Source organism: Novipirellula aureliae, from assembly GCF_007860185.1.
GTDB lineage: Bacteria > Planctomycetota > Planctomycetia > Pirellulales > Pirellulaceae > Novipirellula_A > Novipirellula_A aureliae.
This window is the reverse complement of sequence record NZ_SJPY01000004.1, coordinates 403,700-461,370: the sequence shown is the minus strand read 5'-3', so window position 1 is coordinate 461,370 and position 57,671 is coordinate 403,700. Positions and strand designations below refer to the sequence as shown.

Annotated in this window: 46 protein-coding genes and 1 tRNA gene (1 of these 47 cut by a window edge); 17 read left to right on the top strand and 30 right to left on the bottom strand. The window is 53.2% G+C overall.

What is annotated here, in order from left to right; all coding sequences use genetic code 11:
* Positions 1 to 115: the 3' portion of an acyltransferase family protein gene (locus tag Q31b_RS14120; RefSeq protein ID WP_146600317.1), read on the top strand. Its footprint begins 1,217 nt before the window's first position; 115 of the gene's 1,332 nt are visible here — the last part of the coding sequence; the start codon falls outside the window, past its left edge; its stop codon occupies positions 113 to 115.
* A gap of 7 nt (positions 116 to 122) precedes the next feature.
* Here the strand turns inward: Q31b_RS14120 and Q31b_RS14115 are convergent, their stop codons facing one another.
* Positions 123 to 317, bottom strand: coding sequence for a hypothetical protein (locus Q31b_RS14115; protein WP_146600316.1), 195 nt, complete (start codon positions 315 to 317; stop codon positions 123 to 125).
* On the bottom strand, positions 314 to 679 hold the full coding sequence (locus Q31b_RS14110) for a DUF2237 family protein (protein ID WP_146600315.1): 366 nt from the start codon (positions 677 to 679) through the stop codon (positions 314 to 316). The genes Q31b_RS14115 and Q31b_RS14110 overlap by 4 nt, the downstream gene beginning before the upstream one ends.
* A gap of 162 nt (positions 680 to 841) precedes the next feature.
* Here Q31b_RS14110 and Q31b_RS14105 point away from each other — a divergent pair, with 162 nt between their 5' ends.
* The 3 genes from Q31b_RS14105 (at position 842) to Q31b_RS14095 (ending at position 4,972) form a co-directional block, all read left to right on the top strand.
* Positions 842 to 3,196 (top strand): ATP-dependent helicase, encoded by a 2,355-nt coding sequence (locus tag Q31b_RS14105; RefSeq protein ID WP_146600314.1) that lies wholly within the window; start codon positions 842 to 844, stop codon positions 3,194 to 3,196.
* A 126-nt stretch (positions 3,197 to 3,322) separates the two neighbouring features.
* Positions 3,323 to 3,823, top strand: coding sequence for a 5-(carboxyamino)imidazole ribonucleotide mutase (gene purE, locus Q31b_RS14100; protein WP_146600313.1), 501 nt, complete (start codon positions 3,323 to 3,325; stop codon positions 3,821 to 3,823).
* Complete coding sequence (locus tag Q31b_RS14095) at positions 3,824 to 4,972, top strand: 5-(carboxyamino)imidazole ribonucleotide synthase (RefSeq protein WP_146600312.1); 1,149 nt, start codon at positions 3,824 to 3,826, stop codon at positions 4,970 to 4,972.
* Between the two features lie 1,442 nt (positions 4,973 to 6,414).
* Here Q31b_RS14095 and Q31b_RS14085 read toward each other — a convergent pair.
* Both Q31b_RS14085 and Q31b_RS14080 read right to left on the bottom strand, forming a co-directional pair.
* Positions 6,415 to 8,337: a sodium/solute symporter gene (locus tag Q31b_RS14085; RefSeq protein WP_146600310.1), complete on the bottom strand. Its 1,923-nt coding sequence runs from the start codon at positions 8,335 to 8,337 to the stop codon at positions 6,415 to 6,417.
* Positions 8,334 to 8,627 carry a DUF485 domain-containing protein gene (locus tag Q31b_RS14080; RefSeq protein WP_231617565.1) on the bottom strand — a complete coding sequence of 98 codons (294 nt, stop codon included), beginning with the start codon at positions 8,625 to 8,627 and terminating at the stop codon, positions 8,334 to 8,336. The genes Q31b_RS14085 and Q31b_RS14080 overlap by 4 nt, the downstream gene beginning before the upstream one ends.
* 274 nt (positions 8,628 to 8,901) lie before the next feature.
* Here Q31b_RS14080 and fae point away from each other — a divergent pair, with 274 nt between their 5' ends.
* The 3 genes from fae (at position 8,902) to Q31b_RS14060 (ending at position 12,265) form a co-directional block, all read left to right on the top strand.
* Positions 8,902 to 9,399 (top strand): formaldehyde-activating enzyme, encoded by a 498-nt coding sequence (fae, locus tag Q31b_RS14075; RefSeq protein WP_146600309.1) that lies wholly within the window; start codon positions 8,902 to 8,904, stop codon positions 9,397 to 9,399.
* A 115-nt stretch (positions 9,400 to 9,514) separates the two neighbouring features.
* Positions 9,515 to 10,372, top strand: coding sequence for an NAD(P)-dependent methylenetetrahydromethanopterin dehydrogenase (locus Q31b_RS14070; protein WP_146600308.1), 858 nt, complete (start codon positions 9,515 to 9,517; stop codon positions 10,370 to 10,372).
* A gap of 1,173 nt (positions 10,373 to 11,545) precedes the next feature.
* Complete coding sequence (locus Q31b_RS14060; protein WP_231617564.1) at positions 11,546 to 12,265, top strand: DUF4339 domain-containing protein; 720 nt, start codon at positions 11,546 to 11,548, stop codon at positions 12,263 to 12,265.
* Between the two features lie 190 nt (positions 12,266 to 12,455).
* On the opposite strand, the gene Q31b_RS14055 is transcribed toward Q31b_RS14060, so the two are convergent.
* On the bottom strand, positions 12,456 to 14,003 hold the full coding sequence (locus Q31b_RS14055) for a sensor histidine kinase (protein ID WP_146600305.1): 1,548 nt from the start codon (positions 14,001 to 14,003) through the stop codon (positions 12,456 to 12,458).
* Positions 14,004 to 14,314: 311 nt separating this feature from the next.
* On the opposite strand from Q31b_RS14055, the gene Q31b_RS14050 reads away from it, so the two are divergent.
* Positions 14,315 to 15,574 (top strand): DEAD/DEAH box helicase, encoded by a 1,260-nt coding sequence (locus Q31b_RS14050; protein ID WP_146600304.1) that lies wholly within the window; start codon positions 14,315 to 14,317, stop codon positions 15,572 to 15,574.
* A 139-nt stretch (positions 15,575 to 15,713) separates the two neighbouring features.
* Positions 15,714 to 16,145 carry a 6-pyruvoyl trahydropterin synthase family protein gene (locus Q31b_RS14045; RefSeq protein ID WP_146600303.1) on the top strand — a complete coding sequence of 144 codons (432 nt, stop codon included), beginning with the start codon at positions 15,714 to 15,716 and terminating at the stop codon, positions 16,143 to 16,145.
* Here the strand turns inward: Q31b_RS14045 and Q31b_RS14040 are convergent.
* The 8 genes from Q31b_RS14040 to tpx all read right to left on the bottom strand — a co-directional run bounded on the left by Q31b_RS14040 (position 16,142) and on the right by tpx (position 23,755).
* Positions 16,142 to 16,879 carry a 16S rRNA (guanine(527)-N(7))-methyltransferase RsmG gene (locus Q31b_RS14040; RefSeq protein WP_146600302.1) on the bottom strand — a complete coding sequence of 246 codons (738 nt, stop codon included), beginning with the start codon at positions 16,877 to 16,879 and terminating at the stop codon, positions 16,142 to 16,144. The genes Q31b_RS14045 and Q31b_RS14040 overlap by 4 nt on opposite strands.
* A 174-nt stretch (positions 16,880 to 17,053) precedes the next feature.
* A complete protein-coding gene (locus Q31b_RS14035) occupies positions 17,054 to 18,124 on the bottom strand; it encodes an ROK family protein (RefSeq protein WP_146600301.1) in 1,071 nt (356 codons plus the stop codon).
* Between the two features lie 79 nt (positions 18,125 to 18,203).
* Positions 18,204 to 19,157 (bottom strand): tRNA glutamyl-Q(34) synthetase GluQRS, encoded by a 954-nt coding sequence (gluQRS, locus tag Q31b_RS14030; protein WP_146600300.1) that lies wholly within the window; start codon positions 19,155 to 19,157, stop codon positions 18,204 to 18,206.
* Positions 19,157 to 20,539 carry an asparagine--tRNA ligase gene (asnS, locus tag Q31b_RS14025; RefSeq protein ID WP_197171561.1) on the bottom strand — a complete coding sequence of 461 codons (1,383 nt, stop codon included), beginning with the start codon at positions 20,537 to 20,539 and terminating at the stop codon, positions 19,157 to 19,159. The genes gluQRS and asnS overlap by 1 nt, the downstream gene beginning before the upstream one ends.
* A 164-nt stretch (positions 20,540 to 20,703) precedes the next feature.
* Positions 20,704 to 21,468: a hypothetical protein gene (locus Q31b_RS14020; RefSeq protein WP_146600298.1), complete on the bottom strand. Its 765-nt coding sequence runs from the start codon at positions 21,466 to 21,468 to the stop codon at positions 20,704 to 20,706.
* 19 nt (positions 21,469 to 21,487) lie between these two features.
* Positions 21,488 to 21,961, bottom strand: coding sequence for a hypothetical protein (locus Q31b_RS14015; RefSeq protein ID WP_197171524.1), 474 nt, complete (start codon positions 21,959 to 21,961; stop codon positions 21,488 to 21,490).
* 72 nt (positions 21,962 to 22,033) lie between these two features.
* The gene (gene trhO / locus Q31b_RS14010; protein WP_146600297.1) at positions 22,034 to 23,023 is read right to left on the bottom strand and encodes an oxygen-dependent tRNA uridine(34) hydroxylase TrhO; all 990 of its coding nucleotides are present in this window, start codon (positions 23,021 to 23,023) and stop codon (positions 22,034 to 22,036) included.
* A 216-nt stretch (positions 23,024 to 23,239) separates the two neighbouring features.
* Positions 23,240 to 23,755 (bottom strand): thiol peroxidase, encoded by a 516-nt coding sequence (gene tpx / locus Q31b_RS14005; RefSeq protein ID WP_146600296.1) that lies wholly within the window; start codon positions 23,753 to 23,755, stop codon positions 23,240 to 23,242.
* Between the two features lie 232 nt (positions 23,756 to 23,987).
* Between tpx and Q31b_RS14000 the strand changes: the two genes are divergently transcribed.
* Both Q31b_RS14000 and Q31b_RS13995 read left to right on the top strand, forming a co-directional pair.
* Positions 23,988 to 26,105 carry a hypothetical protein gene (locus tag Q31b_RS14000; RefSeq protein ID WP_146600295.1) on the top strand — a complete coding sequence of 706 codons (2,118 nt, stop codon included), beginning with the start codon at positions 23,988 to 23,990 and terminating at the stop codon, positions 26,103 to 26,105.
* A gap of 3 nt (positions 26,106 to 26,108) precedes the next feature.
* A complete protein-coding gene (locus Q31b_RS13995) occupies positions 26,109 to 26,543 on the top strand; it encodes a hypothetical protein (RefSeq protein WP_146600294.1) in 435 nt (144 codons plus the stop codon).
* Here Q31b_RS13995 and Q31b_RS13990 read toward each other — a convergent pair.
* The 3 genes from Q31b_RS13990 to Q31b_RS13980 all read right to left on the bottom strand — a co-directional run bounded on the left by Q31b_RS13990 (position 26,444) and on the right by Q31b_RS13980 (position 31,912).
* Positions 26,444 to 27,721 carry a M48 family metalloprotease gene (locus Q31b_RS13990; RefSeq protein WP_146600293.1) on the bottom strand — a complete coding sequence of 426 codons (1,278 nt, stop codon included), beginning with the start codon at positions 27,719 to 27,721 and terminating at the stop codon, positions 26,444 to 26,446. The genes Q31b_RS13995 and Q31b_RS13990 overlap by 100 nt on opposite strands.
* Positions 27,722 to 27,920: 199 nt before the next feature.
* On the bottom strand, positions 27,921 to 28,400 hold the full coding sequence (gene moaC, locus Q31b_RS13985) for a cyclic pyranopterin monophosphate synthase MoaC (protein ID WP_146600292.1): 480 nt from the start codon (positions 28,398 to 28,400) through the stop codon (positions 27,921 to 27,923).
* Between the two features lie 362 nt (positions 28,401 to 28,762).
* The gene (locus Q31b_RS13980) at positions 28,763 to 31,912 is read right to left on the bottom strand and encodes a vitamin B12-dependent ribonucleotide reductase (protein WP_146600291.1); all 3,150 of its coding nucleotides are present in this window, start codon (positions 31,910 to 31,912) and stop codon (positions 28,763 to 28,765) included.
* A gap of 1,430 nt (positions 31,913 to 33,342) precedes the next feature.
* On the opposite strand from Q31b_RS13980, the gene Q31b_RS13975 reads away from it, so the two are divergent.
* Positions 33,343 to 36,240 (top strand): bifunctional fucokinase/fucose-1-phosphate guanylyltransferase, encoded by a 2,898-nt coding sequence (locus Q31b_RS13975; RefSeq protein ID WP_197171522.1) that lies wholly within the window; start codon positions 33,343 to 33,345, stop codon positions 36,238 to 36,240.
* On the opposite strand, the gene Q31b_RS13970 is transcribed toward Q31b_RS13975, so the two are convergent.
* From Q31b_RS13970 to Q31b_RS13955, 4 genes are all read right to left on the bottom strand, one after another.
* Positions 36,237 to 36,821, bottom strand: a complete 585-nt coding sequence (locus tag Q31b_RS13970) for a histidine phosphatase family protein (protein WP_146600289.1) — start codon at positions 36,819 to 36,821, stop codon at positions 36,237 to 36,239. The two genes, Q31b_RS13975 and Q31b_RS13970, sit on opposite strands and share 4 nt — an antisense overlap.
* Positions 36,818 to 37,543 carry a ribulose-phosphate 3-epimerase gene (gene rpe, locus Q31b_RS13965; RefSeq protein WP_146600288.1) on the bottom strand — a complete coding sequence of 242 codons (726 nt, stop codon included), beginning with the start codon at positions 37,541 to 37,543 and terminating at the stop codon, positions 36,818 to 36,820. The genes Q31b_RS13970 and rpe overlap by 4 nt, the downstream gene beginning before the upstream one ends.
* A 320-nt stretch (positions 37,544 to 37,863) precedes the next feature.
* Entirely contained in the window at positions 37,864 to 38,835 is a 972-nt protein-coding gene (locus Q31b_RS13960; protein ID WP_146600287.1) for an NAD-dependent epimerase/dehydratase family protein, read from the bottom strand.
* 25 nt (positions 38,836 to 38,860) lie between these two features.
* Positions 38,861 to 39,316, bottom strand: a complete 456-nt coding sequence (locus Q31b_RS13955) for a VanZ family protein (RefSeq protein WP_146600478.1) — start codon at positions 39,314 to 39,316, stop codon at positions 38,861 to 38,863.
* Between the two features lie 81 nt (positions 39,317 to 39,397).
* Here Q31b_RS13955 and Q31b_RS13950 point away from each other — a divergent pair, with 81 nt between their 5' ends.
* Positions 39,398 to 40,306: a hypothetical protein gene (locus Q31b_RS13950; protein ID WP_197171520.1), complete on the top strand. Its 909-nt coding sequence runs from the start codon at positions 39,398 to 39,400 to the stop codon at positions 40,304 to 40,306.
* 159 nt (positions 40,307 to 40,465) lie between these two features.
* Here the strand turns inward: Q31b_RS13950 and Q31b_RS13945 are convergent, their stop codons facing one another.
* Positions 40,466 to 41,191 carry an MOSC domain-containing protein gene (locus Q31b_RS13945; RefSeq protein WP_146600285.1) on the bottom strand — a complete coding sequence of 242 codons (726 nt, stop codon included), beginning with the start codon at positions 41,189 to 41,191 and terminating at the stop codon, positions 40,466 to 40,468.
* A gap of 537 nt (positions 41,192 to 41,728) precedes the next feature.
* Positions 41,729 to 43,162, bottom strand: coding sequence for a hypothetical protein (locus tag Q31b_RS13940; RefSeq protein ID WP_146600284.1), 1,434 nt, complete (start codon positions 43,160 to 43,162; stop codon positions 41,729 to 41,731).
* Between the two features lie 442 nt (positions 43,163 to 43,604).
* Here Q31b_RS13940 and Q31b_RS13935 point away from each other — a divergent pair, with 442 nt between their 5' ends.
* The 4 genes from Q31b_RS13935 to Q31b_RS13920 all read left to right on the top strand — a co-directional run bounded on the left by Q31b_RS13935 (position 43,605) and on the right by Q31b_RS13920 (position 52,100).
* The gene (locus Q31b_RS13935) at positions 43,605 to 44,450 is read left to right on the top strand and encodes a DUF1571 domain-containing protein (RefSeq protein WP_146600283.1); all 846 of its coding nucleotides are present in this window, start codon (positions 43,605 to 43,607) and stop codon (positions 44,448 to 44,450) included.
* A gap of 214 nt (positions 44,451 to 44,664) precedes the next feature.
* Positions 44,665 to 46,359: a serine hydrolase domain-containing protein gene (locus Q31b_RS13930; protein WP_146600282.1), complete on the top strand. Its 1,695-nt coding sequence runs from the start codon at positions 44,665 to 44,667 to the stop codon at positions 46,357 to 46,359.
* 1,547 nt (positions 46,360 to 47,906) lie between these two features.
* On the top strand, positions 47,907 to 50,999 hold the full coding sequence (locus Q31b_RS13925) for a valine--tRNA ligase (RefSeq protein ID WP_146600281.1): 3,093 nt from the start codon (positions 47,907 to 47,909) through the stop codon (positions 50,997 to 50,999).
* A 294-nt stretch (positions 51,000 to 51,293) separates the two neighbouring features.
* Complete coding sequence (locus tag Q31b_RS13920) at positions 51,294 to 52,100, top strand: hypothetical protein (protein ID WP_146600280.1); 807 nt, start codon at positions 51,294 to 51,296, stop codon at positions 52,098 to 52,100.
* A 58-nt stretch (positions 52,101 to 52,158) separates the two neighbouring features.
* On the opposite strand, the gene Q31b_RS13915 is transcribed toward Q31b_RS13920, so the two are convergent.
* The 8 genes from Q31b_RS13915 to Q31b_RS13880 form a co-directional block, all read right to left on the bottom strand.
* A complete protein-coding gene (locus Q31b_RS13915; RefSeq protein WP_146600279.1) occupies positions 52,159 to 53,157 on the bottom strand; it encodes a hydantoinase/oxoprolinase family protein in 999 nt (332 codons plus the stop codon).
* A gap of 75 nt (positions 53,158 to 53,232) precedes the next feature.
* Positions 53,233 to 54,093: a hydroxypyruvate isomerase family protein gene (locus Q31b_RS13910; protein ID WP_197171515.1), complete on the bottom strand. Its 861-nt coding sequence runs from the start codon at positions 54,091 to 54,093 to the stop codon at positions 53,233 to 53,235.
* Positions 54,094 to 54,236: 143 nt separating this feature from the next.
* Positions 54,237 to 54,320, bottom strand: a tRNA-Leu gene (locus tag Q31b_RS13905).
* Between the two features lie 30 nt (positions 54,321 to 54,350).
* Positions 54,351 to 54,890: a 50S ribosomal protein L9 gene (rplI, locus tag Q31b_RS13900; RefSeq protein ID WP_146600278.1), complete on the bottom strand. Its 540-nt coding sequence runs from the start codon at positions 54,888 to 54,890 to the stop codon at positions 54,351 to 54,353.
* Positions 54,891 to 54,970: 80 nt separating this feature from the next.
* Positions 54,971 to 55,531, bottom strand: a complete 561-nt coding sequence (ssb, locus tag Q31b_RS13895) for a single-stranded DNA-binding protein (RefSeq protein WP_146600277.1) — start codon at positions 55,529 to 55,531, stop codon at positions 54,971 to 54,973.
* A gap of 75 nt (positions 55,532 to 55,606) precedes the next feature.
* Positions 55,607 to 56,050, bottom strand: coding sequence for a 30S ribosomal protein S6 (gene rpsF / locus Q31b_RS13890; RefSeq protein ID WP_146600276.1), 444 nt, complete (start codon positions 56,048 to 56,050; stop codon positions 55,607 to 55,609).
* A gap of 80 nt (positions 56,051 to 56,130) precedes the next feature.
* Complete coding sequence (pth, locus tag Q31b_RS13885) at positions 56,131 to 56,715, bottom strand: aminoacyl-tRNA hydrolase (protein ID WP_146600275.1); 585 nt, start codon at positions 56,713 to 56,715, stop codon at positions 56,131 to 56,133.
* A gap of 61 nt (positions 56,716 to 56,776) precedes the next feature.
* Positions 56,777 to 57,406 carry a 50S ribosomal protein L25 gene (locus tag Q31b_RS13880; RefSeq protein ID WP_146600274.1) on the bottom strand — a complete coding sequence of 210 codons (630 nt, stop codon included), beginning with the start codon at positions 57,404 to 57,406 and terminating at the stop codon, positions 56,777 to 56,779.
* Between the last annotated feature and the right edge of the window lie 265 nt (positions 57,407 to 57,671).

Sequence of the window (57,671 nt, the reverse complement as noted above, 5' to 3'; positions counted from 1 at the left end):
GACTCGGCTTGGAGAGCGTTTGGGAATGGCATGGGAGTTTCCGGGCAAAGAAGTTCCATCGACGATCCCAATGCGAACGCCATCAGAGACGTCCGAGCGAAGACGCGCGGCATAGGCTTGCTCTACGTCCGTTGTCGCCTCGAATCAGGTCGTTTCGCGTTGATTGTCGCTTCGCCAGCGTTGATTGTCGCTTCGCCCTCTGAGCGGCAGGCAATTTCGAGCTGAGGATAAATCAGTGGACCAAGCCAATCCGTGGAGGCTTTCCGCTCGTTGAGTGGAATGACGTTATGGCGAAGCCGTCCAAAGGATTTCGTCATTTGGAAACCGCGTGTTCTTGCAGTTCCTCCAGCGAGGCGAATTCCAATGCACTAATATGGGTCGACTCAAGGACGACTGCCGGGGCCATCTCGGCATCGTAGGCCTCTTTCCAGCGTGCTGCGCACAAGCACCAACGGTCGCCCGGTTTTAGGCCAGGGAACTGGAAGATTGGATTGGGCGTCGACAAATCGTTACCTCGCGATTTTGAAAACTGCAAAAAATCAGCCGTCATCTGGGCACACACCACATGGAGTCCTGCGTCGGAAGCTCCGGTATTGCAGCAGCCATCGCGATAAAAGCCGGTCATCGGATCGGTGCTGCACGATTCCAACTCGGTCCCGAGCACGTTTTTAGCTCCCATTTTGTCTGCTTTTCCTGGTAAGAGTCGATTTGGATGTTCTGTGAAAGTCGTGTTTGAAGTGACTAACGTTTTTAGCGGATTTCGTTATCATAGGGCAGCGAAAGGACGAAGTCTGTTTCGAACATGCCTAAATTTCTGAAAATGCAAAACGAGAGTTCTGACATGGACGTGATTCTACAGGGTTTGACCGAGGCCCAAACCGATGCAGTAACTCATATCGACGGCCCGTTATTGATTTTAGCAGGCCCCGGTTCTGGGAAAACTCGTGTCGTTACGCATCGAATCGCCTACATGATCAACCAGGGCGTCCCGCCGTCTCAGATCGCTGCATTGACATTCACCAACAAAGCAGCCGATGAAATGCGGGCTCGTGTCGAGCAGTTGGCACCTGGGAAATCGGTTTGGATGGGCACGTTTCATCGATTTTGTGCTCAGCTGCTTCGCCGCTATGCCACGATGGTAGGATTGACCGAAAACTATTCTATCTACGATTCATCCGATGCGAAGCAGGCGATGAAGCGAGCGATCGAAGCCGCCGACATCTCGACTTCGCACACTTCCCCCGAACAGATCGCCACGACGATCAGTAACGCGAAGAACCGCTTGGTCACCCCTGAAATGATGCTTGCCGCAACCAAGCGGTCGGGCCCGACGATGGCAGCGCGAGTCTATCCTGTCTATCAACAACAATTGTTGACTGCCAACGCCGTCGATTTTGACGATCTACTTTTGCATGTTGCCCTGCTACTCAAAGAGCACCCGGAACTCAGGCAAGAGCTTGACACTCGGTTTCGTTATATTTTGGTGGACGAGTATCAAGACACGAACCTGGCCCAATATGCGATTGTTCGCGGATTGTCGATCAACCATCCGAATTTGTCCGTTACCGGTGACCCCGATCAATCGATTTACGGGTGGCGCGGTGCGGACATCAATAACATATTGGATTTCGAGAAGGATTATCCGTCAGTCAAAACGGTTCGCTTGGAACAAAATTACCGTAGCACCCCGAACATTTTGCGCGCTGCCGATCAATTGATTCGCCACAACCGCCGGCGAAAGAACAAAGAACTTTACACGCACAATGACGAAGGGGATGCGGTCACGCTGCGGATCTACGAAAATGGTTACGAGGAAGCGGACGGGATCGCAGACGAGATTGCTAACGCCATTGCGGTTGAAGGATTTCGGCCTCGCGATTTTGCAATTCTGTACCGCATGAATGCTCTTTCGCGATCGATCGAACATTCGATGCGACGGCGAAATCTGCCGTACCAAATTATTAATGGACTCGAGTTCTATCAACGAAAAGAGATCAAGGATCTGCTCGCTTATTTACATCTCATCAACAATCCGAAACACGACGTCGCACTGCAGCGTGTGATTAACACTCCGACGCGAGGGATCGGAACCAAGACGATAGCGTATTTACGGAGCCATGCGGATCGGCACGGCATTCCGATGCTCGAAGCGACTCGCCAAGTCGACCAAATCGAAGGTCTGGCAAAACGATCGGCGACAGCGGTGAAACGGTTTGTCGAGCTGTATGACCGCTTGGCGATCAAGGCCACCGCGACGTTGGAGGACTTGATTCGTTATATCGTCGAGGAAACGAGGTATGAAGATCACTTGCTAAAGACGGTGGTTGATGGCCAGGACAGTAGCGCGGTAGCGAATGTTGACGAGTTCATCACAGCGGGGGTCGAGTTTGACCGCTACCATCCCGACGATGGATCGCTAGAACTGTTTTTGGAGCAAACCGCTTTGGTGGCCGATACGGATGCGTTTGAAGACAACACCGACCGAGTCACGGTGATGACGTTGCACGCGGCAAAGGGTTTGGAGTTTCCGCGAGTCTTCGTGATCGGCGTCGAGGATGGTTTGCTTCCACATTCCCGATCGAAGGATACCGATAGCGGGTTTGAAGAGGAGCGGCGTTTGTTGTTTGTCGGAATCACGCGAGCGAAGGAGCGATTGCAATTGTCATGCTGTAAGAGCAGGACGATGCGAGGCGAATCACGGCCCGCGATTTCCAGTCCATTCTTTAACGAGTTGCCACTCGACGAGATGCGACGAGTCGAAAGCGAACTCGAACGAAATTGGTTCGACGAGGATTCGCAAGACGATTACCCCGAGTCGTGGGATTTGCCTGAGGAAGAGGATGACGAGGATTTCGATTCCGAGGCGGCCGCGTCCGTCAAGGAAACAGCCGATCCGCCGTTTGACGAGTCGTGTCAATTGCCCGAGGAAGAACTCAAAGAGCTAGTGGCAAAAAAGAAAAAGAAAAAGAAGGCCGTCTTGGGACTCAAGACCGCTGCCGATTTGATGTCCGGTCCATCGAGCATCCCCGTTACCGCCTACCGCGAAGGCAATTTGGTACGACACGGCGAGCATGGCGAAGGCCGAATCGTCTCGGTTACCGGGCGCGGCCCCAAGCGAACGGCGACAATACGATTTGACGATGGCGAACACCGATTCCGGCTAGCCTTCTGCGAATTGGAATTGATCGATGGTTGAAGAAACATCGCGAACAGATCGTGCAGTTTTTAAGTTCAGCAGAGTCAACAGCTTAACGACCTCCCCCAAGCGAAGCTTGGGGGAGGTCGAACCAGTACTTATCTTCCCCTAACACCGTAAAACGATATGAATGAATTTGGAAAGACCGATGCGCTCGTGGGCGTCATCATGGGAAGCCGCAGCGATTGGGAAACCATGATCGCTGCGACCGAGGTGCTCGATGAACTAGAAATCCCCAACGAGAAAAACGTCGTGTCAGCACATCGCACTCCGATGCGAATGGTTGATTATGCAACCAGTGCATCGGAGCGTGGATTGAAAGTCATCATTGCGGGTGCGGGCGGTGCTGCCCATTTGCCGGGAATGGTTGCTTCGGAAACGAATTTGCCCGTAATTGGCGTGCCAGTGCAAAGTCGGGCTTTGCAGGGGCTCGACTCACTGCTGTCAATCGTACAAATGCCAGGCGGAATCCCCGTCGCGACGATGTCAATCGGGAAATCGGGTGCCAAGAACGCAGCAATTTTGGCAGCTCGTATCTTGGCGTTATCCGACCCAAAATTGGCGCAGCGGTTGGCCGACTTCGTTGCAAAACAGACTCAAAGTGTGATCGAATCCGCAGAACTATAAATGAAAACTTCAAACAAGATCATCCTTCCCGGCGGCACCATCGGTATGGTCGGTGGCGGTCAACTAGGCCGGATGTTCGCGCATGCGGCATCGAGTATGGGATACCGCGTCATCGTCTTCTGCGGGTCGAACAACGAACCAGCAGCCCAGGTCGCACACGCCTGTGTCGTGGGCCAATTGAACGACTTGGCAGCGGTCGAAGCGTTCGCCGGTCAATGCGACGTGATCACGTTGGAATTCGAAAACATTCCTGCGGAAACGATCGCTGCGTGCCAGCAATATGCTCCGACGCATCCATCGGCAACTGTCTTGGCGACGGCACAAGATCGCTTGGTCGAAAAGAACACGCTCCGAGATGCTGGATTGCCTGTGGCCCCGTTTGCTGAGGTGACCGATTTGGCTTCGCTTTCCGCTGTATCGAAAACAGTAGGCTGGCCTTTGATTCTGAAAACGGCCCGCAGTGGCTACGACGGCAAAGGCCAACACCGTCTTGAATCGATTGAGGGTGCCAAGGAGGTGGATTGGGTGAGCCAACCGCAATGGGTCGCTGAAAAATTCGTTCGTTTCGATCGCGAGGTATCGGTAGTGGTTGCCCGGACCGTGGATGGACGCACCAGCACGTTTCCGGTGTTTGAGAACGATCATGCGAACCACATTCTCGACATTACCATGTTACCCGCAGCCGTCGATGAGAAAGTCGAACAGCGTGCAAAAGAGATTGCGATTGCGGCGGCAGAGTCGTTGGGTGTGGTTGGTTTGTTATGTGTCGAATTGTTCGTCAAAGGCGACGAGGTCATTATCAACGAAGTCGCTCCGCGGCCACACAATTCCGGGCACGTGACGATCGAAGCGTGTCACACCAGTCAGTTTCAGCAGCATGTTCGAGCCGTCTGTGGTCTGCCGCTCGGGTGCACCGATTTGGTTTGCGGTGCCGCCGCGATGGCAAACTTGCTCGGTGATCTATGGCCGGATGAGACGACGAGTCCGCCCTGGGATCGAGCACTTGAGGTTCCCGGTATTAACCTTCACTTGTACGGCAAGCAGCATGCAAAGCCAGGCCGCAAAATGGGGCATGTAAGTTGCATCGGCAGCGACCGAGATCAAGTGGTCGCCGCCGTTAAGGACGCAAGATGTCGCTTGTCATCTTAGTGTCGTAAGCATGTAGGCTGGGTCAAGTTGTTTTCTATAGAAACGACGCAGATCCGGCATCCACCGCTTAGCCGGTATGAAAGGTAAAGGTGAAGTTTTGGTCAGCCATGTTATTCTTCTTGCGAGACAGGATAAACGCCTCCTTCACCGTTTGTTCGTCTACGAATCGATACGAATGAAAACGAGGCTGGTGGTGTTTGTTCCAAAATTTGAAACCGCTAATCGACGCTAATGAACGCTAATCAAGCATGGGCGTCCAGGTTCGAATGATTTCATTAGCGTCGATTAGCGTGCATTAGCGGTTCGTTTCGTCATAAGACCAACATTTACCTTTCCCCTGAGGGAACGCTTCGCGAAGATCAAGACTGACCCCGACGAAGTCCTCCTCAGTGAAAACCGAAGATCAAGACTGACCCCGACGAAGTCCTCGGCTTCAGACCCGGCATCCACCGCTTAGCCGGTATGAAAGGTAAAGGTGAAGTTTTGGTCAGCCATGTTATTCTTCTTGCGAGACAGGATAAACTCCCCCTTCACCGTTTGTTCGTTTACGAATCGATACGAATGAAAACGAGGCTGGTGGTGTTTGTTCCAAAATTTGAAACCGCTAATCGACGCTAATGAACGCTAATCAAGCATGGGCGTCCAGGTTCGAATGATTTCATTAGCGTCGATTAGCGTGCATTAGCGGTTCGTTTCGTCATAAGACCAACATTTACCTTTCCCCTGAGGGAACGCTTCGCGAAGATCAAGACTGACCCCGACGAAGTCCTCGGCTTCAGACCCGGCATCCACCGCTTAGCCGGTATGAAAGGTAAAGGTGAAGTTTTGGTTAGCCATGTTATTCTTCTTGCGAGACAGGATAAACGCCTCCTTCACCGTTTGTTCGTTTACGAATCGATACGAATGAAAACGAGGCTGGTGGTGTTTGTTCCAAAATTTGAAACCGCTAATCGACGCTAATGAACGCTAATCAAGCATGGGCGTCCAGGTTCGAATGATTTCATTAGCGTCGATTAGCGTGCATTAGCGGTTCGTTTCGTCATAAGACCAACATTTACCTTTCCCCTGAGGGAACGCTTCGCGAAGATCAAGACTGACCCCGACGAAGTCCTCTTCTTCTTGCGAGACAGGATAAACGCCTCCTTCACCGTTTGTTCGTCTACGAATCGATACGAATGAAAACGAGGCTGGTGGTGTTTGTTTCAAAATTTGAAACCGCTAATCGACGCTAATGAACGCTAATCAAGCATGGGCGTCCAGGTTCGAATGATTTCATTAGCGTCGATTAGCGTGCATTAGCGGTTCGTTTCGTCATAAGACCAACCGGGGTTGGTGTATTTACCTTTCCCCTGAGGGAACGCTTCGCGAAGATCAAGACTGACCCCGACGAAGTCCCTGCCGCCCCGCTAGGAGAGCAGAGCGACACCAGCGGCAAAACCGCCTTAAGCTTTACTCGGTTTCGTGCACAACGAAACGATCACTAGCGTCAAGAACGCTAGTGGAATCGTCACGATGCCTGGCTGACTGAACGGAGCGATCGCGTCGGCGGCGTCCCATCCATAAACCTTTTGGTAGGTGTCGGCCGATAATAGGATCCACCCCAGCGAACTGGTCATACCGACCAGAACACTGGCGATAATCCCTTCCTTGGTTGTTCGTTTCCAAAACAACAACATCACCAATGCGGGCAGGTTGGCGCTTGCGGCCACACAAAATGCCCAACCGACCAAATAGCTGACGTTCATCTCTTTGAAAATGATGCCGAGGAAAATGGCGATGATGCCGACGACGACGGCAGCCATCTTGGCAACTCGCACTTGAGCATGTCCGCTCAGCTTGATCCCCAAAACGCCGCCAATCAAATCGTGAGCCACCGCACCGCTACTAGCCAAAATCAAACCGCTGACCGTTCCCAATACGGTCGTGAACGCAATCGCTGAGATGATCGCAAACAACCACTGACTCATGCTTCGAGCCAATAAGGGCGCAGCCATGTTCGAGTCGGTTAGGTCCAGCGATCCACTGGTCATCGCTCCTAGGCCCAAGTACAGCGTCAGCACGTAGAAGAAACCGATGCTGGCGATTCCCACAATTGTACTTTTTCTCGCCGCCGATGAGTCTTTGACGGTGTAGTAGCGAATCAAAATATGCGGTAGCGAAGCAGTGCCACAAAAAAGCGCCAACATCAGCGAGAGGAAGTTGATTCGGTCGGTCGTGCCGCCGCCGCGAATGCCTGCGAACGTCGGATGTTCTCCTGGACGCAGCACCCGATTGCCAGCGGTTGGTTTCTGATAGAACACCTTGGTCGTCGAACCATCGTCATGCCGAACAACACTTGTTCCCCAAAGCACCACCTCGCTATCTCGAATCACGTTGAAGAACTCGATCGGTCCGACTGGCGAAGATGGCGTGTAGCGATCGGGTAGCTTTGCTAAATGTCCCACTGGCTTGAGTTCTCGTTGCCCCTCGCCATCGCCAAACGGTAAGCCGTCGACCAGCTTGCTACCATCGGCACGGTTCGTCATTGATTGAGCTTGGGATAGAATCACAAACTCCGATACCGATTCATCATCGACTTCTTGAACACGAAAGACTTCGAAGCCGCCATCGGGATTTGATAGCCGCACGAGTTCGGGGAATTCTTGCCAGCCATCGACTGGGACAAGCACGTCTCGCCCATCGATTTGTTTACTCGAGATCGCGTTTCGTTCAATCGGTCCGATCGATTTCAAATCGCCATTGGACGCTTCAAATCCTCGTCCAAGAACAACGACGACTAAAATCGCACTGAAAATAACAAGGAGCGTTCCTTTGAAAAACTGGACCCAAGTCGTCGAGACCATGCCTGCAGTGACAACGATCGTGATGACCACGGCACCGACCAACACGACGCCAACCCAATGGGGAAAGCCGAGCAAGGGTTGGATCAGTGATCCGGCTCCGACCATTTGTGGGATCAAATAAAAGATGCTGACCGCCAAGGTGCTGATACTGGCGGCCAACTTAATGCCGCGGGAATTGAATTGGGCATCGAGGGCATCGGCGAAGGTGAACCGCCCAAGTCGTTTCATCGGTTCGGCGATGACAAACAAGGCAACGATCCAGCCCGCCAGATAGCCGATCGAATACAGAAAGCCATCGTAGCCATAAGCGGCGATCATTCCGCAGATTCCCAAAAACGAGGCCGCTGATAAATAGTCGCCTGCGAATGCCAGTCCGTTAACAGCCCAGGGGATTTGGCCGTGAGCAGCGAAATAGCCTTCGGACGATGTCGCTTTTCGACCTAGGTAGAAGCTCAGCCCTACCGTGAAAACAACGAAGGCCAAGAAAATAAAAACGGCGATCCAAGTGGGTTCGTAGATCATACGGCCTTCCCTCCATCGCTTGAGTCGCCCTTCGAAGCGTCGGCATCAATCGGCTCGTTGCGACAGAGAGTTCCGTAAAGTATCGCCAAGAACAATGCGCTCAGAATTAAACCAAAGCCATACACAATCGCCAAGTTCAAACCAGCTAGCACGATCGTTTCCATCGAGGAAGGATTGAAAGCATTCGTCAAAACATAGATTAGATAGAGCAGCAAATAAACGGCAAAGAAGCAGAGTCCCAGTTGACGGTTAAACCGACGCTCGGGAGTGGAGTTTGGATCGAGCGGCACTGACGAAACACCATTTTTGAGAGGATAGTTGGCGAGTCTCTCCGAGACTCGAAAAACAGTATGATAGTAACGGCTTGTCCGTCTCGAAGCGACGGACCTACGTAAGTAAACGAATCTCTCCGAGACTCGCATGACAGCATTTGAGCCTCACAGTCTACACGATTGGGAGTGCCCTGTGGAATCAAGACCTTTGATCTGGTAATTTCAAACTTTGGCAGTGTGTATTTCACACGCTGATATCAAACAAGACAATATTCTTTGGAGAGGAACAGCGATGCACTTTCATATTGGCGAAGCATTGGTTGGCGATGGCAATGAAGTGGCTCATATCGATTTGATGATTGGCAGCAAGAATGGTCCCGTTGGAGTTGCATTCGCCAATGCGCTTTCGAATCAAAGCGAAGGACACACGAATTTGTTGGCGGTATTGGAACCCAACGTTGCCGTAAAACCATCGACCGTGATGGTGACAAAAGTGACGATTAAGGGAATGCGTCAAGCCGTGCAAATGTTTGGGCCGGCACAATCAGCCGTCGCCAAAGCGGTCGCTGATGCGGTTGCCGAAAATATCATCCCCAAAGACCAGGCCGAGGGATTGGTTTGTGTTTGCGGTGTCTTTATCCATCCCGAAGCGGAAGACAACGAAAAGATCTTCCAATTTAATTACGAAGCAACCAAACAAGCTCTCGTGGCAGCGATGTGTGACAAACCTTCTGCCGATGAGATGTTGGCCAAGAAAGACTCCGCAGCGCACCCCTACAAGGGATTCTAGCTCACCGTCTAATTTTGGCGTTGGGGGCGATATCGTGGGTCTGCTTCAAGATCCGCGTGCCTAAGGATCTTACACAAGATCCACTACCCTGAACCTCACCGATGACAGGCTTACAATGCAAAAGGTACTGATCCAACTCGATACGGACCAGCACGCTAGTAGTTTTGATTCGATTACTGCGATCGATGCCGGAGTCGATTCTTTGCTTACCTACTCGGGGGTTACCCCCAATGATGTGCGATCGATTGTACATGGAGCGATGTTCACTCGCGGTATCGAAGCTTTGAAGAACACTGCGATCTTTGTCGGTGGCACCAACGTCTCGGCAGCCGAATCGATTCTAACCACTGTGCGAGACTGTTTTTTTGGACGGTTTCGAGTGTCCGCGATGCTCGATGCAAACGGCTGCAACACGACGGCTTCGGCGGCTGTGGTTTGCTTGGCAGAACGGATCACCTTGTCAGGTGCAACCGTCGTCGTGATGGGATCGACGGGACCCGTAGGACGCCGCGTTTGCAAATTGCTTGGCTTGTCAGGTGCCAGCGTTATTGCGACGAGTCGATCGATAGAATCAGCCGAGAAGTTGGCGATGGAGGTCAACGAATCCTTGCGCACCAACTTGGTTCGAGGTACCCAAGCCACGTCGGCGATTGACAAAGCAAAATTGTTAAGGGCTGCGGATGGGCTCGTCGCTTGCGGATCGGCGGGCGTTGAGCTTGTTGATGAGACAACACTTTGTCAGAGCGAGCGTCTTCAAGTTGCAATCGACTTGAATGCGGTTCCACCAGCAGGAATTGGTGGCATCGATGCTGGAAACAAAGCCAAAATGGTTGGCCACGTTTGCACCTTCGGTGCGATCGGTGTCGGAGGGTTGAAGATGAAGACACATAGTGCCGCGATTCAGGCTTTGTTCGAAAGCAACGATAATGTACTTCGGGAGGAAGAAATTTTTGAGATTGCGAAAGGAGTGTAGGCGAATAAGAATCTACGGGCCCACAAGCGGGAGCCAGGGAACCGGCGGTCAAATAAAAATCCTCGGTTGCGATGAGTCGCAACCGAGGATTCGTTGATTATTCTTTCGCAGATGGTTGGTGAGTTACCAGCCAGCTCCGCAAGCAGGCTCGCAACCGCAAGTTGGCTCGATGACTTCGCAGCCACAAGTTGGCTCGGGAGCGTAGCAGGAGTCACAGCAAGAGTTTTTGTGGAACAATTTGCCGAAAAATCCCTTGATCTTCGTGCAGCACGAAGGGCCAGCAGGTTCGCAGCAAACTGGTTCGCAGCCACAGGCTGGCTCGATAACTTCACAGCCACAGGTTGGCTCGGGAGCACAGCAGGCGTCACAAGCGTTGTCACGATGGAACAATTTGCTCAAGAGGCCACAACGTGGGGCACATCCGCTATCGCAGCAAGGATCGGCGCCACAAGTGGGTTCGTAGTAAGCGACCGGGGCTTCGCATCCGCAAGTTGGCTCGATCGCACAACAATCGTCACAACCTTTGTTACAAAGCTTGTCAAACAAGCCAAAAGCACTAGCGTTAACGGAACTGCTAGCGACGAAAGCAACAGCGAGCAAAGCGGGAATCAATACACGACGCATCGTGGTATCTCCATGGATTCTAGGTTTGGAAAGGGTAGCTTGGGCACTGCCAACCGCAACCGCTCCGAAGCAGCCATCGCGGCAGTTCGAAGTGGGGTTTATTCCGATCAATCGTGCGAGGAAATTCGACGCTGTCACGGGAAGTTGACGACGATGAATCGGTGAATGGCGGTGAACAATGCAAAGGATCGAAAATCAATTCTTCGCACCAACACGTTGGTGCCCATGCTTGTGTCTATCGTCGATCCTAGGTTGCTATCCTAGGAAATCTTGGTTAATTTGCTATCAAACCAATCAAGGTAGGCGGCAAAGTGTGGGTTGTAGCGTTTGTAGGCTGTAGGCAGGGTGGACCAGCGGGAGCCCGGCATCCAAGACGTATCCGTTTGCCCAAATCGCCTACGTTTCCTGTCGGGGCCGCGTCGTGATTTCGAACGGACTTGATGCATCTCAACGAACGACTGAACGCGAGCGATTAACTACGCTAGACTACTTTGGGTAACAAAACAAAGTGTTTTGGCGATTCAATCACTACAGGAGCCAAGGAAAACGATGGGGATTCGGTTCGCTTGTCACATTTGTGGGAAGAAGCTCAATATTAAGAGTGAACTTGGTGGCAAGCGGGGCGTATGTCCAAATTGCTCGTCGCGGTTTCGTATACCCGAACATGATTGCGAACAATCGCTGCCGGTTGAGCTCTCTCCTGCGGTCGACCCTGCTTCGGTCGCCGCGATCCATCACGCAGCTGACGAGGAAGACGTTTTGGCAGACGAATCGCTTGAAGTCGATTCTTCTGGCGATCCGATATCGAAACCCAACCCCGCATCCTCGCCCGAACCCAATCCAAGTCCTGGGACCGAAGCGACATCGCCGTTACTTTTTGACGGTACATCGACGTGGTACGTTCGGCCTCCGAGTGGCGGTCAATATGGACCGGCAAGCGAGGACTTGTTTCACCAGTGGATTGGGGAAGGCCGGGTGGCCGCGAGTGCGCTGATTTGGCGGGATGGATGGCAAGAGTGGCGTCAAGCGGTCGAGGTGTTGCCGCAATTAGCCAGCGGAAAGCAGCCACCAGAATCGGCGATGGACTCATTGCCGAAGCCCGAAATTCCTGACCTAGCTAGTCGTCCAGCCGCGAGTATTTTGGGCGACCCTCGTGTTGGATCGCGAAAGCGGACACGATCTTTCCGGCGGACGTTCTCGATCACTTTTTTGTGCTTGGTAGCACTAGTACTAGTCGGAATCTTGGTCTGGATCATGAACCGCCCGTAGCACGGCCTGTCGATTTAATCGGTTTGACTCGACTGATTGTTTAACGCCAAGCCATAGGCGACCGCTTATGGAAAAGCTGGCGCCTTCGGCTAAGCGTTAAACGATTAAATCGACAGGCCGAGCGGCGTCTCTCCGAGACGCCAATCTCCCCCCGTAGCAGAAGCCGTCAAGACGGCGTTTCGACTAAAGTTCAGGGGGTAGGGCGTAGTGCTGCGGCCTGTGTCTTGAACGTTTTACTTTGGCGGCGCAATTGAGCACTCAAACGTTTCAGTTCCTGATCGAGTCGTACGCTGGCAGCATTGGACGATTCAATCGGTGCGGTTCCCAAGCGAACTTGATCGTTGTTTGCGATCGTTGTTTGCGAAGTCGACGAAAGTGTTTTTCGGACCAGCAAATCGGTTAGCTTTGCCGCGGCCATTGGATGGTCGATCCCCATCACGCTGGCATCGCTCCATTTTAAGCGGACGGCGGAAATCGTTTGCTCCGCGGTGTCACTTATGTTTTGCATGCGATTTGCCAGCGTCTCGTTATCGGCATCCATCACACAAACCCAGGCACGCGTATCGACTCGATAGGCCAGTTCGAACAGCCTTAATTCCTTTTGAAGCATCTGGTCAAATTCATCCGCATCTGGACGCGACATCGCCGCCCCGAGCGAAACCGTTCCCAGCGAAACACGGTTGGCAAAGCGAGGCGAATTGCCTTGTTGGGACAACTCAACCGATAGCAGTGGCGGATCGAGGCGGACGCGGCGTTGAATGCGACTTCGTGACAGCGATTCTTGATTGGCGTGTGCGGCTTGTTGAGCGCCAATTTGTTGTCTCCAGCGAATCCAGCATTTGGCAACCGATCGAGGACCGCTGGTCGGCGTTTGGAAACTGACTTCGGTCCCGTAGCCGACCCGTGACCTCAACCGCAGGCGAGAGAAATGCAGCGCCGCTAATTGACGTGAAATGGCGAGCCCCAAACCTTCGCCCGAAGTCGAAGCGAATTGTTCGGTTTCCATTCGCTTCATTTGGGCCTGCGAAATCCCGGCACCTTGGTCGATGACGGACCAATGGAGCGCCTCGCCATTTTCGGCTGGCGAGACTCGGACCAGTACCTCCTCATTTTCGCGGGTGACGCGGATGGCATTGACAATGAGGTTTACCAGCAATCGTCGCAGGATCGCTGGATCGGCATACACCATCCGGCTAGGCTCGTCGGCTCCATCCCACAAGACGGCGATATTGCGAGGCATCGTCCACGGCGCCATCGTGTCTTGCACCGAATCGCGGATCGAGGAAACCGGGATCCAGCGACGATGGGTTCGAGGCAAACCGGTGCGGAGACGATCGAGATGCAGCATTTCACCCACCATTTGATCGATACAATCGCATTGGTGAATCGCCGACTCAAGAAACGATCGCTGTTCCTCGCTGACGGATCCGACCTCGCCATCATGAACCAAACGAACGGATTCGCGGATGGTTGTCAGAGGCGAACGCAAGTCGTGAGCCGTTTCGCTGAGCATTTGAATCATTTCGCGAACGCTTTGCTCGATGCCGCTCGGCTCCGACTTCACGGCATCCAAACGAGTGTTTTCGGCCGGCGTCGCCACTGCCGGCGTCGCCACTGCCGATTGCCCATGCGGTAGCGAAACCGATGGTGAGACCCTTTCGACGCCTCTGCGAACCGTCCGACCGGATCGAAGCAGGCTAAATTTGTTCGTTTTCGAGCGGCTACGAGGGGTTATCACGTTGGGATTCTCCCGGTTGGACCAAGGGGGTTCGCCCACGATTTGGGCGACCAGCACTACAAGCAGCCGTTCGCGTCATGATTGTGACGACGATGCAAACGGTGCTTATTCGAGGTTTCGTCATGACAGACACCGTCGGCACAGCGTATGTCGTGCGAAAGCAGCCATGAAGTCAGGTGGACGACATGTCACGCGTTCTTTGCCGGTATTGCTGGAAAAACCAGGCTTATCGGGAGGCGAAAACGTAAATATTGGCGTAACTTTTCCCTGCCGCGTAGTGCGAATTGAAATCATTCGATACACTCTATCAAATGAAAACTGAGGTACTAGACACTGAAAGCGATCCGATCGACTCCTTTGACGACTTGGATCTATCGCCCGTGATGCGGCGTGCATTGAGGGATGCGGGATTTGAATCTCCCACGCCCATTCAATCGAAATTAATCCCATTGGCTCTCGAAGGCGATGACGTGATCGGCCAGGCTCGCACGGGGACTGGCAAAACGGCAGCCTTTGCGATTCCGATTCTTGAACAACTCGATCCGCTTGAAGAATGCCGTGATCCACAGGCAATCATCATCGTCCCAACTCGCGAATTGGCCGATCAGGTCGGTCGCGAAACGGTCATGTTGGCGAAGGGCGAGCCGACCGAGGTGGCCGTTTTGGCAGGTGGTAAGGATATCAAGCGACAATTGCGAGCACTGGAAAACGGTGTGCAAATTGTCGTTGGAACTCCTGGGCGGCTCCACGACCACCTGCAACGGCGTTCGCTGCGGACGGACAAGGTTTGGTGCGTCGTGCTTGATGAGGCGGACCGCATGCTCGATATCGGTTTTCGTCCTCAGATCGAACGGATCCTGCGAAAATGCTCAAAAGATCGGCAAACGCTGCTGTTGTCAGCAACTTTGCCGCCAACGGTTCAAAAGTTGGCTGAATCTTACATGTACGACCCCATCGTGATCGATTGCTGCGACAAAGATATCGCTGTCGACACGATCGAACAGCATTATTTTACAGTCGCGCACAATAAAAAGGTCGAGCTGCTCGAAAAATTACTCGAACGTGAGGACCCCGAGCAGGCGATCGTTTTCTGCCGTACCAAACGAGGAACCGATCGCTTGTACCGACAATTGAGTCGAACCTACAACGATTGTGGCAGCATGCACGGTGACCTGGCACAACGCGAGCGGGACCGAGTCCTGCAGCAATTGCGGGATCGCAAACTTCGTATCTTAGTGGCCACCGACGTCGTCGGTCGGGGGATCGATATCAGTACGATTTCTCACATCATCAACTTCGACGTGCCGCAGGATTGTGACGATTATGTTCATCGTGTTGGACGAACCGGGCGAATGGGGCGTGATGGCATTGCGTTCACCTTCGTCGTTCCCGGTGAAGGAGAGGTATTGACGAGTATTGAGCAGCGAATCAACAAAGAGTTGAAACGCGACCACATTGACGGGATTGACGAACCCCAAGTCCAGACTGCTACGGCACCGGCCGAAGTGGTTCGAAAGCCATCGAAAAAACTGAATCCGATGCACCGCAAAATCACGCGACGGCGGCGATAGCCATCGTTAAACCGCGTGGGCAGCACCCGGTGAGCCGTTGTCATTGCCATGATGCCTAAAGTATCGCTTTCAGACGAATCGAGGCACGCAAAACGGCTAAAGCTTGGACTCCCACCTTCTATCGGACACGCCACTTAAAATGTCTCTTCGAATCATGCGTCGTTTTTCTTTCTGTGCCGGGCACCGTTTGGTCGGTCACGAAGGAAAATGTCAAAACTTGCATGGCCACAATTATGTGGTTGAAATCTACGTAACCGGACGAGAGCAAGATGAAGTTGGACGGATTTTGGACTTCAAAATGCTCAAAACGCGATGCAAAGGCTGGCTCGATGAGAATTGGGACCACGCATTTATCTTGTGGAACCAAGACGAAAACGGGCTAAATGCGATTCGACAGAGCGAACCGCACCGGATCTATGAATTGCCTTCGAATCCAACGGCCGAAAATATGGCAATCCATTTGCTGCACGAGGTCTGCCCTAAGATCTTGGTTGACACAGGCGCATCTGCTTACAAGGTACGCCTTTGGGAAAGCGAAGAAACGTGTGCCGAAGTGGAATTGGATTCCTAATTGTATTTGGCGCCGCGTTTTCCAGAGGGCCAAATTTGCAGGATGACCCCTTCGCCGGGGGCTGTGTCGCTGTTTGGTTCGCTTTGGAGTGATGGCTCTCTTCCACTCGAATCGTCGAGCTCACTTTTAACGTCATCGATGCCGAGCGGGTAGATCGCGACTCGGCGAATTTGCAGATTTGCAAGCGCTCCCAAATGCCTTGCCTCGCCTCGCTCTTGGACCCAACGTGGCCCCTTGATTAGCAGCAATCGGTCGACGCTACCCCAATGAGGTTCGACCCAACGGCAAAACTTGGCAATGCTACCCACGGCGCGGCTAACGACGGTTGTGAACCGAAAATCCTCGAGTAAATCTTCGCCTCGGGCTCCGTAAACAGGTACCGGAATCTCCAATTGTTCGACAATTTCGCCAAGCGCGTTGGCTCGCTTCGTAACCGATTCGGCAAGGGATACTTCGATGTCCGACCGTAGGATCGACAAGGGAATCCCCGGAATTCCGTTGCCACTCCCCAAATCCAAAACCTCTTCGCCGGGTTCCAATAGCGGGGCGAGTTGTAAGCAGTCTCGCAAGTCGCGACCAACGAATAAATCCCACGTCGTGTGGCGAGTCAAGTTGAGTTGCTCGTTCATCCGCCACATAACTTCCACGTATTGCTGAAGCTTTAACGCGATCGTCTCATCGATCTCCATCGAATGAGAAACGAGCGCAGAGGCAAAATCTGGATCAAGCGACATGGGTAATTTTTGGATCGTGTTTGAGGTGGAGGATACTGAGCCCGTCTCGTCGAGGCGGACAACTGGAAAATTGTAGCGGAACTCGTTAAGCGTTTCGTTGTGGCGTGCGACCTCCGTCCGAATCCGAACATCTTGACGACTTCCGCTACCTTTGCGTGTCTCGGAGAGACGTGGTTAGGAGCTGACGACTTGGTAGGCTTCGGCGAGTGCTCCGATGACGGATGCTTGGTCACCACATTGGGAGAATGCGAACCCACCCGAATTCTCGAAGCCGTGCAACGCGTGCTTCTCGTACGATTCTTCTGCAATTTGCAGGTACCTTTTTCGCAAATCGGGCGACAAATCGCAAACACCTCCACCAATCACCAACAGATCGAGATCGCCGATATAGTTGACGGTCAACAGGACAATGCCGAGCGCCGCGGCCTGATCGTCAAACAATTCCATCGCCAACTCGTCGCCATCCGCCGCCAATTCGCGAAGTTTGCGAGCTTTGTCCTTGATGGTGCCATCTTGATCATTGAGCGGATGGTCCTGCCACTGAGGAAGCGACAATCGGTATCCAAGTTGATGCGTCAGAGCGGTTAAGGAGATCGCGGATTCGGCTGCACTATCGGCTCTTCCCACCATCAGCTTGCGATCATGTTCGTAACGAAACGCATCGTAGGGCAAGAACACATGCCCGGCATGTCCCGCTCGGCCTTTACGTCCTCGGACAACTTTACCGTCACGTACTTCACCGCCCCCAAGTCCCGTACCAACGGCCAAGAAGAATAGCGAATCGAGTTGATTCGGTTGGGGATCATTGGGATCCAATCGAGGCGCGTCGGGCCATGCCAATCTCTTGCTACGCACCACATATTCGCCAAGTGCCGCTGCTTGCCCATCACCGAGGTAGGCAACGGGTGTAGGAGATTGCGAAGTCGACAGTCGATCTTGCAAGCGTTGGCGAATCCCACAATTCACCCATTCAGGATGTCGCAGATTCGGACTCGGACCAAGTACTCCGTCAAGTGTCGCCGGTCCAGGTGTCGCGATCACCACCGACGCGACCTCTTTTACCGAGGTGCCCAACTTGGCAAGTTCCGCTTCGATATTTGTCGCGATGTCTTCGATGGTGGCACTGGGACCCTCGTTGGCTCGCGTAGAGAATTGGTCGGTAATCCGAATGATCTCTCGCTTGTCATTGCCAATGGCGACGGTCGACGTTGTGCCTCCTACATCAATTCCAATAAAAAACGACACGTACGAATCTCCTCTGGTAACGGCAGTTGTTTGAACGGGACAAAGATATCAGCCCCTTGGTTATTTAGCGATACCCCCGCTATTGGAACAAATCATCCGAAACGGTTACCGGCTCGCGAGCCAACTTGTCCCATGAAAACGTCGCGATCACCTCGTCGGCCGAAATCGGCTGGAACGCCGAGTTCGATTCCCCTGCACTCGATTGCTTCGTTGCCTCCGTTAGCCCGGCGCTTGCGGCGGCCCAACCGACGATGCGCTCCGCAGCAATGCCATGCTCTCGCAGCGTGCTCAAACGCGTGTCGCCATGCCGTTTCGCCAACCGCCGTCCGTCCGGCCCCTGTACCAACGGGACGTGGGCATAGCGGGGGACCGTAATCCCCAAGGCTTGCGCCAACAACCGATGCCGAAACGTACTCACTATCAAATCGTCTCCACGAACCACCTCGGATATCCCCATTGCACCGTCATCAAAAACGACCGCCAAATGGTACGAGATATTGCCAGTTTTTTGAGTGATCGGAAAGTCGCCCAGTTCACGTGCAGGGTTGCATTTCTGGTGCCCGCAAACACGATCCTCGAACGATATCTCTCGATCGAGAACGCGAAACCGCCAACAGTAGGTTCCCTCGGGTGGCAGCGAATCGCCAAGCGACCACGACGCACAAGTCCCTGGATAGACGTGCCCTTCGTGTTCATGATGGGGGGCCGAAGCCGCCGCCGCAATGTCCTTGCGTGAACATGTGCAAGGGTAAACACGATTGTCCAAGATCAATTTGTCGAGGGCAGCTTGGTAAAGCCCACGACGTTCCGTTTGCAGGTAGGGACCCTCATCCCATTTGATCCCCAGCCAAGCTAGATCTTCGATCGCCTGATCGATCGCCCACGGTTTGACTCGCGGTGAGTCGATGTCTTCGATACGCAGCACCAATCGTTGACCGAAGTGGCGAGCCGCCCAGTATGCAAGTAGGTAAGTCCGGGCATTGCCTAGATGCTGAGCCCCGGTTGGTGATGGAGCAAGACGACCGGCAGCCATTAAAACTCTGCGTTGCCAGGGGTCCGTGGGAATGGAATCACATCGCGAATGTTTCCCATACCGGTGACGTATTGAACCGCGCGTTCGAGCCCCAGTCCAAAGCCAGCATGTGGCACCGTTCCAAACCTTCTCAAGTCCAGATACCACCAATAATCTTCTTCGTTGAGTCCCGCTTCAGCCATCCGGTTTGTCAGCACGTCGAGTCGCTCCTCACGCTGACTACCACCGATGATTTCACCAACGCCTGGAACGAGCACGTCCATCGCAGCAACCGTCTTTCGATCGTCACTGACGCGCATGTAAAACGGTTTGATCTCTGCCGGATAATCCGTCAGGATGACGGGCCCTTTCACATGTTGCTCGGTCAAATAGCGTTCATGTTCGGCTTGTAAATCGGTACCCCATGAAACGGGGTACTCGAATTTCGCATTGCAATTCTCCAACACCTCGACCGCTTCGGTGTAGGTCATGTGTCCAAACGGGCGTTCGATAACGCTTTGTATTTGCTCGAGGACTCCTTTTTGGATTCGTTCATTGAAGAACGCCATGTCCTCTGCGCAGTGATTCAAGCAGTCGGTGAAGATACGTTTTAGGAAGTCCTCCGCTAGCTGCATGTCGTCGGCTAGGTCGAAGAAGGCAGCTTCGGGTTCAACCATCCAAAACTCGGCCAGGTGCCGTGACGTGTTGCTGTTTTCGGCGCGGAACGTCGGCCCAAACGTGTAGATTCGACCGAGTGCTGTCGCAAACGTTTCTCCATTGAGTTGTCCGCTAACGGTCAAGTAGGATGGTTTGCCGAAAAAGTCGTAATCATATTTCACCGGCCCGCCCGATTTGGCCAACCTATCCAAGTCGAGTGTCGTCACGCGGAACATCTCGCCCGCGCCTTCACAGTCCGACGCAGTAATGATCGGCGTTTGCGTGTAAAGGAACCCATTTTCGTGAAAGAAATCGTGAATCGATTGGCAAATCTGGTTACGGACTCGCATGACGGCCCCAAAGGTATTCGTACGAGGCCGCAGATGAGCCCATTCGCGAAGCTTTTCAAACGAGTGTCGCTTTTTCTGGAGTGGGTAGGTGTCGGGGTCAGCCCAGCCAAGCACACGCAGCGATGTCACTTGCAATTCGGTTGCCTGCCCCTTTGCTGGTGAGGTCTCTAGTTTTCCCTGCACCACGACGCTACACCCAGCGGTCAACTTTTGCACCTCATCGGCGTAATTGTCGAGTTCAGCTGGGGCAACGATTTGAAGGTTCCCTAGGCAGCTGCCATCATTGATTTCGACAAAGCTGAAACCACCTTTGCTGTCTCGCCGCGTCCGCACCCATCCACGGATCTCGCAATCCACTCCAGCGGATTCTTCTTTGCGGGCATCAACAATTCGCATCCATTCCGCCTGTTTCCGTTCGCTTGTCATGTTCCGTTCCTATCGGTCTCGGTCGCTTGTTTCATCGCATGCCCCTCGGGCCGCGTGTTTATGAATTGTTTAGCCGTGTGCCCATCGGGATGCGAGATTTCGGTGTGGTGCGCGGGGCCCGTTGATCTCGCGGTCTAACGAATCCCCAAATCTTCGACACCCGCCTTTGTTGACTCAGCCGGTTCAGGTGGCTTCGGCTTTAAGAACACTTTGCCGTCTTTGATTGTCAGGCTTTCGAAGCGTCCCATCCAGTGGGCTACGTTCGGATTGCGGTTGATTTCACTCGTAAAATTCTGGTTGTCCATCGCCTCGAGCACGCTATCGGGAACCGCTTCGCCATTCACCGTCGCTTCTTCCAGGCGTATTCTCAGCAAGCGGTCTTCGATCGCCAGATCGAAGGTTACTTTGGCGTTAAAAAAACGCCCTTCACCACCGGGCAACGCGTCCGTTGGGAAACTGACGTCACCGACCATCTTATCATCGAGAATGTCTAAATGCACTCGCCCCTTTAGCTCGGGATGCCGGGCGATCAGGGCATTGATCTGGTTGGCTGACAATACCAAATCGGGTGGCTCCGGTTGCTCTCGCTCGATCGATTGCCGAAAGGTTTCGATCTCAGCCTCTAATCGCTGGATCTGCTCAGGTGCATACTCGACGGTCGGAATCACAACGGGGGCGGTGGCAGTGTACTTTTCGAGTTGACCAACGTAGTACCAATAACCGCCAACACCGCCGCATCCGATCAGAATGAGCAAAACCAATGAAACGGTAAGACAGCTTTTCCAGCGGCAACCGGTTGCTAAATCTGGGGTTGCAGGATCTCCTGGCGCTGGGCTTTCAACGGGAGAAGTGGGCAGGATTTCGGTGCGATCGTGTTCGTTTTCGATGGTCCTGCCCACAAATGAAGAATCAAAACGTTTATCCAACACACCACATGTTTTGAAACCACTCGACTCGAGCGGCACGGGTGGCCGTGTACTTGGCTACACTCGGATCGAATTTTTGGTTCGCCAGGAAGGACAAGAAAGGTTCGTAGGGGACTTCGGCTTGCTGAGAGATGATATCAACGTTCTCGCTTTCGGGCTTCCAATCGTAGAGCACCTTTTTGTCTCGTTCGAAGCGTTCGTCCAAATACTGGGCATTGGATGTGCTGGTAACGACGAAATCGCAGTTCTTGCGGCACAAAAAGCAGAGCAATTTCGAGGCCAATTCGCGAGCTTGTTCAACGTTTTTGTCGCAAGATGCCGACGCGATGTTCCAAAGACTGACAAAACCGTCCTCGTCCAAATCCTCGGGTAACGCCTTGATTTCCGACAATAACATCTTCTTTACTGGCGTTTCTGCAGTCGTTTCTTCGGTTTCTTGGTTTGCTTTGGGGTCCAATTCCGCCATCAATTTTCCTCATAAGAATAAATGTCAAAACATGAAAGGGACCAATCAATGACCCGATCACGCCAAACACTATTAAAGCAAATCTTCACCGTTTTGGCTAGGGATTGTCCGAAAAGGGGGCTGGCCCTTTGCAGGAGATTCGTTTTTCTCGATCGTTTCGGCTTGTCGGGAGTGGGTCAGATCGATCTGTCGTTGACGTTCGGCAAACCGGGATTTTTGCTCTTCGGTCAACTTGTCGACACAGCGCGGACAATGGACTCCGGGTTGAAAATCGGGGTGTGATTGAGACGGGCGGTCTACGGGCCAACCGCACCCGAAGCACAATACATGATCGGCGACCGCCAAGCCGTGCGACACCGCCACTCGCTCATCAAAAACAAAGCAATCGCCCCGCCATTTCGATTCCGATTCGGGGGTCTGCTCCAGGTATTTGAGGATTCCACCGCGGAGGTGATAGACATGCTTGAAGCCTTTTTTCTTTAACAGCGCCGTCGACTTTTCACAGCGGATACCGCCCGTGCAAAACATCGCCACTTTCGATTGCTTTGCGGTCGCCAAATGCTTGTCGACAAACTCTGGGAACTCACGGAACGAATGGGTTTGCGGATCGGTAGCCCCTTCAAATGTCCCAATGGCGACTTCGTAATCGTTACGAGTGTCGATGAGCAAAACGTCAGGATCTTCGATCAAGTCGTTCCAGTCTTTGGCGTCAACATACGTCCCGACCGAGTCATTGGGGTCAATTCCGTCGACACCCAGAGTGACGATTTCTTTCTTCAGTCGCACCCGCGTTCGTTTGAACGGGATCTGCTCGCAAAACGATTCTTTCACATCCGTATCGCAGAAACGGGGGTCGCTTCTCAAGAACGCGAGCACCGAATCGATCCCTTCCCGCGATCCCGCGATCGTTCCATTGATGCCTTCCTCGGCCAACAAGAGCGTTCCCCGAACCGATGCAGCGACCATTTGCTGCAAAATCGGTTCTTGGAGTCGTTGATAGTCGGGTAGCCGCACAAATCGATAGAGTGCGGCTACCACGATTGCTTCAGGGTTTGGCGTCATCGCTTCTGATTTAACCAGATTCAAACTTTAGGGTTAGCGGTAACCGAAATCAAATTTAGACAAAGCACTACTGTTTTGCCACATCTTCATTTGGGCGTAGAGCGTAGTGGATCTTGTTAAAGATCCATGCAGTGTGGGATCTTTAACAAGATCCACTACAAATTGTGTGGGATCTTTAACAAGATCCACTACAAATTGTGAAAGGCATCAAATGGATTACACCAAGGAGTTGATGGCGGCCATTGCGGCAGCATAATCGGGCTCGTTGGTTACTTCCGGCACGATTTCCTTGTAGATCACTTTGCCATCGGCATCGAGGACGAAAACGGCTCGCGTTAACAATTTCAATTCTTCGATCGTCACACCATAGTCCTTGCCAAACGCATGCGTTTGATAGTCGCTGGCGGTTCGCATTTTGACATCTTCCGCACCGCAAAAACGAGCTTGTGCAAACGGTAGATCGCGGCTTACCGTGACACAATGGATCTTGTCACCTAGCGATCCTAACTCTTGATTGAAACGCTTCGTTTGAATGGCGCACGTCGGCGTATCCAAACTTGGCACGATACTAATCACCGATGGTTTGCCCTTTAAGTCGGCTAACGTGAGCGTTTGGATGCCTGCATCGGCATAGTGTAATTTGAAATCGGGGGCTGCGGCACCGACGGCTAAGTCGTCGCCCTCAAGCGTCATTGGGTTACCCTTAAAAGTAATGACTCCAGATCTTCCCATGGTCGCATCTCCTGTTTGGTTGGGTTATATTTTTGTGCGGCCGAGTCGTCGGCTCTGTCCCAGTATGGTAGCTGTTAGACAAATCGTGAATGGGGTAGCCTAATCCTGTAGCGGAACTCGTCAACCGTTTCGTCGGGGGGGGGCGTGCGGGGCGAAAGTCTTGGCGACTTTCGCTACGTTTTGCGGCTATGCCGAGTTAAAGTTTTATCGAAGCGGTTTTATGGAAACCCCGATGCGATTTCGAAACGTTTTTGTTCTTGTTGTCTCGCTTTTGACAATGGTCGCGATCCGTGGGGCACTCGATGCCGAGGCGGCCGATAGCCGCTTTGCCCATAGCGATAGCGATTCCGCATTTCTGCATCACATCGATCTCTACGATGCCGCCAACAACAAAATCAATGCTGACTCACAAAAACCCTATTCTCCTTTGATGACTTGCGGGAGATGCCACGATTACGACACAATTTCACATGGGTGGCATTTTAACGCTTTCCTGCCTGATACCAACGACGGTCGCCAAGGCGAACCTTGGATCTGGACCGAAGAACGAACGGGAACCCAACTTCCGCTTTCCTACCGCAAGAACGATCAACTGTTCAACCCGAACGAGCTGGGGATCACTCCGTGGCAGATGACTCATCAGTTTGGCGATCGTATCCCCGGTGGTGGAGTCGCCGCACCTGAGCAGGATGACGTTGTTTCCGATCGTTGGAAACTCAGTGGTATGCTTCGAATCGATTGCATGTCCTGTCACGCGTCCCAAGGCAGCTACGACTTTAATGCCCGTCGTGAGCAAATCAAGGACGACAACTTTGCTTGGGCAGCAACGGCCGGGCTGCGGCTCGGCACAATCGATGGAAAAGTCTCGCGAATCAGGGAGGGGGCCGATCCGGCTGACGAATCGGTTCAAAGCAATCTGCCCAAGGTCGACTACGACGATCGAATCTTCTCGCCCGATGGGACCGTCTTCATCGATCTGGTGCGCAAGCCTGACAATAACGCATGTTATCAATGCCATAGCCAACGAACCGTCGGACCCGATGGCATCGAAGAGCGATGGATGCACGACCAAGACGTCCACCTCCGCGCCGGTATGGCCTGCGTTGACTGCCACCGAAATGGAATCGATCACAATACCATTCGCGGCTACGAAGGCGAAAGTGAAACCTACGACGACCCGCAGATACGGCGTGAAATGGTGACCCTGAGCTGTTCCGGGTGCCACTTTGGAACCGAGAATCCGGCTGGGACATCGAGCCACAACGCGACACCGACTGCGGCTAGCAGCCAAAGCCAACCACCGAGCGTCGATATCACCTTGCGACGTGGACGTATGGGCGCTCCGCAGCCGCTGCACGAAGGTCTTCCACCGGTACACTTCAAGATCATGTCGTGCACGACTTGTCATAGCGGTCCGGTCCCGAAACCCGAATCGATGGGGATGCTAACCAGTTTCGCTCATGGACTTGGTGAAAAAGGGCATCGGACTGGCCGTGAATTGCCACGCATCGTCGCTCCTGTTTTTGGACTCGGAGAAGACGGTAAAATTTACCCCCAACGTGCCGTATGGCCAGCATTCTGGGGAACGATTCGCGATGGCGAATTGACGCCGATTGATCCGTCGAAAATCTATGACTTGACCCGTCGCTCGCTACGCGTCCGGCGGAACTTTGTCGACGAGTTGGTGATGCCCGTGGCGAGTCGCACGGAGCGAAAAGAGATTCTCGGCGAGGAACGTGCCTCTTTGAAAGATGAAGAACTGACGGAAGAAGAACTGGCGAAAATCGAAACCTTTCGCATCGAAGCTGGCATAAAACGATTCAACGAAAAAGTCTCTGCCACTTTATCGGCGCTCGAAAACGAACTCGATGCCGAAGCGGTCGTCTATGTCGCCAATGGACGAATCTACAAAAAGAGTGCCGCTACGGAGGGCGATGTCGATGTCGATGTCGATACCAATGTCAGCGAACTTGTGCGAATGGAAAAGTCCGAATTGAAAAATCCTGAATCGGTCGACATGGTTCGTTGGCCGTTGGCACACAATGTACGCCCCGCCGGTTGGTCGCTCGGGGTGAACGGATGCCTTGAATGCCATGCCGAAGGGGCTGTGATTTTTGATTCGGTCGTACAGGCGGTCGGTCCCGCACCCGGTCAAGGACCGGCAATCACGATGGCGGAGCTTCGTGGTCGAAGTGCGAACCAAATTTTGCTTTGGAACCAATTGTTTGGTGGCCGCAAGATCTTCAAATTTCTGATCGCCGGTTCGTTGGTGGTGCTGCTCGTCGTCCTCTTGGTTGGCGTCGGTGCTTTTTCATCGCGTCTGGTCTCCGGTAACCAAAAATCTGTTTAAGCTATGTTGAAACTCTTCGAAAGTCTATGTTGGTTGGGGCTCGCGATTAGCGTTGTGGCTCTGACAATCACCTCCCTCCCATCGCTGGGCGGTTCGCATGTGGGCGGCAATATGTTATTGGCTCACATGATGGCGAGTGGCGTTTTGGTATTCACTCTACCGCTTTTAGCAGTGTTTGGGGTTGGCCGTATGCTGGGGGCTGGAGAAGCAAGTCCGGCGCAGAAAATCAGTTTTTGGGTGACGATTGCAACGGGTTTTTTGACGATTCTAACCGTCTTTGTTTGCATGTTGCCCATTCCATCAACCGAGACGATGCATACATTGGCGTTGCTACATCGCTATGCGGGGTTTGCGATGGTTCCTGCGGTGGTGCTGTTTTTGATTTCAGCTTGGCAATTTCGCCGCATGAACTCGATGCGCTCATCCACGCCTGGATGAAGCCAAGTTCGGCGACGATTTTGAGGATGTTCCTCTGTCACGCGGAGCAGGGCGAGGCCGAGAGTTGTCGCTGCGTCGTCATAGGTCGTTGGAACATCGTCGACCAATGGCGCGATCGCGACCGCCATCCGACAAGCCTGAAGATCGGCATCGAGCTCCGTTCGGTAGGCAACCATTCGCAAGACGATTAACGTCATCAATAGCCCCGCGGCACTTCCGGCTGCCGTCGCCCAGCTGGCCTCGCCCGCCACATGAGTAACCAAGGCACCGAAGCCCCAAGCAGGCAAGATCGCCAACATTCGTAGCGGGACATGACGACGTCGCAAGTGAGCCGCTTCATGCAGAACGACCATTGCAATTTGAGTTCGCGATAATTCGTCCTGCAAACGATCTGAAATCAACATCGTCCGAATCGGCGGCAAAAATCCGATGATGACTGCGTTGAAAGCCCGGCCGCTCGTATTCCAGCGAGCAACCTTGGTGCGCCGCAGTCCTGAATTTTCGAGTAGCGAAGTGACCCATTCGTTGGTCGCCGTATCCAGAGCTTCCGTTTTGAACAATCGAGAAACAATCCATGGCAGTCCCGCACACAGAAAAAGTAGCGATGTGATTGCCAGGATGCTATTTGCGGTCCCCGTTTGAATCGGCAATTGACCGACGAAATCAGCGACTCCTAGCAAGAAACCAATCGGTACGATTAACCAAGCCATCCCGCTTCGAAAGGCCCCCGAGATTGCACTCCAGTGTTCGCCAATTCCCGAGTCAACGTATCCCATTCGAACGCCGTAACGGTGCTCGGCCGACCAACTCGCGGCGGCTAGAAGCACCGCTGGCGTCAACAACGCGATCGATTGCAATAACATCGAATCGGTTAAAATGGGAACCGAGTCGATTCCACGAGCAAGGCCAAAACCGCCTAAACACATGACGATGACCCCGAGCCCGAGCCAGCGAAAAATGTCGAGCTGTTTTTCTAAGTAGCGAGCGCCCTCGAGTGGTTCGATCTGATCGGCAAGCACGTAGTTGGCGGTCGTGCGAGCGGCAATGTGACACAACAACCACCAAGCGGTTATCATCCCCATGCTGGCACCGATCGCACGAGGCAAGTCGACGTCTCCTTGAGGCAGGGAGCCGCAGCTAAGTGAGACGACGATCAGCAGAAACGATTGCAAGTGCATCAGGCAAAAACGCCAGAAAGAACGAATGAATAGGAGCCAACGAGCGATCAAAGGCACAGTTTATCCCACATTGGAAGAAGTGTGAGAAAGATCCAATTGTTTCGTTGCAGAAAGCGAGGGAGCTTGTCGGTCGTAGCGATTGTAACGCTTTTAGGCAAGCGGCACACCTATTTGTTTCAGACCAGCGAACCACCAATGACTATCGGGAAAAATCGCCTGACTTGCCGCCCGATTTTCGCTCCAAAACAACAGGCCCAATTGCGATCGATTTTTCGAGTGATTTTGTCATGTCGTAGATGGTCAAGGCGGCGATCGACGAACCGGTCATCGCTTCCATTTCCACCCCCGTCTTGGCGGACGTACGGACGGTGACAAGGCATTGCAACACGTCACGGTTCTCTGACGCGTGCGTTTGCTTCCAATTAAATTCGACCGATACCGCTTCGATCGGTATTGCATGACAAAGCGGAATCAATTGGGAGGTCAACTTGACAGCGTTGATGGCAGCGATCCGGGCGATCCCAAGCACGTCCCCTTTGGCAGTCGTGCCTTCGCGAATAAATGCTGCCGTTGAAGGCGACATGACCACTTCCGCCGATGCCACGGCTTCGCGGACTGTAACTGATTTGGCCGATACGTCGACCATGTGTGCCTGACCGGAGGAATCAAAATGCGACATAGATTTTGGGATGGGTAAATACGTTTCAGGTCGCTTCGAAAACTTACCGGAAACGTTTTGGGAAAATCGTTAAGCTTCGTTATCGATGAGGCATGGGATTCGTGATAAATACAGGCTGGAACGCGAGTCCAATCGTGCCTGGCCAACCTCGTGCTATATCACCGCTTGATATTAGGCTTGCAATATCGTGGCTGGGGGGCACCTTGCTGCGGTAGGCTACGGCTGGAAGCCACCGCCACGACAGATTCTTACCCTCATTCTTCGTTGTGACAAAACTTCTTCGTTGTGACAAAACGCGAACCCAGAAGCCACCGACGAATCGGTGGCTTCCTGATTTACGTGATTCGATAAACACCAAACGGTTAACTGCAGCCCATACTGTTGCCACAGTTGTGGCACAGATAACAATTGCCGTTGCGTACGGTGATTGAGCCGCAGTTGTCACACGATGGAGCATCCATTTGGAAGCGGGCGAACTGCTCGGTCTGTGAAGTGACGGACGGATCAAAAACGCTCCTTGACTCCTGCTCGCTGTCCCCACCCGAATGCCCGTTGCTTCCTGGTTGCCCGTTGCTACCCGAATGCCCGTTGCTACCTGGTTGCCCGTTGCTACCTGGTTGCCCGTTGCCTGAATGTGAATCTGGCAAACTCGCTAGAAACGTTGCTCGTTCAGCAATCGCGACGGCTGCTCCGGCATCTTCGCGGAGTTCTTCGATCGCTCGATTGGTTGCTGCAGTGGTGGGGCCGTTTCCATCGTTGGTTTTTTCAGCCTTCGCCGCTGAAGGCGAATAATCACCGTGACCACTCATGAAGGTCAACCCGAGCCAGCGGGCAATATAATCCACCACGCTCTTGGCAATTCGAATGTCCTTGTTCGAGGTCATTCCCATCGGCTCGAAGCGCGTATGGCTAAACTTGTTCACAAGAACTTCGAGAGGCACACCGTATTGAAGAGCGATCGACAACGCGGTTCCAAAGCTGTCCATGATCCCGCCGATCGTCGACCCTTCCTTCGCCATCGTGATGAAGATTTCACCCGGACGTCCGTCTGGGTAAAGTCCCACACACAAATAGCCTTCGTGCCCGGAGATGCTGAACTTATGAGTCAAACTTTGGCGTGTATCAGGCAGACGTTCACGCGCGGGACGGTAAACGACGCGTTCGACCGTCTTGATCTTCACGGTTTCGCCCTTTGCGTCCGCCTTCTCGTCTTGCTTTGTATTAAGTGGCTGTGACTGCTTGCTACCATCCCGATAAATCGCAATCGCTTTGAGTCCGAGTTCCCAGCCCCAATAATAGGCGTCGGCAATATCTTTCGGCGTGACATCATTCGGCATGTTGACCGTCTTGCTGATCGCCCCCGACAGGAACGGTTGTGCGGCGGCCATCATGGCTACGTGTGCTTGCCAAGCAATACTACGAACACCGTTGGCAGGTTTGAACGCACAATCAAATACTTTCAGGTGCTCTGGATCCAAATCGGGAGCCCCTTCGATCGTATCGTGCTCATCAATGTACGCCAAAATACCTTCAACTTGGCTTTCCGAGTAACCGAGGTTTTCGAGCCCCAAGCGAACGGTGCGATTGACGATTTTCAGCATACCGCCACCCGCAAGCTGCTTGTATTTCACAAGCGCGATGTCTGGCTCGATGCCGGTTGTGTCGCAATCCATCATGAAACTAATCGTTCCGGTCGGAGCAAGAACGGTCGCTTGAGCATTTCGGAAACCGTACTTGTCACCGATTTTCAGTACTTCCTCCCACAACTGCGTGGCAGCCTGTTTCAGCTCGGCAGGGCCATCGTCGTTGATCTCGTCACATGCATCTCGGTGCATTTGCATCACACCCAGCATCGGAGCCTCGTTCTCGGCATAGCCATCGAATGGGCCGACGGCGCCAGCCAGCTCGGCACTCGTGCGATTCGCTTCGCCATGAAGCAGCGCAGTCAGCGAACCACACAAACCTCTCGCCGCATCCGAATCGTATGCCAAGCCAGCGGTCATGATGACGCTGCCCAAATTCGAATAACCGAGCCCCAGCGGGCGAAACGCGTGGCTGTTGCGAGCAATCGGCTCGGTTGGATACGACGCGTGGTCAACGAGAATCTCTTGGGCGATGAAGAACAATCGTGATGCCGCTCGGAATCTTTCCACATCAAAACTGCCGTCCCGACCGACGAACTTCATCAGGTTGATCGATGCCAAGTTGCAAGCGGTATCGTCGAGGAACATGTATTCGCTGCAAGGATTACTCGCATTGATCTCGCCACTGTTAGGGCAGGTATGCCATTTGTTGATCGTCGTGTCGTACTGAACGCCGGGATCGCCGCAATGCCAGGCACACTCAGCCATCTTGTTGAGCAATTCGCGAGCATCGTACTGGGGGGCTTCGCCGGCAGTCTTCTCGTCAACCCAGCGGGTTTGGAACGACTTGTTGTCACGAACCGTTTCCATGAAATCGTCCGTCACGCGAACCGAAAGATTCGCATTCTGGAAACAAACACTGCTGTATGCTTCACCGTTAAAGTTCGACTCGTAGCCTTGGCGAATCAACGCGTGCGCCTTCTTCTCTTCGTTCCATTTGCACTCGATAAACTCCAATACATCGGGATGCCAAACTTTTAACGATTGCATCTTCGCAGCGCGTCGGGTTTTGCCGCCACTTTTGACGACCCCAGCGATCGAGTCGTAGACCCGCATGAACGACAAGGGACCCGACGGAGTTCCACCACCCGATAATTTCTCTCGTTGCGAGCGGATCGTCGACAGGTCCGTTCCCGTACCGGAACCAAATTTGAACAACATCGCTTCGCTACATGCCAAACGCATGATGTCTTCCATGTTGTCGGCGACCGATTGGATGAAGCACGCCGAGCCTTGTGGGTATTCGTAGGGGTTGTCCGGCTGAGCGGTGTCTTGTGTTTCTGCATCCCAGTGCCAATTGCACTTATCGCCAATGACGCCGTACTGAGCATGCAGCCCAACGTTGAACCAAACAGGACTGTTGAAGGCACCATGTTGATGAAGACACAACCAAGTCAAGTCGCGATAGAAACGATCGCCATCCGCGGGGGAATCAAAGTATCCATCGGCCAAGCCCCAGTCGGTAATCGTACGGGTTACCCGATGAATCAGTTGGCGAACACTCCGTTCTCGCTCGCCTGCATTGTGCGGATCGCCGTAAAAGTACTTCGATACAACCACGTTGGTTGCCAATTGAGTCCAATTCGATGGCACCTCGACGCTATTCTGTTCGAACAACGCCTTGCCCATCTCATCTTTGATCGACGCACTACGGGTATCCCAAGTCGTCGTGGCAAAGGGCGTTTCGCCGTTGTCCGGACAAAAGACCGTATCAATCTTTAGTCCATCACTCGTGCGGGACTTACGCAGCTTCGTACCAAATTGCGACTTGGCGTAATCGACTCCATGCTGCTCGTTGACGCGTTGGATCGCTGGATCGTTCTCAAGAGATGCGTTTTCTTGAGTTTGTGCAGAAAGTACCGTAGCCATACCTTTAAGACTCCTAAGGGGTTCGTCCGTGGGCCGTGATTGGGGTGCCAAAGTGGTTATTCGCGTTCCTCGCGAAGCACCTGAATCAGACCTTTTCGAAAAAAAATAGGGGCGGTTGCATGTCGACGATCAGTAGATTCGATCAGTTGATTTCGACCGGTAGTCATGATCAGTAGTGGCGACACCGCGAATGCTTGGGGACGTGTGCACGCAAAATTCGGAAAAATCCGATCAAGTGTTCAAAACGCCAAAAGAAGCCTAACCGCCAATGCTTTCACTACCCGTAGTGTCGAAATGCCATCGAACACACTAAATGTGGGCAACACGAGGAATCTTAGAGATTCGCTCTACAAAGTCAAACCGAATTTATTGAGGCTAACTAAGTCATTGATTTGCCATAACTTACAACGTTTAGGGGGGCACCCGGCATCTATTGGCATGCCATGCCCGATCGCCGTAACTCGTTACAAGATGAAGAGTTAGTGAATTTTGATAGCAAAAGCTGCGAAGAGTGGAAAACTTGTCGGAATCTGGAAAAAATGCCGAATGCTTGATCCGAAGCGAAGACAGGAGGGTAGGGGGGGACAGGCAGTCTGATTGTTGGTTGCAGACGGCGGCGGCTTATCCAGATTCGAACGTAGCGTTTGCGTGGCCGAAGTCTCCGGACATTGGATCGCGCTGCCTCCGTCACTCCCATCTGGGGCGGGAATCGGGGCCCCCTTTTTTCCGAGGCTCTTCAGGAGAATTTGTGGGTGAAAGGGAAGTTGCGGAAGTTTTTTTGGGGGCATGGCAGTCGCGATACCCATTGCCACTCTTGCTCGACTCCCTCGATGCCTCGGAGCAAGCATCGAGACAGATCGAACATCACTTCTCGACCGACGTCGCATTGTTTTCAGGCCAGAGGCCGACACGTTTTCAGGCCAGAGGCCGACACATCGATCGGAATCTCCATGTAAGTTCTTCACGCTCTCTTTTCTTGTTGGTGTCGTCGCGGTATCGGTTTGGGCTTCGCCGGCGATCGGCCAGGCTAGCAAGCCCAATGTGGTCTACTCTTTTGCGATGGTCTGGGGGCCGGCGACCGGTGGCTAGCGGCCTGCTGATTTAATCGTTTAACGCTTAGCCGAAGGCGTCAGCTTTTCCATAAGCGGTCGCCTATGGCTTGGCGTTAAACAATAATTCGAGTCCAACCGATTAAATCAGCAGGCCGTTAGAAGCCATCTCTTCGCCTCGTAACCGATTAAATTGGCACACCGCCGGTCCAGAGCCTGCAGTCGTCCTCTTCAGCGAGTATATTAGTCGAGCGGTCGGTAATCTCGAAGCTGTTTTAGGTAGTGGATCTTTAACAAGATCCCCTCCGGCAGCCGATGGTCAGCCGCTCGCCAAATGGCGGAACCAACGCCTCTTCTTCATCCTTTCCGACAAACGCGGCAATGTCACTCGATCCCAAATTACTCCTCTCGTTGCCGCCTCAGATGGTGAGCCAACTTGAAATCTGTCATCCTGACGTAGCACGACGCAGTTTTTCGACATCGGACCCCGCTGAAACTCAATTAGGCTCCGGCGGTGGTACCGCTCACGTGCTTCACCAGGCGTGGCTGCACAGCGATTCCGACTCCCTTTCACAGTGGGTTGCCGATCATCGTCAGATCATGATTCACGGTGGCGGTGAAAGTCGGCGGCTTCCCGCTTATGCGGCCGCGGGAAAGCTCTTTATTCCGATTCCAACGCTACGCTGGTCGCGCGGCCAGCGTCTAGGGCAAACGTTGCTCGATTTCAACGAACCGTTTCTACGGTCCGTTTTTGAGCAAGCTGGCAGTAAGGCTCGCTTGTTGATCGCCAGTGGTGATGTGCTGCTCCGCTCGACTCGTCCGCTTCCAAACCTGCCGGATGCCGACGTGGTCTTACTTGGCATGTGGGCCGACCCTGAAATGGCCGCAAACTTTGGTGTCATGTTTGTTGAGAAAGCCCAACCCGAACGACTGCAGACTTTTTTACAGAAACCGGACCCTGATGAGATTCGAGATCGGTCACGAGATTCGGCGTTTTTAATCGATGTCGGCGTTTGGCTACTCAGCGCTCGTGCCATCGAGTGTTTGATGACGCAATGCGGCTGGGATGCGGCTGAAGCAAAATTCGATCGATCCGAGCATCCCCATCCTTGTGACCTGTACGGACACTGGGCACTTCGCCTCGGGGAGAATCCACAAGCCTTTGACAAAACGATCTCCGAATTGTCGGTGGCGGTGGCACCACTGTCGCAGGGCGAGTTTTACCATTTCGGTAAGACGGGGGATGTGATCGACTCGATGTACGATCTGCAGACCATTGTCCGAGATCATACCGAGCTTGGTCTTGTTCCTTCACTTGCGCAGCCTAGGCAATTTGTTCAAGATGCCCATTTTGGCGTGCCGTTACGTCGGCAACAAAACGAGTCGCTTTGGGTTGAAAACTGTCACGTTCCTGCCTGCTGGAGCTTATCGCGTCGGCACATGCTCACAGGGGTTCCAGAAAATGAATGGAGCTTAAACCTACCCGAGGGAATTTGCCTCGATTTCGTGCCGATTGAGGACACTCAAGTTGCCATTCGCGTCTACGGTTTCTCCGACGCCTTTCGCGGGAAAATCTCCCATCTTGATACACATTGGCTCGAGCGGTCAGCGATGCAGTGGTTTTTGGATCGCGGTCTTGATTTCGATGCGACCGAGATTTCTGCCGACGACGATCTACAGGAATCAGCGTTATTTCCCGTTTTCGAAATCGAATCGTTGGATGGGGATTTTGTGCAATGGATGGTTGATGTCGACTCGAGCGACCAGCCGACAAAACAACGCTCGGTTTGGCAAAAAGCGAGAAAGCTGTCCGCCCGAGAACTGGCGCATCATGCCCGTCTCGATCGCGTTTACGCCGAACGGCTCGCAAAGCGAGAAGCGATTCTGCCAATCATGGCATCTCACGGGAATCGAAGTGTCTTTTACAATTTGGATCTTGCCCATGTCGCATCGACCTACGCGAATTCGGACGCTGCCGTGCCCGAATACTGGGACGAGAGTGAAGATCTGATTTTGGCCGTTCATAATCGCATGTTTCGATCCGAGGTTTTGCGGAATCGTGGTGACCAGGCATGGTTAGCCGAACAGGCGGCCTGTTTTGGTTTACTTGAAAGGTCGATCGTCGAACCCTATCACAGCGAACGAGTCGTTCCGGAGTGCCGCCTTGCCGAAGACCAAATCGTCTGGGCACGTAGTCCTGCCAGAGTTGACTTGGCTGGTGGTTGGACCGACACACCGCCATATTGCCTCGAGCATGGAGGGAGCGTCGTCAATATCGCGCTCGACCTCAATGGCCAACCGCCGGTTCAAGTGTTTGCTCGTCGCTGCGAAAAACCAGAGATAACCATTCGTTCGATCGATTTAGGCAGCATGGAAACGCTGACAAGCTATGAAGAGGTAGGCGGCTTCCGAGGAATTGGCAGTGGGTTTTCGGTCGCCAAAGCAGCCGTCGCGCTCGCTGGTTTCCACCCGCATTTCAATGGAGATGCGTTCGTATCGCTGCAGCGACAACTGGAGCGATTTGGCGGTGGATTGGACGTGTCGATGCTGGCCGCAATTCCGAAAGGGTCGGGGCTGGGAACCAGCAGCATATTGGCAGGAACCGTCCTCGGGGCCTTGAACGAACTTTGTAGTCTTGGCTGGGACGCCCACCAGATCGTTGCTCGGGTAAGCGCCGTCGAGCAAATGCTTGGCAGTGGCGGAGGTTGGCAAGACCAATTTGGGGGCATCCTGCCGGGAGCAAAACTTATTCAAACCACGCCCGGCATGTCCCAGGCGGCTGCCGTTAGATGGTTGCCCTCCGATTTCTTCCGCACCCCAGAATTCACCTCCCGAAGTTTACTGTACTACACCGGAATCACGCGGGTCGCTCATAACGTGCTTAGTGAAATTGTTCGAGGCATGTTCCTCAACGACCCCGCCCGCTTGAGCGTGCTGGACCGGATTGGAGAGAACAGTTTGGAGTGTTTTGATGCCGCTCAGCGGTCGGACATGAGCGTCTTCAACCGTTCCATTCGTCGTAGCTGGGAATTGAATCAGCGACTCGACGAGGGGACCAATCCAGCGGAGGTTTCACAGCTGGTCGAGCGAGTCGAGTCAATGTGTAGCTCACTGAAATTGTCCGGAGCGGGTGGAGGAGGTTTTCTCTACATGATCGCTCGTGATGCGGAGAGCGCCGAGCGAATTCGTCGCGACTTAGAAAATGACCCGCCAAACGCAGGAGCCCGTTTTGTCGACATGGCGATCTCGACAACAGGACTCCGCGTCACAAGAAGCTAGGCAATTTCGGTTTCGACCAGATCCCAGTTCGCAGAATCGGTTTGCAGATGCCAAAGATTGAGCAGTGGTTGACCGCTGAGGGAGCTGCGGATAATCGACGCCATTGGCTCAGGAGCGACAACGGCGACGATTTCGTCGTGATGCTTACGAGCAACTTTGCGGACGGTTTTCATGACGCGGGTTCGGGCGTCACGAATCGCCTCGCCGCCTGGCGGACATAGATCGTCGGGACATTCCTGGCCCGTTCGATAGACGCGAGGTTGGTTCCGCCGCATCTCTTCGATCAGCTTGCCATGCCACAAACCATGGTCAATGTTCTTTAAGCCATCGAGTACTTTGACGCGAATGTCGCGTCCTTTGGCTAATCGTTCTGCGGTCTCAACCGCCGATTCACAAGGAGCCGAGAAGATCGTTTTCACGGGGACATCCGCCAATTCGGACGCCATCGCATCGACCTGGACTCTGCCTTGATCACTAAGTGGCATGTCGAGCGAACCTTTGATTCGTTGCTCGTCGTCAAAGGAGGTCGCGCCAGGTCGAATGACTAAAACACGAGATAGCACTGGAGCACGTAACATCATGATTTCTCCTGTCCTTTCCTGGTTTGATCGGTTGAATGACTTACCGCTTTGAGCGCTTGATCCAATTCGGCGTAAGCAGCACGGTAATCTTCACTACAAACGATCGCAGACCCAACGACGAACAAATCACAGCCTGCTTGTCGGGCCTGGGTAATCGTTTCCGGATTGATGCCCCCGTCAATCTGTAGCAATAAATCGGGATGGTTTTCTCGTAACAGTTTTAACTTGTCGAGCGAAACGGGGTCGAACGATTGACCGCCAAACCCTGCTTTGACACTCATCACCAACACCATGTCAACGAAATCGATGCAGGGTTCCAAGTCACGGATGGGCGTTTCTGGATCCAAAGCAACGCCAACCACAATATCGAGATCACGAAACGCCTTTGCCACATGAGCGGCATCCTCGACCGCCTCGACGTGAAACGTCAACACATCCGCACCCGCTCGCACCATCGGTTCGGCGTATCGCAGCGGATCACTAATCATCAAATGCACGTCAAGCGGCAACTCCGTGTGCCGATTCAGTCCTTCGACCATCGGCATTCCGAAGGTCAAGTTGGGAACGAAGTGACCATCCATGACGTCCAGGTGAAACATCGGAGCACCGGCATCGGTCAACCGTTGGATCTCCGATTTCATATCGCCGAAATCGCCTGACAAAATGCTCGGCAAAATAGCGGGTGTCATTTCTCGGATCGTTTCGAGCATCGCTCGGGACATTCAGACTCTCGGGGTATTTAGTTCTTGGTCACTTTTTGTTCGTCGTTGGAAATCTTCCAAGCTGCAGATTCCTAACGTTCGATAGGTTGATCGAGAATGCTACGGTTTGTCAATTCGCGCTTTTTGCCGCAACCCACCATGCGGAGGGGTTTTGGTATTCTGGGACTCCCAAAACACGAGCATCTAATTGTTACCACAACCTTTAATGTTAATTTTCGCTCCATAGAAAGTTTTGGAATCGAGATGCTGATTGGTAAAACCGCGACATTTGCCAGGTGAAATTGCGGTTCCAGGCCGATTGACAAGCCAAAGTGAAAATGCTAGCAGATCCACTGGATGGCGTCATCAAGCGTTTCCTCCAGCCCGCGAATCTGGTAGCCGAGCTCGTTTTCGGCTCGGCTGCTGTCATACCAATGGAACAGGCTGCTCATACGAATCGCGGCACTGTTGATATCGCTTTCGCGATTCGTGATTCGCGTCTTGAAATCGCCGACGATTCCTGCCACCCACAAGGCAAGGGGGCCCGTCGGGGTGACCGGGCCGCGAGTACCGGTACGGCGAGTAATCTCTTTCCAAAGTTGAAAGTAAGTGATGTTGTGGCCGCCGAGGATATATTGTCGACCGTCCTGAGACGCATGCTCGATCCCCGCAATCACCGCGGCGGCAACATCACGGACGTCGCAAACACTTGCTCCTCCGCGTGGAGCGAAGGGACGCCACGCTTTGCTTACTTCGACAATCATTCGTCCGCTACTGGGCTTCCAATCCCAGGGGCCGAGCATGAAACCGGGATGGACGATCGTCGCACGCAGCCCGCGGCGGACCCCATCGAGAACCGTTTCCACGCTGGCTTTCTTGCTCACGACGTAGCTACAGGGAATGTTTTGTGTCGAGCTGGTCATCGGCGTCGATTCGTTCGCCGGGGCTCGTTTCGATCCGATCGCGATCGAATCGACCGTTCCAACATGCAACAGTTTGCGATCGTACTTGATGCACGCGTCGACAATCGCCTTGGTTCCATCGCGATTGATTCGCATCGATTCGGCAAGCCGTGTCCAGCCAAGATGAATGAGCGCTGCCGAGTGGACCACGGCATCGCAATCGGCAACCGCACGATCGATCGTCTCTTCCGAAAACAAATCGCCGTGGACCAAACGAGTCGACAGTCCAGCAAAGACTTTGGACTCAGGGGGTTGACGGACTAAAGCCACGCTTTCATGTCCAGCGGCTTCCAGTTGCCGTAGAACATTGTTTCCCAGTAATCCGGTCCCGCCGGTAACAAAAACACGCATGATTTTGGATCGAGTAGACAAGCCACTAACTCTCTGTCGGCTCGACGAGGATGTTGCCAGAAAAACACGGTGGCTGAGGTGTTTGAGAACCATATCGAAAACGATAGTACAAGTATCGAATGACTGCGTACAGAATCACGGCACCAATCAGACCACAGGCGTCGGCAAGAAAATCGTGAACATCGGTCGTTCGGCCTCGAACGAAGCCTTGCGACCATTCGTCGGCGGCCGCATAAATCAGCCCGACGACAACAATGCGGCCGAACCGAGGCAGTAATCGTCGAGACGTTGTGATGTAACAGAGTAGGAAACCGAGACCGGCAAACATGGTAAAATGAATCAGCTTATCGTTGATCTTCGGAACATTCGCGATCGACCTTGTCGGCAAATGGGTGCCCAAAAAGATGAGTAACCAATAGAGTACGAGGGCGGCAAAGGCCAACCGGACGCCGAAAATCGTTTTTCTTGTGATCGATTGCATGGTTGTTTCTTGATTCGGATAATACTCAATCGTTGACATACTGACCTCATTTCCTCGTGTATCAAGCCCAGCGGCACAAAAATGGCAATAGTCTCTCTCGAAAATCGACTTTTTCTTCATCCACTCGCTCCCCGACTGCTGTCTGGGCACGCACGGCTTCTCAGACCCTGGTTTCGCGAGCACCACGCTCGCCAGCAAGCTGCCTGCAATCGATTGGGCCCCCTGCCAGGAGCCTGGGGATCCGTCAAACTGCGGCGTGGGCCTTGGGATCAGTGGCGTTTTCTTGTTTTGCTAGCGTTGTCCAGCCTTGTGTTCATGGGTTCCGCTCGCGATCTAGCCGCGCAGACCCCCACCGAAACGGATGTATCCGATGTACCTTCTGGATCGGTTGTAGCGATACCGCAGGTGAAGGATGCTGACAAAGAAGATGCAAAAAAGACGTCAAACGGGAAGCCCACCGACTGGACCGAGCTGAAGGATTCGTGGGTCATCAGTGATTTTCCGGGTGCGGGGGCCGTCGAAATCAAAGGAAACGTCGTCAAATTGGCCGCTGGAGACCCCATCACGGGCGTCCGCTGGGCGGGGCCGCTACTGCGTGAAAATTACGAAATTATTTTTGAAGCCCGGCGGACCGATGGTCATGATTTTTTTTGTGCTCTGACCTTCCCGGTTGGAGAGAGCGTCGTCAGTTTGGTGCTTGGCGGTTGGGGTGGAGGTGTGGTCGGTCTGAGCAGCATCGACGGAGCGGACGCGTCAGAAAATCCGTCGACCAGTTACATCGAATTCGAAAAGAATCGCTGGTATCGCGTCCGAGTCCGCGTGGATGAGAAGGCGATCTCTTACTGGATCGACGACCAATTGCATTTTGCACAACCGCGTGAAGAACGCCAGTTTAGCACCCGATTGGAGATGGATTTGTGCGAACCTCTTGGCATCGCCTCCTACCAAACCGACTCCGAAATCCGCAAACTAAAAATGCGAAAACTTTAGTTTGATTGGCGACCCTCGTGCTTTGTCCAGATTTGACTTTAGGGTGCGGGATCACGTGGCTGTGGCTTCCAGCCGCAGCTGACTGGGGCAAGATACGTGTCTCCGCAACGTTTCGATCACTTCAAGTTGAGGGATAACGGAAGCATCGACATCCGGACCTCATCGAAAGGGATCCTCCGATAACCGCCTTTTCTCGCTTTGGAGGATCTGTTCGTTACTACGCAGTGATCGTTGTCCCAGTGTCTCACGCCACGATGCGGATAACGCTGTGCATTCTGCCAACGCCTGGTCTTGAACCGGATCACGCGGCTTTGCGAACATGATCGAATTTGCCTTCTCAATGGTCCATCGTGGATAGGGACGCTCGACCAATCGCATCGTTTGGCCTGCTTCAATGACACCTTCTTTGATCACGCGAAGATACCATCCGGTCCGCCGCGTTTGCTGAACTTGAACGGCAAGTTTAGGAAGATTCCAACGTCGTGATAGTTTCCAACATGGTTGCCGCGGTTGTGAAATCTGCAGCACACAGGAGCCGATTTCGAACTGGTCGCCAATACAAACGTCCGCTTCGGTGACCCCATCGAGGGTCAAGTTTTCACCAAAGCATCCAGCTTGCCATTCAACTTCCTGGTGCTGTGTTTTCCAAAAAGCGTAGTGCAGCACAGAATAGGCCAACACGGCTTTGTCGACGCCACCATGATGAACGAGGTCCGCTTGTTCGTCGCCGTCGATGTTCGTGCAGCGAACCATTACTGGGCCATTGACGAGTTGTTTGACGATGCCAGACGTCCATGGTTTCATCGGGCGGTTCGCTGGCGAGTCGACATCGTCGAAGTGTTGCGGTCGGCCGACCTGAATCGATAGTACTTTAGGGCACGGCATCACGAGTGAGTTTTCCTTCATTTCTGGTGCCGACCTTTGGTTATCAAACTTGATGTGAAACCTTTACCATCCATTTGCCAAGGAGATAAAGGCAGCTTCAGCGCGTCCACGATCCCCATCGTATAATTCGTTCTTCGAGCCGTCCAGCATGGACCGAATCCGGATCTACCGTCGCTGCCGGGCAACACGATATGGCATTTCATTTCATGAAAATACCTAGCTTTTCGATTGATTTAGCAGGCCACAGAACCCACAGGCTCTCTTTTGCCTTACGATTGCTAATGCGGCAAGTTGTGCGTCCGTTGTTGGCGCGGTGGCTCGTTCCACCGCGGTGACCTTGCCTAGCATCGTGTGAGTAGGGGCAGGAAAGGCGTGCTCGTTTTGGGCCGATGCGATGGAGCGAAAGAGGAACGTAACGAGGGCAGCGATGGTAAAGTCGATTCACGCAAGTCGCGGTTGTATCGTAGCCACACGGGATGTCGTTCGCGTCCTTCCACCGTTTTGAAATGTCTCCTACCGATTCTCGGGAAGAGCCGTTTAAAAGCTGAACTGAATCTGAGACCGAAAGAGCCACCCCACATCGCCTGGAGTGATATCGAGCGATGAAGAGTCAATCGGTGCTCCATCGAGGTGTGTCGCATCGACAACAAGTTTGGCTTGATTTCCTCGGAAGTACCAAGCCAATCCACCCGCTATTTCTTCAGCACTCTGATCTTGTTCCCCAAGCGATCCGGAGTTTCCATCAACGCGTGACCACCTGGTGAGCAACTCCAATTTTCGTGGGATCACAAAGTAACCAAGTTGGAACCAAAAGCCATGGTCGAACAGATTGGGAACGGACGACGGTCCGGTGATGTCGGTCACGTTGCGAAAGTAATATTCCAGTGTCGAAGACCAACCTCGGTATTTCAGTGACGTGTCGACGGAGTAAAGCGAGGCGGAGTAGCTATCGACGTCAGCGGGAAGGATACTAGCGAGCGTGCTTCCCGAGTCAACGACGCGAAGGCTGTCGAATTCGGTACTTCCACTACGGTCGATTACCGAGGAAGCAAATCCGCATCCTACACGCATTGCTAGACGTTGATGTATCTCAAAATCGGCCAACTCACTCTGGCCCCAATCGCCAGTGAGATTGGTCGAAATCCGACCTGAGTACGCGAAATTGTTATCCAATGTTCCACTACTTCCCGTCTCCGCACCGCCGGTTACCAAGCCGTTGAAGATGGCGGTCTCCCAAGAGACCGGCTTTTGGAACAGCTCTAGCTGTCCATAGAGCCCCCAGGCAAAACTGCGGTTGACGTCGAAGAACATGCTGGCCATCGACCGATCCGTGAATTCGAATTCACGTCCCGTCATCCCGCGTGCCATCGAGAACGGCATCTTGTACTTGCCTGTTCGAAAGCCAATCGTTCCGGGATCTAATGCCCAAATGGTGTGACCAAAATCGTAATTCAAATAGTAGTCAATCAGTCGCACGTTGTCGCCGCTACTGCTGCGACCATCGAGTTGCAGGTAATAGGAGAAGTCAGGATTGAACGCGGTGCCAGAAAAAACGAGGCGTCCTCGTTTGAGTTGGAATTGATTCAGATCGAGATTGGGGGGGGCGAAATTTGAGATCGTGTGTCGTAACTGGCCCCAGCCGTTCAGTTTTATTTTGAACGGATAACGTCCCGTGTCTAAGTCCAAATCGTCAGTGCTCGCGATCATAAAACCGTCGTCGTAGCCAACTTTGGTGCGGTCGAGCCAGTCAAGCTGACTTACCGTATTCATGGCATCGTTCGGTGGTGTCTCCCATACAGATCGGCTATCCGACGGACCCTCGCTGTTAGGAACTGTGCCGGGAACTGTGACGGGGGCCACATCGATGTAGCCGATAAAGTCTTCCGACTGCAAGTCCACCAACCCGCCGTCGGATGCGATCGTGTACCGCATCAGGACGCATGTCAGAAAGGCTAGTGTCAATACTCGCAAAGCTGGAACCACCCTCGAAGGCGACAAAGAAGCAACAGACCATTTATCGGCGATATTCGTCAGAATCCGAAATCAACGCTCAACCGTTCTGAAAGGCTGGACTGGAACAACCTATTCGATAGGCTTGACTTTAACGCTTATGTCGATTAGCCGTTTGAGCGGTGACGATTGAAATCGGGCGCATCGAAACAGCGTCAAACTTTGATTGATCGATGCAACCGATCCTAGCTGGTGACGCAATATCATTTTTATTGAAATCTCTGCTCAGGTGCCATGACATTCGCGTATAGGATTGCGAGTGCGGGAAACCACTTGCTTCACGACGCGTGTGTTTAGAGCGTGAGAGGTGTCGATCGATTGCTGATTCTTCAGGCGGCAGCATGGTTTGATCCCCGTCCAGCGCGAACTCGGACAACTTTTCGGAAGTAGGGGGGCTGTATTCATGAATCAGTTTGGTCAGCATTTGCTCTCTGGCTTGGCGACGATTTTCTGTATGTTTGGTTTGATCGCCAATGCGCCCGCAGATGAAATAGCATCGAAAGAACCCACAACCGACACGCATCCTCTCTTGGAGCCCTTGCGCTACGCCAATCTTCATTGCGACTACATTGAGAAAAATATACGCGATTACTCGTGTTATATTTTTAAACGCGAACGGATGAATGGTGAACTTCAGAAGGCACAGTGTATTCAGGTTCAGATGCGTTGTGCACCGAGCGATGGTGGTCGTACCGATCGCCCAATGGCGGTGTTCCTAAATTATCTGGCGCCAAGCAGTTTGAGGGGACGCAAAGTCTTGTACGTTGAGGGCAAGAACAATGGAATGATGCTAGTCCGTAAGGGCGGACTTTCGTTCAATTATGTGAAACTCGAAATCGATCCGCACGGCTCGGCTGCGAAGCGGGAAAGCAACTATCCGATCACGGACCTTGGATTCGACAAGATGATCCAACGGCTCATCGAACTCGTTACGAACGACATGGAAAACGATCCCGATGCAACAAATACAAAAGTGTCCTATTTTCGTAAAGCCAAGGTAAAGGATCGAGTTTGCACTCACATTCAGGTGGTTCACCCCAATCGAGTTGACGGAGTCGAGTTCCACAAAGCGAGCCTGTTTTTCGACGACACGCTACACGTACCCATTCGGATCACGGTACACGATTGGCCAGAACGGGAAGGCATGGAGCCACCTCTGATTGAAGAGTATACCTACGTCAATCTACAATTGAATGTTGGTTTGACGGACGCTGACTTTAGCAAGACCAAATTGGATTCTCCCGAATAAAGTGTTCGAAAAAGAGCTTCGTTCGCTCACGTTTACGAGAGGTCGCCGTGGATTTCGTGAATGGGTTCGTGAACAGGTTCGGGTGGCGGGGTCGGGTGGCCAGCTCTAGAAACGAACCGTCCGGAAATGGTATTGCCAATCACAGGAGTCACGCCACCAGCTTGCAGGTGACGTGGCCATTGCTAGGGATCGAGGCTGGTTGGAGAATATAGGTATGACCTTGTATTGGAGTCTGGTAAGGATCTCGCCACTGCTGCTCATCGTGAGTCTGACCACCATGATGACGGAGCTCGCGGATAATCGCAAACGGGAAGAGCGGCGGGAATTTCAGTCGCAGGAACTGATGTTGGCGAAGTCCGCCAGTTGGATTTTCAAGCTCGGCGAGACGCCCCGAGTTCTGTGGCGCGATGTCGAAACGGTGCGCCGACTGGGGGGCAATGAGCCGTTGCGAGTTCGTTGGTTCAATGCGGAACTCAACGAGTCACCCGAACCCAATGCGCCCGGTCGCTGGCTCGCCTGGATCGAAGGGACTGCCCCGAACGGCACCCCGATTCGACGTTCGCGAACTTTCTATGCCTTGCCAGAGCAGCTCCCCAATTTCGTCCTGCCAGACTTGACGGTTGCATTTCCCAACTTTCCTGGCCCGGACGCGACAGCCGTACTCCGAGAACACGAGACCGAAATCGTCCGCTTGGCAAACGACGCACTGGTAAGAACCGTGCTCGGCAGCGAACAAGGGGCGGTCCTCGTGGCTGGACTTACCGAGATTGAGCCGCTGGGACGCCCGGCAACGTACATCGAATCGACAGCGGTCCGCAATGATGAATGCCACTTAGCGCTGAAGCTCAAACTCCAAGGGTTACAGGACCAGGTACGTGCATTGGAGCCGCCCAGACACTTGGATCCGCCTGCTCCGATACTACGTGACGGTTCGACCGAACAAGCTGGCGTGACGGCTGACGCCAAAGCCCGAATCGACGCTGTCTGTCACGCCTGGGCCAAGGATTCCGGCGAGCCGTTTGTGACGCTCATCGCCCGCCACGGCGTGATCGTCACTCATGAAGCTTTCGGCAAGGATGCTGCGGGGCAACCGATTGGCCGCGACTATCGCTGCTGGGTCGCTTCGATCACCAAGACGATCACCGCGATTGTGTTCAGCCAGTTTCTTGACCAAGGACTCATCGACCTGGATGATTCGTTAGCCACTGTTTTCCCCGATTTTCGCAATCAAGGTTCACACGTCCCCACTTTCCGACAATGCTTTACTCACACGAGCGGATTGTCGGGGCACGGCGAGCTAGGTGACATGCATACGGCACACCTGGAAAACATCGTGCTTAACGGGATCGATGTGAACGAACCAGGCGTGAAATACTCCTACTGCGGACTGGGGTATGAGTTGGTGGCCAAGGCGATGGAGATCGTCGTCGGCAAGAACGCCGCGAAGCTCTACGACGAGCACCTTTTCCGTCCACTCCATTTCGGCGATGTGCGGATGGGTAACGCCAGTTCCTCTGGGGAGTTCACCGCGATGGAGTTGGGGCTCTTGGGTCAGTGGATGGCCAACGGGGGCAGCTACGGGGCGCAGCAGTTCATTCATCCAGGAACCTTTGAGCGACTCTTGCCGCGGCCGTTGCAAGTCGCCGGTCATGGCGACACGGCCGTGGAAGGAATTGGCATTCACTACCAGCGGCATCTCAAGCCCGATGCGCCACGGGATTCGAAACACGACGAAGACTTGTTATTCGGGCCGAATACCTTAGGGCACGGCTCGTTTTCAGGCTGCATTTTTCTCATCGATCCTGACCAGGAGCTTGTCGTGGTGCAAGTGCGCAAGCAAAGTGGTCCCGGCAGCGCCGAGTGGTCTCCGAAGTTCTTTCAAGAGATCGCAACGGTTTTGACCGATTAAGGTTCCGAGCAAAGGTCCGCAAATGTTTTACGTGATTCAGCAAACAACCGTCTGCTCAAAATCCACACACCCGTGGGATAGGCTTCCAGCCTGTCATTTCAAATCGATTCCTCGCAGGCTAGAAGCCTACGCCACACTGCTCAAAAGCCACACACCCGTGGGATAGGCTTCCAGCCTGTCATTCAGGTTTATTCCTCGCAGGCTAGAAGCCTACGCCACTCTGCTCAAAATCCACACACCCGTGGGATAGGCTTCCAGCCTGTCATTCAAATTGATTCCTCGTAGGCTAGAAGCCTACGCCACTCCGCTCAAAACCCACACACTCGTGGGATAGGCTTCCAGCCTGTCATTTCAAATCGATTCCTCGCAGGCTAGAAGCCTACGCCACTCCGCTCAAAAGCCAAACACCCGTGGGATAGGCTTCCAGCCTGTCATTCAAGTTCATTCCTCGCAGGCTAGAAGCCTACGCCACTCCGCTCAAAAGCCAAACACCCGTGGGATAGGCTTCCAGCCTGTCATTCAAGTTCATTCCTCGCAGGCTAGAAGCCTACGCCACTCTGCTCAAAAGCCACACACCCGTGGGATAGGCTTCCAGCCTGTCATTCAAGTTTATTCCTCGCAGGCTAGAAGCCTACGCCACTCTGCTCAAAATCCACACACCCGTGGGATAGGCTTCCAGCCTGTCGTTCAAGTCCATTCCTCGCAGGCTAGAAGCCTACGCCACTCTGCTCAAAATCCACACACCCGTGGGATAGGCTTCCAGCCTGTCATTCAGGTTTATTCCTCGCAGGCTAGTGCTGCGTTACATCTAGGAATTAGGATTGGCTCAGATCTTTGTTTGAGTCATACTATTGGGAACACGGAGGTATCCCATGCAGAAAAAGTATATCGTTCGGTTGAGCGATCAGGAACGTATTGTCGGCCCGACCTCAACAGTGCCTAAATCTGCCAGAGGCGAGACGAAATTCTGAATGGGGGTAAGGGGGCGGTCCGCGCGGATCGAGCACCAAAGCACCCACCCCTGCGAATCTCACCCAAATTCTTTTCAAACGTTCTCAAATCAGAACGCTCGTGAATAATCCGGGGTAGGCGCTTGAGCCATGAGTCGTGTGCCATAAATCGCACAATGACTTCTCAAGACGGCTTCGCCACCATGTCGCTTAGCTCTCGGGACATCGATTGTATTTCGGAGCGAAACAACCTCCCCCCGGCGCAGCCGGGGGAGGTCGAGTGACGCCCTTAAGGCATTCGCGAGGGAGGGGGGCTTGCCGAAGCTTGAAGAGTGAAAACAGTAACGTAATCATCCCTCATTCCTTATTCCACACTCTTCCGATTGCCCCCTCCCGAACGGAGTTTGGGAGAGGTGGTTTCGCTGTTGACTTGGCTGGAGTAAAAAACGGCACGACGGCTGGGTTCGGGAGATGGGAGGCTGGGAACAAGGGTTGGGGACCTCCGATAGCCTATTTCCCCAAAAATCGGTAATCTTTTAGGCATCACCTCTTAGCCAAATTTCGATTTTTGACCGTTAACCGATATAGCTGATAATCATGACGATTCCGACTCGATTCGATCACACCGTGGCCGCTGCTGAAATTGCTGAGGCTTGGGAAAAAGCGGGCTGTGCCCATGCAGAGCCGAACCCCGCCCGTAAACCCTACTCGATCGTAATTCCGCCACCCAACGTGACCGGTGCGTTGCACCTCGGCCACGGTTTGAACAATACGCTGCAAGACATCATGATTCGAACCAAACGGATGCAGGGATTCGAAACCTTGTGGATGCCTGGCACCGATCATGCGGGGATCGCCACACAGGCGGTCGTGGAAAAACGACTCCAGCAAAACGAGAACAAGTCGCGGCACGACCTCGGACGCGAAGCGTTGGTCAAACGGATTTGGGATTGGAAGGCCCAATACGAAACACGAATCATCGACCAACTCAAACGGATGGGGTGTTCGTGTGATTGGGATCGTCTGCGATTTACACTTGATGATGTTTGTGCTGCTGCGGTCCGAGCTACCTTTTTCGATCTGTTCAATAAACAACGAATCTACCGTGGCAAGCGGTTGGTCAATTGGGACACGTTTTTGCAGACGGCCGTCAGCGATGATGAGGTGTTTAGCGAAACGAAGAAGGGACATTTTTGGCATGTTTTCTACCCAGTGATTGACCCCCAACCGGGCGAACCGACGCAAGTTGAAATTGCCACCACTCGGCCGGAAACGATGCTCGGCGATACCGCCGTTGCCGTCCATCCCGATCCTGAAAAAGCGTTCCAAGTAGCTGAATCGGAGCTGGACGAAAAGCTAAAGTCCGCCAGCGAAGGTGAGAAGGTCGAACTGAATAAGCAACTCGAGGCACTTCGCACACGGCGAAGGGAGATGCTGCCGCTACTTGTCAAGTTGCGTGACATGGCGATCGATGGCCGCAAGTTGGTCCTGCCACTTTTAAAGCGTGAGATCCCGCTCATCGCCGACCAGTGGGCCAAGCCAGAAATGGGGACCGGTGCGGTAAAGATCACCCCTGCCCACGATCCGAACGATTACGAGGTCGGTAAACGTGCCGATTTACCGATGATCAATATTTTGAATCCGGATGGGACGCTTAACTGCGAAGCGGGTGCCTACGAAGGGATGACGATTCCCGCATCTCGTAAAGCCGTCGTCGCCGATTTAGAGTCGGCGGGACTTCTTGGCGATATCGAAGACCGTGAGATCGAATTGCCACTGAGTGACCGCAGCAAAACGCCGATCGAACCGTACCTAGCCGATCAATGGTTCGTCGCGATGGACGAATTGGCTCAGTCCGCGATGGACGCTGTCGCCGATGAACGTGTGAAGATTTTCCCCGAGCGATACCGCAAAGGGTATATGGATTGGCTAAGCGAGAAACGGGATTGGCCGGTCAGTCGGCAATTATGGTGGGGACACCAAATTCCGATCTGGTCGAAAGGTGGAATCCGTGAATCCGAGGCGAAGGAGATCGAGCAAAAACTGAAAGATTTTCCTGAATACACTTCTGGAAAGATCTCTCAACGAATCGATCCCGATGATGCGGGAACCTATTCCATTTTTGTTTGTCTTCGCGATGACGATGTGAAGCTTGAAGCGAAGGTTCAAACGCTTGGCTTGGTGCGTGATGAGGATGTCCTCGACACATGGTTCTCATCCGCATTGTGGCCGCATAGCACTCTTGGGTGGCCGGAAAAGACGGCGGAGCTTGAGTATTTTTATCCAACCAGCACTCTGATTACCTCGCGTGATATCATCACTTTGTGGGTAGCACGAATGGTGTTGATGGGGCTCAACAATATTGGTGAAATCCCGTTTCATGAGGTCTTTATCCATCCAAAGATTCTGGATGGCAATGGAGAAGGGATGAGCAAGAGCAAGGGGAACGGAGTCGATCCTAACGATGTGATCGACAAGTTCGGCCCCGATTCACTGCGGTTCGGTCTGGCCCGCTTGGCGACGGAAACGCAAGACGTGCGGATGCCGGTTCAATACGAATGCCCGCATTGCGAAAAGCTGATCGATCAAACCAAAAAGAACCAATCCTTGCCCGTCGTCGAATGCCCTGCTTGCAAGAAAAGTTTCTCAACCCAGTGGGCGGAAACCGAAGCGGATAAGGCATTGCCGAAAGCGGCCGTGGTGAGCGAAAAGTTTGAAACCGCACGAAACTTTGTTAATAAACTGTGGAATGCAGCCCGTTTTGCGCTGATGAATTTTGACGGCTACAAGCCGCAGCCGCTCGTCGTAGGAAATTTGCCGTTGGAAGATCGATGGCTACTGAGTCGATTGTCGACCGTTACACGAGACGTGACCGATGCTGTCGAACATTATCGTTTCGCCGAAGCCTCACGAATCCTTTACGATTTTGCCTGGAACGAATTCTGTAGCTTCTATATCGAAATCGCCAAACCGCGTTTGGCCGACGAGTCGCTTCGCGGAGTGACACAGTCCGTCATCGCCTATGGACTCGATACACTGCTTCGGTTACTGCACCCAATCATGCCGTTTGTCACCGAATCGATCTGGGGTTTCTTGAACGAAGCGGCTCCAGTGCGTGGGCTTGCTACTCCCGCCAAAGCACCTCGCTTTGTCATGACGGCACCATGGCCCGAAGCGGACGCGTCACTTCATGACGAAGCGATCGAGCAACAGTTCAATGAATTTCAAGAGGTCGTGGTTGCGATTCGAAAAATCCGAGCGAGCCAAAATATCGCACCGAAGGAAACCGTGCCTGTGTCAATTCGCTGCAGTGAATCGAGTGAAAGGATGCTCCGTCCCATGCGAAACTACTTCGTAGGGTTGGCTGGTGCCGAAGTCGTCGAACTTGGCCAAGCGGTCAAGCCGTTTGAAATCGATGCGCCGTTGGCGTTGCCAGCTTTTGAAATGGAAGTTCACGTCGACTTGGAAAAGTTCATCGATGTGAAAGCGGAAGTGGCTAGGCTCGAAAAACTGATCGACCAACTCGGCAAGCAGATGGTAGGCAAGCAGCAAAAACTGTCGAACGAAAATTTTGTCTCCCGGGCGCCCGAAGAAGTGGTCGCGAAGGAGCGAGAATCGCTGCAGGAACTAAAGGCCCAACTCGAATCGGTACAACGTGACCTCGAGCGTCTCAAAAAGAAAGAACTGTAGCTTGCCCTACAGTTTTTGAGTGCTTGTTTCACAAGCGTTTACGCTTCTTGCACCTCCCCCGGCGCAGAGGTCGTGCCGCTTTTCAGTGCAACATGGCTAACAACATACAACCTCCCTCAAGCGAAGCTTGGGGAAGCGCAAAACATACAAAACAACCACCTCGCCCAAACGGGGTTTGGGGGAGGTGGTTTCGCAATCAGTCGTAACATCAACGTCCCGCTGCGGCTGCGGCAATTTCACTTTTGATTATAATATCGTCTTTCCCGATCACCTCGATTTGTCAATTCTTGCCTTATGCCTGTTCGTCTGAAATGCCAGTGCGGCAAAAACCTAAACGTTCCTGACTCTTTAGCAGGTAAAGCCGTCAAATGCCCAGGCTGTGGCAAAGTGCTCAAAGTCCCCGCGGGTAAACCGCAGGCAGCGGCTCCGGCAACGGCACCGGCACGCCCCCCTGCGCGAGCCGCTTCATCGTTTGACGGCGACAGTTTGGAAGACCTTTTCAATGAAGAAGGATTCAATCAAAAAGTCGAAGCGATTTGTCCGGCTTGTCGTGGTGATATAAAAGCGGGCGCCGTCCTATGCACAAAGTGTGGCTTCAATTTGCAAACGGGTGAACGCCTCGAAGGATTCAAAGTAAAGGGTATTGATATTAGCCACGGTACACTGGCACTCCAAAAAGCATCCGAAGATTTGGCAAAATCACAAGAGATGCAAGACAAGATGCTTAGTAAAGCGGGGATGCCGTGGTGGATGCTCGGGCTCGTCTTGGTCTTGCTCGTCGGATCGACTTTAATCGCCGTGATCGCCATCAATGTTGCTCGCAGTGAGCAAGGTGGTAACTTCAATCCGATCGCCACCTTTGTCCTTTTAGCGGGGGCGACATGCACGGTGATCAGTTCAGGTGCCAGCTTAATGTTGCTCGTCCGAGCGTTCCAAAAGGATGTGGTTACAGGACTGTTGGTGTGGCTCGTCCCCTTCTATGTGTTCTATTTCGTTTATCAATACCCACGCGATACATGGAAGTATCTCCTTACTTCCATCATGATGGGCATTATCGGCGGCGTATTGATCGGCGTGGCTTTGGCGATGGGGTTAGCTTAAGGCGACCCTTGATGCGAAATAGCATCTAACGACGAGATCCACTCCAGGACATTTCTTTCTATCGCTCGACAAACAACTGGGCGACCGCATAGGCGGGGGCGCAGCGTGACAGTGACGGTCCCCAAAGTTGCGATAGCGAGATCACCTGCGATTCCCGTGGTAGCGACAATAAGTCATTTCCATGCCCGCTTAGAACGATGGTTTTCTGGATCCTGCGATGAGCTTTGGCCCATTGCGTTATCGGTTCGGCGATTCGTCTCTTCGCTGATGCGACCACTTGTTCGGCCAGTCCAATCGCCTGCTGCACGGAGACACTGCGCCGATCGAGCCCGATCGTGCGGGCGATGCGATTCGCAGCGTAGCTGATGGCACGTGGTTTTCCATCCGCACTTTCGCAGTCTGCGGGTGCTTCAGGCTGCGAGCCCAACAGGATCCGGGCGTCATCGATCGTCGCAAAGACCTCGTTCATCAGCGGCACCTGCTTGCCTTCGAACGATAGCGATTCGCAAATCGCACAAACCGGTGTTCGACGACAGCCCACGTAGACCAACGATCCTTCGCAAAGCCGCTCAAAGTCCGTCATCGCAAGGGTTGCGATACGGCCATCATGCAAGGGAATCACATCGGTCGTCGTCGATCCAATATCGACGAGCAAACCGTTGGGGCAAACCTGCACGGCGACGAACCGTGCGAGAGCGTGCCAATTTGCGGCCGCTAACCGGTCCGCATCGACATGGAAGCGAATCTCTTCCCGGAAATGATGATCCGTCGCATAGAAATAGCAGCGGTCCACGTTGCACTGCTTTGCAGCGACGCGAGCATGCTCGACGATATGCTTTACCCCCTGTTCCCGATCGACAAAGCAATCGGCGAGCTCGCCCGTCATGACGACGGCGATCGCATCAGGGCGTTTAAAATGGCCGATCGCTTCAGCTAACCGAGAAGCCAACTCAGCGGGGTGTTCCCAAAGCGGAAACTCTACCGCCAATGAATGGCGGTTGGTATCGGCAAACTTCAAGTTCGCACCGCCAATGTCAATTCCTAGTACCGTTTTCATCGCTGCCCTGTAAGCTGGGTTTCTATAGCCCGAAGGGCGGCATCTCCTCGCCTTTAGGCATAAGACACCTATTTGTTACACGTCACACAGCTTCACGGCTTCGGTCAGTCCTTCCATCGCATCGCGCGTCGGGATGTACTCTTGCCCGACGAAACCATCGTAACCGATATCGAGAAGTGCCTTCATGCATCCCGGGAAATTGATCTCTTGAGAGTCGTCGATTTCACAGCGGCCTGGGTTACCTGCGACGTGAACATGGCCGATCAAGTCAGCGTATTGCTTGATACGTCGAATCACATCACCGTTCATCACTTGAACATGGTAGATATCGAACAGTAGTTTGACTTGGGGGGATCCGACCTGCTTGATGATATCGGCCACATCGTCCATATCGTCACCTTGGTAGCCGGGGTGTCCTTTCATCGGATGCGTATCATCGCGAGTATTTAGCATTTCAAGACAAATGGTAACCCCCGCTTTCTCGGCATGAGTGGCCAGCGTCTTTAACCCGGCCACACAGTTTTTGGCGCCTTCCTCGAATGAGATTTCACCGCTCGATGGATCTTCGGCATCTCGCCATTTGTAACCGGTGAAGGCGATCACGTTGGGAAATCCAGCGATTTCGCTGGCATCGATCGCGGCCTTCGTTCGCGTGATGATTTCGTCGTGGTAGGCCAGGTTATTGAGACCTTTCACAAAGGGAGCGCCAGGCATTCCGTTGCTCGTCAATGCGCAGACAAGGCCATTCTTTTTCAACGTAGGGAAGTCTTCGGGCTCAAGAACTTCGATACTCGTGATACCGAGTTTCTTCGCAACATCGCACTGCTGTTGCAAGTCCCATTTCTCACCTGCGACGTTGAATGACCAAAACGCCATCGATTGCTTGATGCGACCGTTGACGACTGGTTTGGCAGTGGCTTCCGACATTTGATTCATCTCGATTGATTTTTGGTTAGAAAATGACAACGCCCCGTTAAGGAGCTTAAAGTGATCTTATCCAGAGGTTACGGACTTTGACACCACACTACAGAAAAAAGCACCCAGATCCAATTGGATCTGGGTGCTTCGATGTGAACCAATAGGGCTGACAGGAATCGAACCTGCACTCCAGTAAAGGAACTGGATCCTAAATCCAGCGCGTCTGCCAGTTCCGCCACAGCCCCGTTGTCTTCTCAATCGCAGTGGATTGCCAGCTATGCTTCTTCGGTGACAACGGTTGGTACAACCCAAACCTTCAAGCTAGCGTCGACCTCGCCATGCAGGTGCACTTTGACGGTGTAAAGTCCAAGTTCCTTGAGCGGTCCGTCGAGACGAATTTGGTCTTGAGCCAAAGTGAAGCCCGCACCCTTGAGTGCATCGACGATCTCGTGTGCCGTGACGCTGCCATAAAGGTGACCTTCGTCGTTGGCGTTCGCTTCGATCGTGATCGATTGCTTGCCAAGTTCGTCTGCCAAATCACGGTAACTCTTGAGTCGCTCGAGTTCGATTTCGCGAAGTTTTTCACGATGCTTCTCGACCATGCGAGCATGGTGGTCGGTTGCCAATGTCGCCAACCCTTGCGGCATCAAGTAATTCAATGCGTAACCCGAACGTACTTCGACGATGTCGCCCTGTTTGCCCAGGTTTTCAACGTTGTGGATCAGCAGGAGCTGAATACCACCGTTTGGCCCTTTAGGCAAACGCTTGTAAGGTCGTTTGAACTTTCGGCCGGTTGCTGTTTTTGGTTTCGGCATCAAAATACTCGAGTTTTTGTTCTGTAAATATGAATGATGGTTTGGTTGTGAATTAAATCGATCCGCTTCGCATGTCGACACTAAAACGGAATTTCGGGGTCGCCATAACCGGGACCGTCACCTGTCGGTTGAGCTTCCCGAACGCCAGGAGGACTGGAATGAGGGGGACTCGTTGACGAGGATTCGCCGCTTGGATCAGCGACGGGTGGTTTGTTCTTGCTTGCTTCGGAAGGACCTGCATTCGGGGAACTGGATTGCTGCGTTCCCTTTGGTGCATCACTTCGAACGGTTCCGCCGCTCGGATGACTTCCTTTTGGGCTGCCGAGAAATTGAATCTTCTCGCCAACCACTCTCAACTTACTACGTTTTTGCCCATCGGCTTCCCAGGTGTCGTACTTTAGCCTGCCCTCAATCAGGACAGAAGAGCCTTTTCCTAAATACTCGCTAGCGACTTCCGCATTTCGTCCCCACAGGGTCACGTCGACAAAAACCGTATCATCGACCCAATCGCCAGACGAGGATTTGCGTTTCTCGCTGATTGCTAAGCCGACGTCGACAACCGCCATTCCGCCTGGAGTGTATCGAAGCTCAATGTCTCGGGTAATGTTTCCTACCAAAACGACTCGGTTGTAGTTTGCCATTGCATCTTCCTATCGTTTCTGTCTACCTGGTTCGAAATTTCAAGTCCCAGGCACGTTCGCTTTACGACCGCATTTTTACGACCGCGAGGCGACGACATCATCATCGACTGCTTCGCTGTCGTCGTCACTATCGGATGTATCGTTTGAGTCATCGTCATCACTGGAACTGGAGGACGAGGGATTGAACGATTCACCTCGAGCGTTCGCCAGCATTGGCTCAACCAATCGCGGATCAAGTTTGATTGTCATTTCGCGAATAATCGATTCGCAGAGCGTGAAGCCGCGAGCCATATCGACCAAACCGCTACCTTCCGATTCGTGGTAGCACAACCAATAAGTACCCTTTTGGTGCTTATCGATAGGGTAGGCCAATTTTTGCTCCATCCAAAGACGGTTGACCAAAACGGTGCCACCATTTTCGGTCACAATCTGCTCGATCTGCTTCGCCACTCCGCCTGGGTCGCGAGCGTAGTGGTTGCTGTCGAGGATGAACAATGTTTCGTAAGTATTTTTCGCCACGGTTTCTTCGTCTCTTTGCTTATCTGTTTTCGTAAGGACAGTTGTTCGTTAGTTCGAGCCTGTTTCTGCTTCAAGCCAATCTACTTTGAGCCTGTTTCAGGGCTGGGGGCATTGTACTTTGCCATCGTTGGCATGATCCCCTCGTTGATCCAATCGATCCCAGCATAAGCTGCTCGCGTCGTCACGGTTTCGATTGTATCTTCTTCGCTTTTATTAAATTTCCCGAGCACGTAGTCGACGACTTGCCATCCGTCGGGAGGCCTGCCGATTCCCACCCGCAATCTTGCGAACGCTTCGGTTCCCAAATGCCTGGCGATATCCGCCAACCCTTTTTGCCCGCCGGAAGAGCCTGAAGGCCTGAGCCTCAGTCGCCCGCATGGCAGGTTCAAATCATCGCAAACCACTAAAATCTGTTCTGGATCGAGCTTAAAAAAGTCAACTGCCTTTCGGACGCTCTGTCCACTCGCATTCATATAGGTATGTGGACATAGCACAGCAATCTTTTCACCGCCGACCATGCCCTCAGCCCATTCACCTTCGAAGCGACTTTTCGACGGATCGGCCAAAATGATCGCTGCGAACTTTGCCGCCACCACGAAGCCAACGTTATGCCGGGTTTGCTCGTACTTGCGGCCCGGATTGCCGAGCCCAACGATCAACTTCATGGTAACAGTTCTATTCTCTCGGCGTAGTGGTTTAACGAAATACGCCCACTCGAAAAGTGACCTAAGCCCCCTCTTCCTCGTCTTTGGCAGCACCCTTGCCAATCATTTCAGGCTCCGCCATCGACTCACCAGCGTCCTCGCTTGGCTCTTCCGCACGAACTTCTTCGATATGAATGATCGGTGAGTCACCCGCCGTTACCAACTCGACTCCTTCGGGAAGTTCCAGATCGGAAGCCAGCAAGGTCTCGCCTAGCTTCAGGTCCGCCACCTGGACGGTCAGCGAATCGGGGATCGAACCTGCCGGGCAGCGAATGTCGACATCGTGACGATTTTCGATCAACACGCCGCCTTCGCGAACACCAGCTGCTTCGCCATGCACGTGAATGGCAACGGTTACGTCAACCTTTTCCGACAAATTGACTCGCATCAAATCGAGGTGCAACACATCGATCCCCAACGGGTCCCACTGCATATCGCGAACCATCGCGGTTTCTTTGATCGCACCCGCAAGCTCAACCGTCCGCGAATGGTTTCGCAACAGCATTTTCACTTGATCGACGGGGATCGACAACGATTCGGTCTCTTGACCGTGTCCGTACAAAACAGCAGGCACAAGGCCGCCTTGGCGCAGTCGCCGAGTGGCTCGCGAGCCCATTTGCTCTCGCTTCTCGACTTGCAAAACGTCTGCCATGGCTGGACTAACCTTCCAGTCAGAATGTGATTCGGTCTAAATATGCTTTAAAATGGTGCCTAACATCAGCACGCATTGTTTCATCTAACGCTTGTGATTCAGTACTTCTTCCGTAGGAATGCTGCCGGCTGGCAGCCCTGTCTAGGGATCTTTCCTACTGGGTGGCGGATAAGTATGGCGAATTCGGCTTGATACGCAAGCCCAAAGCGACCTGGTTGATAGCCCATTTTTGGATAAATTTTCCCCGGTGCCCGATTTTGAGCCT

Excerpts from the sequence above, each read along its gene's own strand:
- Q31b_RS14085 (WP_146600310.1), bottom strand. The coding sequence starts at position 8,337 with ATGATCTACGAACCCACTTGGATCGCCGTTTTTATTTTCTTGGCCTTC.
- Q31b_RS13920 (WP_146600280.1), top strand. The coding sequence starts at position 51,294 with ATGCCTGTTCGTCTGAAATGCCAGTGCGGCAAAAACCTAAACGTTCCT.
- Q31b_RS13980 (WP_146600291.1), bottom strand. The coding sequence starts at position 31,912 with ATGGCTACGGTACTTTCTGCACAAACTCAAGAAAACGCATCTCTTGAG.
- Q31b_RS14095 (WP_146600312.1), top strand. The coding sequence starts at position 3,824 with ATGAAAACTTCAAACAAGATCATCCTTCCCGGCGGCACCATCGGTATG.
- Q31b_RS13995 (WP_146600294.1), top strand. The coding sequence starts at position 26,109 with ATGTTGAAACTCTTCGAAAGTCTATGTTGGTTGGGGCTCGCGATTAGC.
- Q31b_RS13945 (WP_146600285.1), bottom strand. The coding sequence starts at position 41,191 with ATGCCGTGCCCTAAAGTACTATCGATTCAGGTCGGCCGACCGCAACAC.
- Q31b_RS13915 (WP_146600279.1), bottom strand. The coding sequence starts at position 53,157 with ATGAAAACGGTACTAGGAATTGACATTGGCGGTGCGAACTTGAAGTTT.
- Q31b_RS14060 (WP_231617564.1), top strand. The coding sequence starts at position 11,546 with ATGGGGATTCGGTTCGCTTGTCACATTTGTGGGAAGAAGCTCAATATT.
- Q31b_RS14045 (WP_146600303.1), top strand. The coding sequence starts at position 15,714 with ATGTCTCTTCGAATCATGCGTCGTTTTTCTTTCTGTGCCGGGCACCGT.
- pth (WP_146600275.1), bottom strand. The coding sequence starts at position 56,715 with ATGAAGTTGATCGTTGGGCTCGGCAATCCGGGCCGCAAGTACGAGCAA.
- Q31b_RS14110 (WP_146600315.1), bottom strand. The coding sequence starts at position 679 with ATGGGAGCTAAAAACGTGCTCGGGACCGAGTTGGAATCGTGCAGCACC.
- moaC (WP_146600292.1), bottom strand. The coding sequence starts at position 28,400 with ATGTCGCATTTTGATTCCTCCGGTCAGGCACACATGGTCGACGTATCG.
- Q31b_RS13970 (WP_146600289.1), bottom strand. The coding sequence starts at position 36,821 with ATGATGTTACGTGCTCCAGTGCTATCTCGTGTTTTAGTCATTCGACCT.
- trhO (WP_146600297.1), bottom strand. The coding sequence starts at position 23,023 with ATGACGCCAAACCCTGAAGCAATCGTGGTAGCCGCACTCTATCGATTT.
- ssb (WP_146600277.1), bottom strand. The coding sequence starts at position 55,531 with ATGGCAAACTACAACCGAGTCGTTTTGGTAGGAAACATTACCCGAGAC.
- Q31b_RS13955 (WP_146600478.1), bottom strand. The coding sequence starts at position 39,316 with ATGCAATCGATCACAAGAAAAACGATTTTCGGCGTCCGGTTGGCCTTT.
- rplI (WP_146600278.1), bottom strand. The coding sequence starts at position 54,890 with ATGCCGAAACCAAAAACAGCAACCGGCCGAAAGTTCAAACGACCTTAC.
- Q31b_RS13990 (WP_146600293.1), bottom strand. The coding sequence starts at position 27,721 with ATGCACTTGCAATCGTTTCTGCTGATCGTCGTCTCACTTAGCTGCGGC.
- Q31b_RS13935 (WP_146600283.1), top strand. The coding sequence starts at position 43,605 with ATGAATCAGTTTGGTCAGCATTTGCTCTCTGGCTTGGCGACGATTTTC.
- Q31b_RS14015 (WP_197171524.1), bottom strand. The coding sequence starts at position 21,961 with ATGGCGGAATTGGACCCCAAAGCAAACCAAGAAACCGAAGAAACGACT.
- Q31b_RS14000 (WP_146600295.1), top strand. The coding sequence starts at position 23,988 with ATGCGATTTCGAAACGTTTTTGTTCTTGTTGTCTCGCTTTTGACAATG.
- rpe (WP_146600288.1), bottom strand. The coding sequence starts at position 37,543 with ATGTCCCGAGCGATGCTCGAAACGATCCGAGAAATGACACCCGCTATT.
- fae (WP_146600309.1), top strand. The coding sequence starts at position 8,902 with ATGCACTTTCATATTGGCGAAGCATTGGTTGGCGATGGCAATGAAGTG.
- tpx (WP_146600296.1), bottom strand. The coding sequence starts at position 23,755 with ATGGGAAGATCTGGAGTCATTACTTTTAAGGGTAACCCAATGACGCTT.
- Q31b_RS13975 (WP_197171522.1), top strand. The coding sequence starts at position 33,343 with ATGTCACTCGATCCCAAATTACTCCTCTCGTTGCCGCCTCAGATGGTG.
- Q31b_RS14115 (WP_146600316.1), bottom strand. The coding sequence starts at position 317 with ATGACGAAATCCTTTGGACGGCTTCGCCATAACGTCATTCCACTCAAC.
- Q31b_RS13960 (WP_146600287.1), bottom strand. The coding sequence starts at position 38,835 with ATGCGTGTTTTTGTTACCGGCGGGACCGGATTACTGGGAAACAATGTT.
- gluQRS (WP_146600300.1), bottom strand. The coding sequence starts at position 19,157 with ATGGCTGCCGGTCGTCTTGCTCCATCACCAACCGGGGCTCAGCATCTA.
- Q31b_RS14105 (WP_146600314.1), top strand. The coding sequence starts at position 842 with ATGGACGTGATTCTACAGGGTTTGACCGAGGCCCAAACCGATGCAGTA.
- Q31b_RS13880 (WP_146600274.1), bottom strand. The coding sequence starts at position 57,406 with ATGGCAGACGTTTTGCAAGTCGAGAAGCGAGAGCAAATGGGCTCGCGA.
- Q31b_RS14050 (WP_146600304.1), top strand. The coding sequence starts at position 14,315 with ATGAAAACTGAGGTACTAGACACTGAAAGCGATCCGATCGACTCCTTT.
- Q31b_RS13930 (WP_146600282.1), top strand. The coding sequence starts at position 44,665 with ATGACCTTGTATTGGAGTCTGGTAAGGATCTCGCCACTGCTGCTCATC.
- Q31b_RS14040 (WP_146600302.1), bottom strand. The coding sequence starts at position 16,879 with ATGTCGCTTGATCCAGATTTTGCCTCTGCGCTCGTTTCTCATTCGATG.
- Q31b_RS13925 (WP_146600281.1), top strand. The coding sequence starts at position 47,907 with ATGACGATTCCGACTCGATTCGATCACACCGTGGCCGCTGCTGAAATT.
- purE (WP_146600313.1), top strand. The coding sequence starts at position 3,323 with ATGAATGAATTTGGAAAGACCGATGCGCTCGTGGGCGTCATCATGGGA.
- Q31b_RS13910 (WP_197171515.1), bottom strand. The coding sequence starts at position 54,093 with ATGAATCAAATGTCGGAAGCCACTGCCAAACCAGTCGTCAACGGTCGC.
- Q31b_RS14070 (WP_146600308.1), top strand. The coding sequence starts at position 9,515 with ATGCAAAAGGTACTGATCCAACTCGATACGGACCAGCACGCTAGTAGT.
- Q31b_RS13950 (WP_197171520.1), top strand. The coding sequence starts at position 39,398 with ATGGCAATAGTCTCTCTCGAAAATCGACTTTTTCTTCATCCACTCGCT.
- asnS (WP_197171561.1), bottom strand. The coding sequence starts at position 20,539 with ATGCGAATTGTTGATGCCCGCAAAGAAGAATCCGCTGGAGTGGATTGC.